Below are 56479 nucleotides of genomic sequence, written 5' to 3'. Positions count from 1 at the left end.
GGCAAGGCGAGAACTGGTTTGTCGAGAGGTCTTGCTGCGGCAGGCAGTGCGTTACGAATCAGTAAATCGTTGAACCGGTATCCGGTCGATTGCTGAACCTTGGATAAGAGGTGCAAGGCATAAAAGCGTATTTGTGAGGCCCAAGCCGGCGAGTCCACGTAAAGAATCAGGCGGTCCGGCTTGACCACGCAGTCTACACAATGGTCCGCAAGAAAGCCTGGCAGTGCTCTTTTTGCCACATCGAGTACGCGGCGGTGTTTTTCTACCTGGATCAGGAGCCCTTGGATCGCGGCGCCTTGAAATAGACCGGCAACGGATTCTGGTTGGCGCATCTTCGAAATCAGCCCTCCATGGTAGTCGCGGTTAGCCGAATCGAACCCAGCAAACCTGTTCGAATTTGCCTCAATTTCTCGCCAACGTCTGATATGGCCCTCGACTCATTATAAATACCATGGTTTTGCGGTATCATCGTTGGATTATTTTTCGTTTGGACTCGGAATTAAACCGCAATGCTAGGCAAGCTAGTAAAGAAAATCGTTGGCAGTCGCAACGAGCGAATCATCAATAGAAAAAGAAAACTCGTCAAGAAGATCAACGCGCTGGAACCTCAGTTCCAGAATCTATCCGATGAGGCGTTACGAGGGAAAACCCAAGAATTCAGAGACCGCCTGAACGAGGGTGAGATGCTCGATGCGTTACTCCCAGAGGCTTTCGCCGCCGTCAGGGAAGCATCTCGCCGCGTTCTGAACATGCGCCACTTCGATGTTCAGTTGATAGGCGGGATGGTGCTCCATGACGGGAAGATCTCGGAAATGAAAACCGGCGAGGGCAAGACGCTGGTCGCCACCCTGGCCGCTTATCTGAATGCACTGCCCGGTAAAGGCGTACATGTCGTCACCGTCAATGACTATTTGGCGCGCCGAGACTCCGAATGGATGGGCAAGCTCTATAACTTCCTCGGACTCTCCGTGGGCGTCATAGTCAGCAGTCTGAACGCGGAGCAGCGCCGGGAATCCTACGCGGCCGACATTACCTACGGTACCAATAACGAGTTCGGCTTCGATTACCTCCGGGACAATATGGCATTTTCCCGCGACCAGAGGGTGCAGAGGGAAAAATATTTTGCGATCGTCGACGAAGTCGACTCCATCTTGATCGACGAAGCCAGGACGCCTCTCATTATTTCGGGGCCGACCGAGGACCGCAGCGACCTTTACCATAAGATCAACGCCTTTATTCCTCATCTCAAGCGTCAGGAAAAAGAAGGCGCTCGCGGCGATTACAGCGTCGACGAAAAATCCCGGCAAGTCTACCTCACGGAGGAGGGGCACGAGCGCATCGAGCAGTTGCTGGTTCAGCAGGGATTGATCAATGCAGACGAAAGCCTGTACGACGCCGTCAACATCAGGCTCATGCATTTCATCAATGCCGGATTGCGGGCTCACGCGCTGTTCCAGCGGGATGTCGACTATATCGTTAGGGAAAACCAGGTGATCATCGTGGACGAGTTCACTGGCCGCGCGATGCCGGGACGTCGTTGGTCCGAAGGGCTGCATCAGGCGATCGAGGCTAAGGAGAACGTTCCGGTTCAAAACGAAAACCAGACGCTGGCATCCATCACGTTTCAGAACTATTTCCGCCTGTACGAAAAACTGGCCGGCATGACCGGTACGGCCGATACCGAGGCCCCGGAGTTTCATCAGATTTACGGCCTCGAAGTTGTCGTCATTCCGCCCAATAGGCCCATGGTCCGCCAAGATCTCGGTGATCTCGTCTACCTCACCGTTCGTGAGAAATACGGCGCCATCATCGAGGATATCCGCGAGTGCGTGAAACGCGGCCAACCGGTGCTGGTGGGGACTACATCCATCGAAAACTCGGAACTCTTGGCGACTTTCCTCCGTAAGGAAGGCATTCCGCATCAGGTGCTGAACGCCAAGCATCACGAGCAGGAAGCTCATATCATTGCGCAAGCCGGTCAGCCCGGTGCGGTCACTATTGCGACCAACATGGCGGGCCGCGGCACCGACATCGTTCTCGGCGGCAGCCTGGAAGAGGATTTGGCGGCTATCGATCCCAGCGATCAGGGGTCCGTCGCTCGCTTGAAAGAGGAGTGGAAAGTCCGTCACGCTCAGGTTGTGGAAGCAGGCGGCTTGCACGTCATCGGATCGGAGCGGCATGAATCTCGGCGCATTGATAACCAGTTGCGGGGACGGTCCGGACGGCAGGGTGACCCCGGCTCATCACGGTTTTATTTGTCCTTGGAAGATCCCTTGATGCGGATTTTCGCTTCCGATCGGGTGGCCGTGCTCATGCAAAAGCTGGGAATGAAGGAAGGCGAGGCGATCGAACACCCATGGGTGACACGGGCGATCGAGAGCGCTCAACGCAAGGTTGAAGCGCGCAACTTCGACATCCGCAAGCAGTTGCTGGATTACGACAACGTCGCCAACGATCAGCGCAAGGTGGTTTATCACATGCGTGACGAACTGATGGAGGCGGACGATATTTCCGAGGCGATCACGAACATGCGTCGGGACGTTGTCGGCCAGATATTCACCCAGTTCATTCCGCCGCACACCCTGGAAGAGCAGTGGGACGTCAAGGGTCTGGAAGACACGCTATTGCGGGAACTCGGATCGAAGCTGCCGGCGCAACAATGGCTGGATGAAGATTCGCGGCTGGATGAGGACCGCCTGCTCCAGAAAATCATCGATCAGCTGGATGCGGTTTATCAGGCAAAGAGTGCCGTTATAGGCGAATCGGTCATGCGTCATTTCGAGAAAACGGTGATGCTGCAAGTTCTCGATAACGCCTGGAAAGAGCATTTGGCGGCCATGGACCATCTGCGCCAGGGCATCCATCTACGCGGTTATGCGCAGAAGGATCCGAAGCAGGAATACAAGCGCGAAGCGTTCGAGATGTTCACCTCCATGCTGGACGGGATTAAACACGAGGTGATCGGCATCGTATCCAAGGTTCAGGTGCACAGCGAAGAAGAAGTCAATGTCATGGAGGAACAGCGCCGCGCCGTACCTCAAGAAATGCATTTCGAACATGCCGAGGCACACGCACTGACTGCGGAACCTGAAGAGGCGGAGGTCGAGGAAAAGCCGGTTAAACCACGGCCCGCACAGCCTTATATCCGGGACGTCGCCAAAGTGGGCCGTAACGAGCCTTGCCCTTGCGGTTCCGGGAAGAAATTTAAGCACTGCCACGGCAAATTGGATTGAAATCGCCGCGTATGAGCGTCTTGAGCGAAGAGTTGACCCTGGCAACCGTAAAAGGCGTCCGGCTCGGTGCGGCCTGTGCCGGCATCAAGCGGAACGATCGTGACGATATCGTGGTGATCGAAGCAGCCAAAGGGTCTACCTGTGCGGCCGTTTTTACCCGAAATGCCTTTTGCGCCGCGCCGGTGATCGTGGCGAGAGATCATCTCGGACACCATCCACGCTGGCTCTTGGTCAATTCCGGGAATGCCAATGCCGGAACCGGCCAGCGAGGGCTGGACGATGCTCGTCGGACCTGCCGGACGCTCGGCCGGCTGACCGGCGCGGCGGCCGAGCAGGTGCTTCCTTTCTCGACCGGTGTAATCGGCGAATATCTTCCGGTGGAAAAGATCGAATCGGCTTTGCCCAAAGCCCTGAGCGCCTTGGACGAGGCGGGATGGACGCGCGCGGCAAGGGCCATCATGACGACCGATACGCGGCCTAAAGGTGCAAGCCGGACTGTCAATCTGGCTGGAGTATCGGTGACCGTCACTGGCATCGCCAAAGGCGCCGGCATGATTCACCCCGATATGGCCACCATGCTGGCCTTCATTGCCACCGACGCGAAGGTTGAACCGGCTAGTTTGCAGGCTTGCTTGAGCGACGCCGCCGACGGTTCTTTTAATTTGATCACGGTGGACGGCGATACCTCGACTAATGACGCCTGCGTTCTGTTCGCAACGGGCGGAGCCGGTAATCCCGAACTTAGCCGGCAAAGCGTGGATTTCCCTCTCCTGGCCCGAGCGGTTCGGGAGGTTTGTGAAGACTTGGCTGAAGCCATCGTGCGGGACGGCGAAGGCGCCACCAAGGTGATGCGGATAGAGGTCCAAGAGGCCAGGGATGAAACCGAAGCGCGGAATGTGGCCAAGTCTATCGCCCATTCGCCTCTGGTCAAAACCGCTTTTTTCGCCAGCGATCCGAACTGGGGCCGGATTTTGGCTGCGATCGGTCGTTCAGGCTGCGCCGATCTCGATATATCGGGCGTTTCTATATGGTTGGGGAACGTGCTGATCGTGGAAAATGGAGGACGCGCCATGAGTTACACCGAGGAGGCCGGGAGAGCCGTGATGTCTGAGAATGACATCCTGATTCGCGTTGTGCTGGGGAGGGGGAGCGCGCATCAGCGTGTCCTGACGTGTGATCTCTCTTACGATTACGTCCGCATCAACGCGGAATATCGAACCTAGTCGAGGCTGAACGTATCCCGGTGAGCGGTTGCTCCGAGTTGCATGTAGCCGCCGGTGTCATCCGGAACGGACTCGGCCAAATTCTCATTGCGCGGCGCCTCGCCCACGTCCATCAAGGGGATCTTTGGGAGTTTCCGGGAGGCAAGCTGGAAGCCGGCGAAACCGCAAAGGAAGCTTTATCCAGAGAAATCCGCGAGGAGCTTAACCTCGAAGTGATAGAGGCATCGCCCTTGATTCGGATTCGTCACGCTTATCCGGAGCGTTGCGTACTGCTGGATGTGTGGCGGGTGGACCGGTTCGAGGGGACGCCAATCGGCATGCAGGGACAGCCGATTCGTTGGGTTTCGCCAGACGAATTGCCCGGCTTCGCATTTCCGGCCGCGAATCGCCCCATCGTAACGGCTGCCAGACTTCCCGATCAGTATGCGATTCTGGACGATGAATCGGGCGATGAGGCGCTTTTGCGCGAGCGTTTGCACCATCTGGTGTCGCGCAGAGCCGGTTTGATCCAATTACGGGCGCGCCGATTGGGTGTGCACCAATACGAGGCGTTGGCGCATTATGCTGTGGAGTACTGCCGGGAACGGGGCGCGATCCTACTTCTGAATGCGGATCCGTGCTGGGTGGTCGGGACGTCCGCCGCGGGGCTTCATCTTACGGCACAAAGACTGATGAGCTTGAGTGAACGGCCATTGGAGAAAGCCCGGTGGGTTGCCGCATCTTGTCACAATCTCGGTGAACTGAAGCACGCGGAGCGAATCGGCGTCGATCTGGCCGTTCTTGCCCCTGTGCTGTCCACGCCCACCCACCCCCATGCCGTGCCGCTAGGATGGATAACTTTTGCCGAGTTGGTGGATCAGGTAAATATTCCGGTCTTCGCTTTGGGGGGGGTGTCTCCAGCGGATGTGGACGTTGCAAAGTCCCATGGGGCTCAGGGCGTGGCGGGAATTCGCGGATTTCTTCCGTAAACGGCACTGAAATGGGTCGTATGCACATTAATGGTGCGTTTTTGTTTTGCGAACAAGTTGTTGCACTATTGTAATTCCGGGAGATAACAGCGTTTTTCTATTGGTACAATTTTTGTTTAATTACCCGCTTGAGATTTTTACAACCCTAATATTCGGGAGATAAAGAATGACGCCACAAGATGTACTTCAGCTGATGAAGGAAAAGGAGGTCAAATACGTTGATTTGCGGTTTGCCGACACTCGGGGCAAGGAACAGCATGTTTCCATTCCGGCGCACAGTGTGGACGAGGACATGTTCGAAGACGGCAAGATGTTCGACGGTTCGTCTATTGCGGGCTGGAAGAGCATCAACGAGTCGGACATGATCCTGATGCCTGATCCGACGACGGCGGTTATCGATCCGTTTTTCGACGATCCAACCCTGATTTTGCGCTGCGATATCGTCGAGCCCTCTACCATGCAGGGTTATGAGCGCGATCCTCGCTCCATCGCCAAACGTGCTGAAGCTTACATGAGATCCACGGGCATCGCGGATACCGCGCTGTTCGGGCCAGAAAACGAATTCTTCGTATTCGACGATGTGCGCTGGGGCGTTTCCATGCAGGGTTCGTTCTATAAAGTCGATTCCGAAGAAGCCAGTTGGAACACCGAAAAAGTTTACGAAGACGGCAACATCGGCCATCGTCCCGGCATCAAAGGCGGCTATTTTCCGGTGCCGCCCGTTGACTCCATGCAGGACTTGCGCGCGGCCATGTGCAATACGCTCGAAGAAATGGGGCTGATCGTCGAGGTTCATCACCACGAGGTGGCGACCGCCGGACAGTGCGAAATCGGCGTCAAGTTCGGTACGTTGGTCCGGAAGGCGGATGAGGTGCTTACCCTCAAATACGTGGTACACAATGTCGCTCACGCTTACGGCAAGACCGCGACCTTCATGCCGAAGCCGCTGGTCGGCGACAACGGCAACGGCATGCATGTTCATCAATCACTGTCCAAGGGTGGCGTGAACTTGTTTACCGGTGATTTGTATGGCGGCCTTTCTGAGTTGGCGCTGTTTTACATCGGCGGCATTATCAAGCATGCGAGAGCTTTGAATGCCTTCTGCAACCCGTCCACCAACAGCTACAAACGCTTGGTGCCGGGGTTCGAGGCGCCGGTCATGTTGGCTTATTCCGCCCGCAACCGATCGGCATCGATCCGCGTTCCGTATGTCACTAATCCGAAAGCGCGCCGCATTGAGGTTCGTTTCCCTGATTCCACCGCCAATCCATATTTTGCTTTCGCAGCCATGCTGATGGCCGGTCTCGACGGTATCCAAAACAAGATTCACCCGGGCGACGCCATGGACAAGGATCTTTACGATTTGCCGCCGGAAGAGGAGAAGAGCATTCCGCAGGTTTGTCATGCGTTTGATATGGCGCTGGATGCATTGAGTGCGGATCGCGAATTCCTGACTCGCGGCGGCGTCTTCACCAATGATGCGATCGATGCGTACATCGACCTCAAGATGCAGGAAGTCACCCGTCTGCGCATGAGCACGCATCCGGTTGAATACGATATGTATTACAGCCTCTAAACGGCTATTCGGCCCGAATCTGAAAACGCCCCTTTATGGGGCGTTTTTTTTGTTCGGGTATTTTCCGAATCCGAGACGCTATAGAGAGCTCGCGTAAAGAGTAGTCTGGCGATTCATTCGGCTGAACAAGGCTGTCTATCCCAGTGACAAGTCCGAAAGGGCGAATGTGAAGCTCAAAAGTGACTGGCTCGGGCAGTAGCGCCTTTGTCGAGTGTTGGATTATCTATATTGGTAAATTCCGAAATAACTTCAAATGGAACAGATGTTTCAGCAAATCGGTCTAATATGCACCAATATGGTGCGCATTGCCTGAGGTTCTGTGGCGGCGAGTGTCCGCTGCTGAGTTCTATAGGTCTTGAGGCACCTACAACCAAGCGCAGCTTGCATGGGTAATTGGCCTCCATCTTGCTTTTCAAATCGTAATGAATAACCCAGATCCCATTCCACTATATCAACGCATCCTCGATCATTTAACGGACGCCGTGTTGGTTTTCGATCCCGCGTACCGCCTGATTTATATCAATGTGGCCGGGGAAATGCTGTTCGCAGTGAGTGCACGACAGGTTCTGGGTTCGGGGGCCAAAGAGCTTTTCTTTCTATACGATCAGAACATCGAGAAAGATTTGAAACGAACCTTGCAACAGGGTGAATCGTTGACCAAGCGAAATTTGTCGTTGGGTCTTCCGTCTCAAGCTATTACGGTCAATTTCACGATCACGCCGATGCTGGAGCAGGATAAACCGGTCGCCGCATTGGTGCAGATTGAACAGGTGGATCGGCATTTGCGCATCTCCATGGAAGAGCAGCTTCTGGCGCAGCAGAACGCCGCTCGCATGCTTTTGCGGGGATTGGCCCACGAAATAAAGAACCCTTTGGGCGGTCTGCGCGGTGCGGCGCAGTTGCTCGACAGGGAGTTGGTCGAAGAAGAGATGCGGGAGTATACGAAAATCATCATGGAGGAATCCGACCGCCTGCAATCGCTGGTCGACCGGATGCTTGAGCCCAACAAACCGCCGCGGAAAAGCCGGCTCAATATCCACCGGGTACTGGAGAGAGTGCGTCAGTTGGTGCAGGTGGAGGCTCCTCCAAGCGTCGTCATCGAAAGAGACTACGACCCGAGTTTGCCGTTGGTGAATGGCGATAGCGATCAGCTGATTCAAGCGATCTTGAACATCGTGCGCAACGCGGCGCAGGCGGTAGGGAAGAAAGGGCACATCCTGATTCGCACGCGCATCCATCGCCAGGTGACCATTGGTCATAGGCGCAACCCGATGGCCGTCAAGATCGACATCATCGATGATGGTCCGGGTATCAAGCCGGAGTTGCTCGGTCAGATTTTTTACCCGATGGTAACCGGGCGCGCTGACGGTACCGGTTTAGGCCTGTCGATCGCACAGTCCTTGATCAATCAGCATGGTGGATTGGTCGAGTGCTCGAGTTCCCCGGGCAACACGGTTTTTTCTATTTTCCTGCCTTTGGAGAAGGACCATGAGTAGTTCAGCCCAAGTATGGGTGGTTGATGATGATCGCTCGATCCGCTGGGTCTTGGAAAAGGCCTTGCAAAAGGCATCGATACACGCGCGCTGTTTTTCGAACGCCGGCGGATTGCTCGATGCTCTCGATCAGGGCAAGCCCGATGCCATATTGACCGATATTCGGATGCCGGGCATGGACGGGCTGGAGCTTTTGCGGCAGCTGCAGATCAAGCATCCGCAACTTCCCATCATCATCATGACGGCGCACTCGGATCTGGAGAGCGCGGTCTCGGCATTCCACGGCGGCGCGTTCGAATATCTGCCGAAGCCGTTCGATGTGGACGATGCCGTTGATCTGGTGCAGCGTGCATGCGCACAAAGTCAGCGCGCGCGGCAAGAGCAAGGTCCGCCCGAGGTGGCCGAGGAAACGCCCGAAATCATCGGGGAGGCGCCGGCCATGCAAGAGGTTTTTCGCGCCATCGCGCGACTCGCCCGCTCCCACATCACCGTTCTGATCAACGGCGAATCGGGGACCGGGAAAGAGTTGGTTGCGCGGGCGCTGCACCGCCATAGTCCACGGGCCGACAACCCTTTTATCGCCCTCAATATGGCGGCGATCCCCCGCGATCTGCTGGAATCCGAATTGTTCGGCCACGAACGCGGTGCGTTTACCGGCGCGCAGGCTCGCCGCGCCGGGCGTTTCGAACAAGCCGACGGAGGCACGTTGTTCTTGGACGAGATCGGCGATATGCCTGCGGATTTGCAGACCCGTTTGTTGCGCGTGTTGGCCGACGGCGAGTTTTTTCCCGTTGGTGCGCACGCACCGGTCAAGGTGGACGTCCGCATTATTGCCGCCACTCATCAAAATCTGGATACGCTTGTCGCCGAAGGCCGTTTCCGGGAGGACTTGTTCCACAGATTGAACGTCATCCGCATTCACCTCCCGCCCTTGCGGGAGCGTCGCCAGGATATTCCTTTATTGCTGAACCATTTCCTCAAGGAGGCCAGTCAAGAGCTGAAGGTGGAAACAAAAGTCTTGTTGCCGGATGTGGAGGACTATCTTTGTCGGCTCGATTGGCCGGGCAACGTGCGTCAGTTGGAGAATACCTGTCGCTGGATCACGGTTATGGCGGCGGGCAAGGAGGTTCATCTGGACGATCTGCCGCCGGAATTACTGAGTGTTAAGGCGAGTACCTCTACTGTCGTCGACAGTTGGGAAGATTGTTTCCGGCAATGGGTCGATAAGCGCTTGAGGCGTGGGGATAGAAATGTCGCAAAGGAAGCTATAGATTCAGCCGAAGGGATTTTGATCGCCACGGCGTTACAATTCACCCGCGGGCGTCGCCAGGAAGCAGCAAAGTTATTAGGTTACGGCCGCAATACATTGACACGAAAGATCAGCGAGCTGAGTCTGGACGTGTAAGAAATCGAGTACCGGCAAGCTTATCGTCAACAGCTCCGGCTTTGATGCGATAATCGCCCCTTTCCGGCTTTGTCGTCTGCGGACAGCCGCAGAGGAACGACGAGCTTTTCGTGCCCAATCTGAAATTGCCAAATAAGCGGACCGACTATGCCAAACCGAAGTCTTGTGAATAGTAAGCGAAAACCGTGGTTGACCGAGCTGCCTGCCTTGGGGTTGAAGGCCAAGGATTTGGCCGTGGACATCCGCCGTCATTTCAGCTACACGCTCGGCCGCGACAAGTACTGCGCATCCGCGCACTATGCCTACACGGCGGTCGCTTTGACGGTCCGCGACCGCTTGATGGAGCGGTGGAAGAATACGCATTACGCCTATGAGGAAGCGGACTGCAAGCGTGCTTACTATTTATCCATGGAATTCTTGATGGGGCGGACCTTGAGTAACGCCACGCTCAATCTCGGGATCGACGATCCTCTGCACGAAACTTTACATGACCTGGGGCTGGATCTAGAGGAGATCGTCGAGAGCGAACAAGATGCCGGATTGGGTAACGGCGGGCTGGGTCGGCTGGCTGCTTGTTTCGTAGATAGCTGTGCGACGCTGCAGTTGCCGGTGATGGGCTACGGCATCCGTTACGAATATGGCATGTTTCGGCAAAACATCGAGGATGGCCATCAGGTCGAGGAGCCCGATCATTGGCTGCGGAACGGCCACGTCTGGGAGCTGGAGCGTCCGGAACTGACGGTGCGGATACGTTTCGGCGGGCGGACGGATACTTATGGCGGCGACGAATCCCACCCGAGGAGGCGCTGGGTGGATACCCACGATGTGCTCGCAGTCCCGTACGACATCCCGATTCCCGGTTACAAGAACGGTACGGTTAACACGCTGCGCCTGTGGAAAGCGGCTGCCACGGATGAATTCGATCTACAAGACTTCAATGCCGGAGATTACACCGAAGCGGTCCGTTCCAAGAACATGGCGGAAAACATCACCATGGTGTTGTATCCCAATGATGCAAGCGAGAACGGAAAGGAGTTGAGGCTACGCCAGCAATACTTTTTGGCTTCGGCCAGTCTTCAGGACGTCATCCGCAAATGGGTGCTGGTGCATGGCGAGGACTTCAGTCGGTTTGCGGAAAAGAATTGTTTTCAGCTCAACGACACCCATCCGAGTATTGCCGTAGCCGAGCTGATGCGCCTTTTGATGGACGAGCATGGGTTGCATTGGGATGAGGCTTGGGCCATCACCTCGCGTACCATGGCTTATACCAATCACACACTGCTTCCGGAAGCCTTGGAGAAATGGCCGGTGCGCCTGTTCCGGCAATTGTTGCCGCGGTTGCTGGAAATCATTTTCGACATCAACGCACGATTCTTGGGTGAGGTCGCCAACCGCTGGCCGGGCGATCTGGACCGATTGGCGCGGATGTCCCTGATCGAGGAAGGCTGGGAGCAACAGGTTCGCATGGCTTACCTGGCCATCGTCGGGAGCTTTTCGGTCAACGGGGTGGCGGAGCTTCACTCCAATCTGCTCATGCAAGGGCTGTTTCGCGATTTTTACGAACTGTGGCCGAATAAGTTCAACAACAAGACCAACGGTATTACGCCTCGCCGCTGGCTGGCCGGGTGTAATCCCAAGCTTGCCTCGTTGATCACGGAAACGATAGGCGAGGGTTGGTTGACCGATCTGTCCCAACTCGGCAAGCTGGCCGCATATGCCGATGATTCTGCGTTTCGCCAACGCTGGAGGGAAATCAAGCGCCATAACAAGGAGCGTCTCTTACGCTATAAGAAAGCGGAGCTGGGCGTGGATATCGAACTGGATGCGCTGTTCGACGTTCAGGTTAAACGGATACACGAATACAAGCGCCAGTTGCTCAACGTACTTCATGTCATTCACCTCTATGACCGCATTAAGCGCGGCGATACGGCCAATTGGACGCCGAGGTGCGTCCTATTCGGCGGCAAGGCGGCACCGGGCTATGCCATGGCGAAGCGAATCATCAAATTGATCAGTAATGTGTCCAACGTGATCGATCGCGATGCTGCGGCCGGCGAGCTGCTCAAGGTGGCCTTCCTGCCCAATTACCGGGTGACTGCGATGGAATACATTTGTCCCGGCACCGATCTTTCCGAACAGATTTCGACCGCGGGTAAGGAAGCGTCCGGTACCGGCAACATGAAGTTCATGCTGAATGGGGCGCTGACTATCGGTACTCTCGATGGCGCCAATATCGAGATTCGTCAGGAAGTGGGGGCCGAGAATTTCTTCCTGTTCGGCCTCACCGCCGAGGAGGTGGAGGCGAAGCGAGGCCAATACGATCCCGAGCCCGTCATAAACGGCAATGACGACCTGCGCCGGGTGATGCATCTCTTGGAAAGCGGGCACTTCAACCAATTCGAACCGGGAATTTTCGATCCCATCATCCATGCCATAAAAAGCCCGCACGATCCTTGGATGACGGCTGCCGACTTTCAAAGTTACGTAGAAGCCCAGAGGCGCGCGGCCGCTGCTTACCTCGATCAAGAGCAGTGGGCAAGAATGAGCATCCTAAACTGCGCTGCTGGCGGCAAGTTTTCCACCGACCGCACGATTTCGGAGTACAACCGCGACATTTGGAAACTGGAGCCGATCCGCCCTCGGTGTGAATAAGTCCTAACGTGTTCCACATCGTCCTTTACGAGCCGGAAATACCGCCGAACACAGGGAATATCATCCGTCTCTGCGCCAACACGGGCGCTTGGCTGCATCTCATCCATCCCTTGGGCTTCCGGCTTGATGACGCCAGGTTGCGGCGCGCCGGCCTCGATTATCGGGAATGGGCAGATGTGCGGGAATACGGGGGACTGGATGAATTCTTGGAACGGGTTCGGCCGGAGCGGCTGTTCGCGCTCAGCACCAAAGGGCGGTGCTGCTACGCGGATGCCGACTTCCGCCCGAATGACGCCTTGCTGTTCGGTCCGGAGTCCAGGGGATTGCCGGAAACCTTGCTGGCTTCCTTGCCGAAGCCGCGCCTTCTTTACGTGCCTATGAAACCGGAAAGCCGCAGCCTGAATCTGTCCAATACCGTAGCGTTGGTGCTTTACGAAGCATGGCGGCAGAACGGCTTTTCGGGAGCGATTGAACGGGTTTGACCGAAGCAGGCTCAACCGGCCAAGGCTTCCGGCTTCTGTTCTCTCAGGAGTAGATTGTTGACGGCCTCTAAAGGCGCGAGCCCTTCGTAAAGGATTTTGTAGGTCTGTTCGGTAATCGGCATCTCGATCCCGAGACTTTGCGCCAGCTGGTAAATAACCTTCGTAGTAAGAATCCCTTCGATTTCTTGGCCGATTTCGGCCGCGACTTGCTCTCGCGGGAGCCCTTTGCCGAGCCCGAGGCCGAAGCGCCGGTTTCGAGATTGATTGTCGGTGCAGGTCAAAATGAGATCGCCGACACCGGCAAGTCCCATGAAGGTTTCCGGTTTGCCACCCAATGCCAAACCCAAGCGCATCATCTCTGCGAGTCCGCGGGTTATCAGCGCCGCACGGGAGTTGGCGCCGAAGCCCAGGCCGTCGGCGACCCCGGCGGCGATAGCCAGTACGTTCTTGGTCGCCCCGCCCAACTGAACGCCGATGATGTCTTCGGTGGTGTATGCGCGGAATCGGTTGTTATGAAGCAGCCCCGCCAGCATTTTGGCGAATTCGATCTCCCGTGACGCTACCGTAATGGCGGTCGGGAGATTGGCGGCCAAGTCGCGGGCGAAGCTTGGGCCGGACAGCACGGCGGCGGGAATGTCGGGTCCCAGAACGTCCTCCGTGACTTGGTGCAAAAGCTTTCCGCTTTGCAGTTCCAGACCTTTCGTGGCCCATGCGATCTTGGATTCCGGGGTGAGATGCGGTGCCAGGTCCATCAGGAGGTTTCTAAATGCATGGCTGGGCACCGCAACTACGAGAATTTCCGCGGTCTTAACGGCTTCTTCCAGATTCGCGACGACCCGGAGGTTGTCGGGAAAGCGCGCACCGGGTAAATAGCGCTCGTTGCACCGGGCGGCGTTGAGTTTGGCCAAATGTTCGGGGCGATGCCCCCAAAGCACAGTGGGATGGCCGTTGCGGGCTATCAAAAGGGCTAGGGCTGTGCCCCATGAGCCCGCGCCGAGAACTGATACAGCTGTCATGTGGGCGATTGCGGACTATCCCGTTAATGGCTTGTGGGGGCGGAGCCCTGCTGCTGTTGCATCTGCTGCATGTACAAGGCGTCGAAATTGATGGGGGCAAGGAGCATGGGCGGGAAACCGCCCTTGGTCACGAGATCGGAAACGGCCTCGCGCGCATACGGAAAGAGAACGTTCGGACAGTAGCTACCGATCAGAGGGCCGAGTTCTTGGTCGTCGAAGCCCGCCATCGCGAAAATCCCCGCTTGGCAGACTTCCACCAAATAAGCGGTTTTTTCGCCGAGTTTAACGGTTACCGTCGTGGTGAGACTGACCTCGTACAGATTTTCCTGAAGCTTTTGCGCATTGCTCGACAGGTTGAATTCGACCTTCGGTTCCCATTTGAGCGTGAATACCTCCGGCGAATTCGGCGTCTCGAAAGAGACGTCCTTAACGTAAATCTTTTGCAGGACGAACTGTCTTTCTGGCTGAGTGGTTTCTTCGGCCATGGATAATCCTTATTTATTTCGTAAGCTTGGAAAAATCGGGAGAGGGCGAATTACTTGTTATTCCGCTTCTTAACGACGGGGTATTTTTGGTCTTCCCATGCGAGCATGCCGCCTTTCATTTCAAACACTCGGGTGAAGCCTAAACCGGTCAGTTTCTTGCAGGCCTGGGGAGATCGCGTGCCGGACTGGCAGGTTACGATAACGGGATTTTGTTTGTATGCCTCCAATTCCTGTGCTCGTTCCTCGAGTTTGCCCAAGGGAATGAATTTCGCATTTTCGATATGGCCGTTGGCATGTTCGTGCGGTTCGCGGACATCGATAATGATGGTGTTTTCATCATTCATCAGGTTTACGGCTTCCGTCGGCGAGATTACTTTGTGTTTACGGAAGGCGCTGTCGATAAAATCCTGAATCAGCAAAATCGTAACAATGAGCAAACCGCTGGCCATGATCCAGTGATTGCCCAGGAATTCCAGCAGGCGGTCGGGTGTGACAGTCATAGAGAAAATTCGGCTCCAACTAATGATGACAAAATACTTCTTTCATCAGCTTGATCAGCTGCAGTGTGCGCTCGTCGTCAACGTAATAGTACACGCGGTTAGCGTCTTTCTTACAGGCGAGAATACCTTTATCGCGCAGAATGCCCAGATGCTGAGAGATATTGCTCTGAGTCGTGCCGACCTGCTCGACGATGTCCTGAACGCTGACTTTATTGTTCCCCAAAGTGCATAAAATCTTGAGTCGCAGCGGATGGGACATGGCTTTCAGGCAATAGGCAGCCTGCGCGATATCGGCATCTTCCGTAATCAGTATCTCGTTTGGTTTGGTCATCGGAGGCTTCGCATTGTAAGAGTTTGTGCGCTCTTTAGCCGCGATTGCTCGAGCAACACGGGGTTGCAAAAAAAAGTTAAAATACTACTCCGTTTTTCCCTTTGCCTAAGCCCATGGCGCCTCATTCTCAAATTCATATTTATCCGGCGATATTGAGTTCGAGGTCTTTTCCTTTCCGCGAAAGCGGCCGCTTGGCCATTGGGACATACTGATTTTTTCTGCGGGAAGCAACAAAGCCTTTATTGCCAGGCAAACGCGCAAAAACCGAGAGGGAGATTATACTTTGAAGTTGAATCGTCCTAAACCTGTTGTCCTCATCATTCTGGACGGTTTTGGTTACAGCGAAACCAAAGACCATAACGCTATCGCTCTTGCAAGAACCCCGACATGGACGAAGCTGTGGAATACTTGCGCGCATACGTTGCTCGATTGCTCCGGTGAAGTCGTCGGCTTGCCCGACGATCAAATGGGCAATTCCGAGGTGGGACATTTGCATTTAGGGGCGGGTCGACTTATCAATCAGGATTTTACGTTGATCAGTAAAGCGGCTAGGGACCGTTCGTTTTACACCAATCCCGTTCTGCGCGAAGCCGTGGACAAGGCCCTTCGGAACGATAAGGCACTCCATATTTTAGGACTGCTGTCGCCCGGCGGCGTTCACAGCCACGAAATTCACATTCATGCAATGGCGGAGCTCGCGGTTAGGAAGGGGCTGAGAAAGGTCTATGTGCATGCCTTTCTGGATGGGCGAGATACCCCACCCAAGAGCGCAGGCGACCCGATACGCAGAATGGATTCGAAGTTCGAAGAACTGGGGGCAGGGCGGATTGCATCCATTATTGGCCGTTTTTACGCGATGGATCGCGATAATCGCTGGGACCGTATCCAGCAGGCATACGACCTTATCGTGCAAGGAAAAGCCGATTACCGCACGGAAACGGCGATCGAGGGCTTGACGCTGGCTTACGAGCGGGGTGAGTCCGACGAGTTCGTCAAAGCGACTTCAATCGTTCCGGACGGTGAAGCGCCGATTACTCTCAAGGACGGCGATGTCGTGATATTCATGAATTTTCGGGCCGATCGCGCCCGAGAGCTGACGCGCGCACTCAACGAGGCCGATTTCGTGGGGTTTCGACGCGAGGTCGTTCCGAAGCTGGGTGGGTTTGTTACATTGACGGAATATCACCAAGACTTTACGTTTCCCGTCGCTTATCCGCCGCAAGACGTGACCAACAGCCTGGGCGAAGTCTTGTCGAAGCATGGTCTAAAGCAGTTGCGGTTGGCCGAGACTGAAAAGTACGCTCACGTTACGTTTTTCTTTAATGGCGGAGTAGAAACGCCCTTTCCCGGAGAAACGCGCATCTTGGTGCCGTCGCCCAAGGTCAAGACCTACGATCAGAAGCCGGAAATGAGTGCTCCTGAAGTGACGGAAGAATTGGTCAAGGCGATCGAGTCCGGCGAGTACGACGTCATCATCTGTAACTACGCCAACGGGGATATGGTTGGTCATACTGGTAACCTGGACGCATCGATTCGGGCGGTAGAGGCTTTGGATGAGGCATTGGGTCGAGTCGTCGAGGCTCTCGACAAGGTCGGGGGCGAAATGCTGATTACGGCAGATCATGGCAATGTCGAGCAAATGATCGATCCTTCGACCGGCGAAGTTCAGACCGCGCACTCGGTTAATCCCGTGCCGCTCGTGTATAAAGGCAAAGCCGGTAGGTTAAGCGACGGAGGCGGTCTGCCCGATGTCGCGCCGACATTGCTCGCGATTATCGGGCTTGAAAAGCCGGCGGATATGACGGGGCGATCGTTGCTGATTTGAGGTTTGCCGTTTTGTCCTGTCACCGAGTCGCGCGAGTTTTCTGTCTGGCTCTAGCATTCAAAATGCCTTTCGCGGCGGCGGTCTCGGAACCAAAGGATCGTTTGGATGAACTAACTACGGTTCGGGAGCGTATTAAGACGGTCCAGAAGTCCAGGGACGCTCTAGAGTCGCGCAGACGAGCTCTGATCGGGCAATTGAGCGGTATCGAGCGGGACTACGGACGTCTGGCAAAACGGCTTAAAGAGCTCGAGATTCAAGCGCAAGCCCAATTGCGGCATTTGAACGATTTGGAACGCCAAAGCAGTGAGTTGCGGGCGGCAGTGAAAGCGCAATATAAAACATTGACAGGACAAGCTCGTGCGGCCTATGCCGCCGGCCGGCAAGATTGGCTGAAGCTGGTGTTGGATCAGGAAGACCCACGCCAGCTCAGTCGCGTGCTGGCTTATTACAATTATCTGAGTCAAGCTCGATTCTCGCTGCTGAGGGAGATGCAAAAGGATTTAACAACCGTTTCGCAATTGCAGCAGCAAGCGTCGGCCGAAGCGGCGAAGCTTCAATCCACTCGTGAGCAGGTAGCAAAAGATCGCCTCGAGTTGGATAAGTTCCGACAATCCCGACGCGAGGTTTTGGCCGACTTGGAACATAGCCTTCAGGATAAGGACACCCAGCTGAGGCGGCTCCAGGAGGATGAAGAGCGCCTGCAAGATCTGGTTGCCGCCATTCGGCCTTTGTCGGACGACTCGGCGCGAGATCGGTCAGTCAGCAAAGGACCCTTTTCCGCCCTTTATGGTCAGTTAACATATCCGACGAAGGGTTCACTGCTTGAGTCGTTCGGCAGTCCGCGAGCGAGTGGCCGTTGGGATGGTGTCGTTATACGAGCACCGGAGGGCGCGCCGGTGCATGCCGTTGCGGCGGGGAGGGTGGCATACTCCGATTGGTTGCGGGGCTATGGCTTGTTGACCATTATCGATCACGGCGAGGGATATATGAGTCTCTACGCTTTCAATCAGAGTTTGTATAAGAATGTCGGGGACTCGGTGAACGGCGGTGATATCATCGCTACAGTCGGTGCCAGCGGCGGTCGTGCGGAGTCCGGACTTTATTTTGGCATTCGCGAAAAAGGAAGACCGGTGAATCCTATGTTATGGTGCAGTCACAAAGACTGACTTTTTACGGATTGATTTATGAGGCCTTATCCAGGGCGTTTTTGGTTGTAGGAAAATCTATGTTGCGACAAAGAAATTTTCTGGTTCTTATCTTTGGCGTTCTGCTCGGCATTTTGATCAGTACGGGCAGTAGCGTCCTCGCCGAGCGGGAGGCCAGTGGCGATACAAATGCAATCCCCTTCGAAGGATTGAAAACCTTTTCGGAGGTTTATGGACGCATACGCCAGGATTACGTAGAGCCGGTAACGGACCAGAAATTGTTGGAAGACGCCATTCGCGGAATGCTCGCTGGTCTCGATCCGCATTCAGCGTATTTGGATCAGGAGCAGTATAACGAGCTGAAGGTCGGTACTACCGGACAGTTCGGCGGCTTGGGTATCGAGGTCGGAATGGAAAACGGTTTCGTGAAGGTCATCGCGCCTATCGACGATACCCCCGCGCAGAAGGCTGGCATAAAAGCCGGCGACCTCATTATCCGGTTGGACGACAAGCCGGTAAAAGGCATGAGCCTGAACGACGCGGTTAAAATGATGCGTGGCGAGCCGGGTAGCGAGATCGTGTTGACCATAGTTCGCGAGGGTGTCGAGCAGCCGCTGAAGGTTAAAATCGTACGCGACGTCATCAAGGTCAAAAGCGTAAAGAGCCGGCTTCTTGAGGAAGGATACGGCTATGTTCGCATTACGAGCTTTCAGTCCAAGACTGGAGACAATGTCATCGAAGCCATCAGCGAGCTCAAAAAGAAAGGCGACTTGAAGGGCGTTGTGCTGGATCTTCGCAATAACCCCGGCGGAGTTCTCAATGCGGCGGTGGCGGTTAGCGATGCCTTCTTGGAGAGTGGCCTGATCGTTTATACCGATGGTCGTGTCGAAGACGCCAAGATGAGGTTCAGTGCGACTCCGAATGACGTTCTGAACGGTGCTCCAATCGTAGTGCTGATAAACTCCGGCTCCGCTTCGGCCTCGGAGATTGTGGCCGGTGCTTTGCAGGATCATGGACGCGCCATCATCATGGGCGAAAAGACCTTCGGCAAAGGTTCGGTGCAGACAATCTTACCGACCAGCAATGGCGGCGCGGTCAAACTGACCACGGCGCGCTATTACACGCCTTCCGGACGCTCCATTCAAGCGGAGGGCATCGCGCCGGACGTACCGATCTCGAAGGTGAAGTTGGAAATGGCCGCCCAATCGGAGTTTTCTCCGATCAAGGAAGCCGATTTGGTAAACCATCTCGAGAATGGAGCCGAGAAACCGCTCAAGAAGGACGAAACCAAAGCAGGGGATAAGAGTGAAGAGGCCTTGGCCCTGCAGGATTATCCGCTGAACGAAGCCCTTAATCTTCTAAAGGGTATCAATATCATGAGATACGGCCATAAAAAGAACTAGGCCGTGTCGGAGAATTGAAGCACACCCCCGGCTTGACCGGGGGTATTGTTTGTCGAGCGTATTTGAGTTGCCCGAGCTTCCCAGCTATTTACGCCGCCGATAAAGTGGTTCTTTAACGTCTACGGCGGCTTGATATTTCACCGTGAACTCCTGCAATGCGGGCAGCAGTTCTTGCGCATTCGCGGAGCCGTTCGGTTCGAAGGCGTTTACGCCTACCCGACTCAGAAAAAACATCTGATCCCTGAGAAAATCGCCGCGGGCGCGAAGCTCGCCGTTAAAACCGTAACGTTCCCGCAAAAGCCGAGCCAGAGAAAAGCTTCGGCCGTCTGTGAACTGGCGAAATTCCAAGACGATTATCGAGAAGTACTTAAGATCATCTGCAATTTCTTCGAGACTGTCGTCGCTGTTTAGGCGCAGCCCCAAGGGGACGCTGCAAGCGAGCAGGCGATCCCTTTCGTTCTTCCAGCGGAGCAGCGAAACCGTTACAGCCTGTTCCGGCAAGGCTTCGTCGTCGCTCAAGTGCCGCCAGTCGTTTGCGACGATATGGCCGTCTTTAATTATCTCCATAAACTCGCCCCTGGAATGGTCGCATACCGATACGTCTAACCGTTTCAAGAAATGCCTCGTCTTCCAGTCGATGCTCTCGGTAAGTTTGGAAGATGGCTTCTATCGCATGGCAAACCTGGTCCTTGGCTACGGAGGGACCTAGGCGTTCACCGAGGGAAGCATCCTTTCCGGATGAGCCGCCCAGGGTAATCTGGTACCACTCTTCCCCTTTTTTATCGACGCCCAGAATGCCGATATGACCGACGGTATGATGTCCGCAACCGTTCATGCAACCCGAGACATTGATCCGGATATCGCCTAGATCGTAGAGATAGTCCAAATTGTCGAAGATCTGCTGAATGCCGTTAGCGATAGGAATCGATGTCGCATTTGCCAATGAGCAAAAGTCGAGGCCGGGGCAGCAGATGATATCCGTCGCCGTGCCGATATTGGGTGTCGCCAGTTCAAGAGATTTAAGGCGCTGCCATAAGTCGTGCAAATCCGCCTGTTTAACGTCGGCCAGAACGAGATTCTGGGTGTGGGTGACTCGAATTTCGCCAAAACTGTAATGGTCGGCTAAATCGGCAATTACATCCATTTGGCTTGCGCTGAGATCTCCTGGAGGTTTTCCCGGTGTTTTCAGGGACACGAAGACAACCCGATAACCCGGCATTTTATGAGGGAAGGTATTATGGCGGAACCAAGCGGCAAACTGGCTGTCGTGGGCCGTTTTTTCCGCTAACAAGGGATTGTCGGCTAGCGTCTCGTAGGGCGCGGGTTGGAAGAACGTCTTGATCCGCTCGATTTCTTCGAGATCCAGGAGCAGGTCGTCCTTTATTGCAGCCCACTCGGCTTCGACCATTTCGGTAAACTTTTCCTTTCCCAGCTCTTTCACCAGGATCTTGATTCGCGCCTTGAATTTGTTGTCGCGACGTCCGAAGCGGTTGTAAACGCGGAGAATCGCTTCCAGATAAGACAGCAGGTGCTTTTTCTCGAGAAACGGGCGGATTGTCACGCCGATGATCGGTGTGCGCCCGAGGCCGCCGCCTACCAGAACTTCGAAACCTATCTCGTCCCGATCGTTCTTGACGAGCTGCAAACCGATGTCGTGTAGCTGGGTTGCGGCTCTATCCTTTGCCGCACCATTGACGGCAATCTTGAACTTGCGCGGCAGAAAGCTGAATTCCGGATGGAGGGTGGACCACTGCCGGATAATTTCGCAATAAGGGCGTGGGTCCTCGAGTTCGTCTCCGCCGACTCCCGCAAGATGATCGCTGGTGACGTTGCGGATGCAGTTGCCGCTCGTTTGGATCGCATGCATCTGTACCGTAGCGAGTTCGCTCAGAACATCCGGCACGTCCTCGAGTTTCGGCCAATTGAACTGAATGTTCTGTCGCGTCGTGAAGTGGCCGTAACCCTTGTCATAGGTTCGCGCGATATGAGCCAACATCCGCAGTTGGCGCGACGAGAGCAGGCCATAAGGAATGGCAATGCGCAGCATCGGCGCGTGTTTTTGGATGTATAAACCATTCATCAAGCGAAGAGGCCGGTACTGATCTTCGCTGAGTTCTCCCTTCAAGAACCGCTCTGTTTGACCCCTGAATTGAGCGGCGCGCTCATTCACTAAGGTCTGGTCGTAATTGTCGTACTGGTACATATATGGAAGAAATCCGTCTGCCTAGGCGAGAGAAAAGCCTGAGTAATTCAGTAGGGAAAAACTATAACATGGAGCCGTTAATAGGAAAAAATAATAAAACTGGATATATCTATGAATTTACTTCATATCGACTCTGCCTGTAAACGCCGTTCTTCCGTCACAAGTGCACCTGAACCGAAGTGCGGAAAAAGTGCTTGGTTATTCATTCGCTAGCCCTTCTATATATATAATGCAGGGCTGTTTTGACTGGGGGGTCGTGCTGCTTGACGGCAGTGGCACAGACGTTTTTCAAAAACACCGAAGAGGGCTTAGCTTTGTTACGCGCATTCGTTTTACTTTCGCTGCTATTTCTTGTGCCCGGTTTGGCATCGGCCGAAGGATCGGAGGTCTTGGGGCTGACCGGTACCCAACGGGGCCTTTATTGCGTCTTGGTCTTCATCATCGCGTACGGGTTCGTGATGACCGAAGAGTTTACCCATTTGCGAAAATCCAAGCCGGTCATTCTTGCCGCCGGCATCATTTGGGCGCATGTGGCTTATCTGGCCGCCAGCAACAGCGTTCCATCGGAGAAGGTGCACAAGGCCTTCGAGCACGATCTCCGCGAGTATGCCGAGCTGTTTCTGTTCTTGTTGGTCGCTATGACCTACATCAATGCCATGGCCGACCGAAATGTATTCGAGGCCCTGCGTTCCTGGCTGGTGAGCCGTAAATTCGGTTATCGCAAGCTTTTCTGGATCACCGGGGTGATCACTTTCTTCCTGTCCTCGGTAGCTGACAACCTGACTTCCGCGCTGTTGGTGGGTGCTGTGGTGATGGCTGTCGGTGCAAATAGCCCACGCTTCGTAGCTTTGGGTTTTGTCAATTTGGTGAGCGCGGCTAATGCGGGTGGCGCGTTCAGCCCCTTCGGCGATATCACCACGCTAATGGTCTGGCAGGCCGGCAAGGCGGAGTTCTTCGACTTCTTCGAGCTGTTCATTCCGTCGGTGGTAAACTTCGCTGTGCCCGCCGCCTTCATGCACTTCGCCATACCGGACGAAGCACCCAATTTCCCCGATGAGGAGCAGGTCAAGATGAAGGACGGCGCCCTAATCGTTTGCGGCTTGTTCGCTCTCACCATCGTGACCGCCGTTAGCTTCAAGCAATTTCTGCATCTTCCGCCGTTCCTGGGCATGATGGTGGGACTTTCCTTTCTGATGTTCTACGGTTACCGCTTGAAGCTGTTGTACAGCGCCGAGAATGGGAGGTTCGATGTATTCGCCAATGTTCGCGATGCGGAATGGGATACCCTGCTGTTTTTCTTCGGCGTGGTATTCGCTGTGGGCGGTTTGGGCTACATCGGTTATTTGGAACTGGTTTCCGAGGCGATGTACGATGGACTTGGGGCGACGACGGCAAATATTCTGATCGGCGTGCTTTCGGCCATCGTCGACAACATTCCGGTCATGTTCGCGGTGCTGAGTATGAATCCCGATATGGACCTTTATCAGTGGATGCTCGTGACCTTGACCGCCGGCGTGGGCGGAACCATGCTGTCCATCGGTTCGGCGGCGGGTGTGGCCCTCATGGGGACGTCGCGCGGCATGTATACCTTTTTCAGCCATCTGCGCTGGACGCCGGCCATTATCGCCGGCTATGCCGCGAGCATTTTGACCCACTATTGGATCAACGGCTAACGCCGCTTCGGCTCATTTAAACAAGGCGTAGCCGTTATCCGCGGCTACGCTTTTTTTCGCGGTCTGATCCGCGTCCTTCCCAAGCATCGAGCAAGATCGCCACGAGCATATCGGCGAGCACGTTTACCCCGGACCGGAGTCTCGCGAGGATCCAATCGACCGGCGCGATCAGAGGTATCGCTGCGGCTACGATTGTCTCCGGCAAACCTGACGCACTCAGCACCAGTGGAAGGATAATCAATCCCGCTTCCGGAATTCCGGCGACGCCGATAGCCGCCATAAGCGCCGAGAGCACAATAATGGCTTGTTGTCCGGCTCCAAGCCCGTAACCCAATGCCTGTGCCAGGAACAGTGCCGCCATAGCCTCGTACAGCGTGATGCCGTCGTTATTAAGATTTGTTCCGGCGCAAACCGCGATGCGCGCAGATGAGTCCGAGACGCCGATGGTCCTCAGGCACCGCAAGGTAACGGGCATGGCCGCCAAACTGCTGTTTGCCGATAAGCCGGTCATGATGGCATCCGCGCCTTGCTTCAGATAAATGTGCGGTGGCTTTCCACCCGCCAGCCATGCCGCCAAGGGATAATAAACGAGGCCGTGCAAAGCCAGGCCAAGGCTTATAACACCGAGAAACCCGCCTAAATCGGCGAAGATTTCCAGACCGGTTTTTCCGACGACTTGAGCTACGAGGCCGAAGACTGCGAACGGAACGGCTTCGACAACCCAAGAAAGCACCTTGGCTAGAATCTGATAGGCCGAGGATACAAATCCTTCCAACGGTCGAATGTCTGCGATATCGCTCTCGCCTTGGCGATCTTTAAGCCAGCGTAGGGCGGCGCCGAATAGCAAGGCGAGCAGAACTACCGAGATCACGTTATTGCCGGCAAGCGGTTCGATCAGGCTTTGAGGGATATAGGCGCCGAGGTTCTTCAATGGGTTGAGGGTTGCCGCCGGGACCGCGTTTGAGCTCGCCAGAGCGGAATTTCCGGAAAGTTGGGCGGTGAGTTGCTCGATCCTGTCCTGCCATGCCAGCCCGGGTTCTATCGCATTCATCAGCAGCAAGCCGATCATGCAAGCGACCGAAACGTTGATGAGGCAAATCGTCACCAGCCGTCCTCCGCTTCTTGCGGATATATGGGTTCGCGCAAATGCATCGAGAATCGCAAATAGAATGAGCGGCACGGCAAGCGCTTTCAGGAGTCGGATCACGAGCATTCCGAGCTGCCCGAGATGGTCGTTTCGAAGGCCCCAAAGATAAGCTTCATCGCCACCGACGACGCCGAGTAACGCCCCCAGCGCGACGCCTATCAGTACGCGTATCGACAGGGGCCATCGTTTTGCTTTCATGTTCAGTTTCTGTTGATCGAAAGAGAGGATGTTATCGCATCGTTCAAGACTAAGGCGGTCGGCGTAGCTTAAGTCGACATTTCCGATAGTCCAGGGGGCCTGGGACTAGTGCCCATTTCGGCATGGCGCGGTCTTCAGGCGTGGTTTCGGCCGTTCTGCGTTAGGGATTTGTCCCAATTGACGGTACTTGCGCTTGTTGCTTACATCACTCGAACGAGAGGCTGCTCACTGCCCAAATAGCCAAGGCGATGAGCGGCGCATTTCTATTCATCGGACGGACAAGGAGGGTTCGAATCATGAGATTTATCACCTTCGGTTTATTGTGTCTCGTCAGTCTTACCGGTTGTGACGGCTCCGGGAGTTCAGGCGAGAAGAAGGTTCCTTTGGATCAAGTGCCGCCAGCCGTAAGAGCAACGGCAGACAAGGCGGTGCCTGGAGTCCAATGGGAGAAAGCTGAGACGGAAACGGAAAAGGGCCAGGCCATTTACGAACTGAAGGGACGCGATTCATCGAATCGTAAAGTAGAGGTTGAGGTGACGCCCGAAGGGACATTGGTCGAGGCCGAGACCGAGATTCCGTTGGAGGAGGTCCCCATCGTCGCGCGTGAAGCATTGAAAGCGAGGCTGCCCAATTTCAAACCGGACGAGGTCGAATCGGTCACTAAGGGAATTGGCCCCGCCGGATACGAGTTCGAGGGACGGGACGAAAGGAACAAGAAGATCGAGGTTTTTGTTTCGGCGGATGGCACTCAGGTGACCATCGAGGAAGATGATGACTGAGGAAGGTATTTTTTACGCTCGGTCGGTTTCGCACCACCCTGAGCAACATCTACTCGACGGGAGCGGCCTGAAGGTAGCCTCCACATCTCACGTCTCCGTCGATATCAGGGGCAGGGATGGTCGCGGCGGTTCACGTTCCTGCCGACGCCAAACCCGGGACCCGCTAGGCTCCGAGTTTTTTCGATCAGCTGGGAATCACACCGACGTGAACGCGTCGCACACGATGTCTTTCATGGATGCGCCTGCCAGGAAGGCTTTCTTTTGAGCGGCTTTCACCATTTCCGGGTGTCCGCACAGAAAAACTCGCCATCCTGTCAAGTTGGGCACCTCATTCAACGCGATCTGGTGAACCCTTCCGCTTGCGAATTCTTTCGAAACGTGGCTGCCCGAAAGACAGGCTGTGTACTCGAAATTGGAGTAGGCTCTGGTAAGTTCTCGCAGTTTATCGGTTAGGTAGAGACCGTTCGGAGTCCGGCTGCCGTGAAAGAGCCTGATCGGTCCGATATGGCCCTGGGCGAGAGCGTCACGAACGACGCCGTACAGCGGCGCCAGTCCGCTGCCCGTGCCGATCAGCAGCAGGCCTTGTTCGGGCGATCCGGGTAGGTAATAGCAATCGCCGCCTGGACCTTGAATGTCGATCGTGTCGCCCGGGCGCAAGGCGTCGTGCACCCAATTGCTCACTTTCCCTTGTGGTACTCGCCGTACGTGGATATGAATATGAGGATCTTCGGTCGGTAGGCTGGCGACGGAATAGCTTCGCGCCAGATTCTCGCCCTGATACAGGTTGATGAATTGACCGGCCCGATACTCGATCTGTTCGTGGGCTTTCAGGCTGACCTGCATGATCTCGGCGTTTAGAAGCTCCATGCCCACAATCGTCGCGGGGGTCCTGGAAAGCTCGTTGCCAGGCAACGAGACTGAAAGGGTTTCTTCCGGATTGCAAATACACGCCAGAAAGTAATTCTTGGCTTTTAGCGTCGGCTTCAGTCCTTTTTGCGAAGCTTCCGGTGGACGCCCGACCTCCGCCCGCATCAGACAGGCTTGGCAAATACCGGCGCGACAACCGAACGGCACGGATGCGCCGTGCTCGGTCAAACACTCAAGAACGGACTGACCGTCGCGTAGCGAATAGATTTGTCCATCGTAGCGGATATTCGGCATCGAGACCCTTCCCCAGAATAAACCGCGGGTTATCGACCGAGAACGTCGTTCCGAGTACTTTCGGCGATGGCCGCAGCTTCGGCAATAAGTTCTTCCGGAACTTTGAGTTCCTGCATGGTCGCGGCCAGGTTTTCCATCACCGCATCAAAATGAGCGTCGTTCAATCCGTTCTTGACAAGATGAGCGTGGCCTCGCCGCATGTCGAGACCGGAGTAGTGATGGGGACCCCCGAATGCCATGGTCAAGAATGCTTTCTGCTTGGCCGCTTGTGCCTCCATGTCGACGCTTTCGAAGAAATGGGCGATTCGGTCGTCGCTCAAGACCTTGCGGTAAAAAATATCGACGGCAGCGTCTACGGCAGCTTCGCCCCCCAGCTTTTCAAAAAGACTTTGGCTCATTTAGAGTTCTCCAAAACTATGGGTTTCTGTCAATCATGTAGCATTAATGCATCTTTACGCGCATAAAAAAACGCGTAAATCGCGTTTATTGCACTTAATATGCGTGCTCGATGAATATTAAGAGACGGTACGCTACTCTGTCAATCGGCCTAGGTTTGCGGATTGCAGGCTTGGACAAAAAGACCGAAAATCGGCTGCCTTTGTCCCCGGCATCCGCTAGACGCAACACCTTGGCAAGGTTCGACGATCGGTAGCGCTGGATTTACCTTATTCGAGTGAAGTGCCGGTGATAACGTGTGTTCGTCTTCGCTAGGGGGCAAGTTTTACGACTCTCAGAGGAGATTTTGCAGTGAAAAGAATTATGATGATCTTGGGGGCCGCGGTCATCGCGACGTTTGCTTGGGCGGAACAGTCCAATGTAGCACCGGCTCCGAATGGGATTACGATCCCGCAGAATTATAAAGATTGGCGGCTAATCGCTGTTTCTCAGCGTCCGGAAACCAGTACGCTCCGTGCCATTTTAGGTAATGATGTCGCTATTGCTGCGGCGAGAGCCGGAAATACCAATCCTTGGCCAGATGGAGCGGTGCTGGCCAAGCTGGTGGTAAAGCAAAAAAACCATCCCAAATATCCCACGGCCATGGTGCCGGGTGAATTCGTCCATGCCGAGTTCATGATCAAGGATTCAGCCAAGTATGCTTCAACGGGCGGCTGGGGTTTTGCCCGCTGGCTGGGAGAGAAGCAGGAACCTTATGGCAAGGACGCGAATTTTGCACAGGAATGCGTCGGCTGCCACACGACTGTTCAACAGAACGATTGGGTATTCACGGGACCGATCAATTTGCCTTGAACCGGAAAAGACGATATCGGCGGGGGTTGCTTGGGAATTGCCCCAGGTGCATGTAAAATGCGCCTCTTAATTTCAAGAGGCTGCCCGTCACTGCTGCTTGCAAGATAGATTGGAACGGGTTTGGCGGGGCGGTGAAACTGCACGCATAGAGCCGAGTCCAATAACGAGCGAAACAGGCTGTTATCTGGTAACCCATACAGCTTACAGGAAAATTTGAAATGACTTTCGTAGTAACCGAAAACTGCATCAAGTGCAAATTTACCGATTGCGTCGATGTTTGCCCGGTCGACTGCTTTCACGAGGGGCCGAATTTTCTAGTCATCGATCCTGATGAATGTATCGACTGCACTTTATGCGAGCCCGAATGCCCCGCGAACGCGATTTATTCCGAAGATGAAGTTCCGGAGGGCCAGGAACAATTCATCCAATTGAACGCGGAGCTTTCGAAAGTGTGGCCAAGCATCACGGAAGTCAAGCCAGCTTTGGAAGATGCGGACGAGTGGAACGGCAAACCGGACAAGATGCAATATCTCGAAAAATAATCGGAAGGTCGTGGCTAGCGATGAGTTATACGGCGGGGAGTTCAATCGGGTTCGATAATTCGTCTTTTCGTCGCCTCAACTGAAAAGTCTCAATCTCCGCTGTCGAGGGCGCTGTTGAAGTCAGCAGCGCCTTTTTGTCGTGAACAGTCGGTCTTGAACCGAACACGTTTCAGCAGCTGCCGCTGCTGTTTTCACAATCGCTCAAGATTTGTCGTCCGCTCTTGGAAAACTGAACTGGGCGGCGCGTGCCGGGATGTGCGCACCAGGCTGCGGGGTCTTGTAAGATATACGGCTCGATCCCGATGAAATCGTCTTCATAAGGATCTTCGGTAATCATGCGGAAGTGCGTTCGCACGCCGCGATCCGCTCCCCGCGTGGAAAGATGTATCCGTCCTCGTCGCGAAACTTTTCGTAGGTGCCGCGGTAAATGACCGCATGGCCGCGGTCGATGTACTCCTTGCCTTCGCCTTTTACGGTGGTTACGGTCACCGATCGGAATTCGATGCTCCGATGGCCTGCCACGGCATCGTATCCCACTTGTCCAGCTTCACCGCAACGGAGGTCCGACTCGACCCATGCTTTCAAGAATTCCTGTTCCTGAGGCACCCGAAATACAAGCGCTCCGCAGTTTCGAGTCGGTTTTGAGGTGGAGCGGGAACCGGTTCGTCGGAAACGATACCGGCAACGGCGACAGGCGTTTAGCAGTCCTCGCAGATCTTACCTAGAGATAGAGTATTTGCCGAAATTCGGGGCTGCTCGAGGTTGGTAGCTTTTCGCGATTAATTCAGCCTTAGAGTTGAGCTTTGCGAAATGATGCTATTGAAAAGAGTATAATTTTTGTTTCCCTCGTTCACTCGGGATGACGCCGAAGACGCCATGAAATTGCAGCAATTACGCTATATCTGGGAAGTTGCGCAGCACGAATTGAATGTTTCTGCGACGGCGGACAGCCTCTACACGTCGCAGCCCGGAATTAGCAAGCAAGTCCGGCTTTTGGAGGATGAACTGGGGCTTCCGATTTTCGCGCGGAACGGCAAGCACCTGACGGAGATTACCGCAGCCGGCAAGCAGATTGTGGCGATTGCCGGAGAAATTTTGGGCAAGGTCCAGGATATAAAGAATATCGCGCAGGAACACCGCGACAATAAGGTCGGTTCGCTGTCCATCGCCACTACGCACACGCAGGCGCGCTATGCGCTTCCTCCCGCCATAAAGGAGTTCATGCGTCGTTACCCCGGGATCAAGCTCAATATCAACCAGGGCACGCCGATGCAGATTTCCGAATTGGCGTCGCGCGGGGTTGTCGATATGGCGATTGCCACCGAAGCGATGGAGCTCTTCGAGAATCTCGTCATGCTGCCGTGTTACCAGTGGAATCGCTGTGTCTTGGTACAGCAGGGGCATCCATTGACGGAAAAGGCGGAGCTAACTTTGCAGGATGTCGCCGAGTATCCCATCGTGACTTACGTCTTCGGATTTACCGGACGTTCGCAGCTGGATCAGGCGTTCGAGAAGGCAAATCTGCATCCCCAGTTAGCTTTGACTGCGGTGGATGCGGACGTGATCAAGACCTATGTAAGGCTCGGTTTGGGAGTCGGAATCGTTGCCAAGATGGCTTACGACCCTGTCGCGGACGCCGATCTGATTCCGCTCGATGCCAGTCATATGTTCGGTTTGAGCACGACGAAGATCGGGCTGCGGCGGGATATGTTCATCCGCGGATTCATTTACGAGTTCATCCGCTTATTCGCGCCGCATCTGACGCGGGAATTGGTGGAACAAGCCATGACCCAGCGGGAACAAAAAGACGTCGATGCCTTGTTCGAGAATATCGCGCTGCCGGTGCGCTAGTTTTCGCATGCCCGGCTTGGTGATGCGCCAAGGCCGGTGTTGATCCTCAAGCTTTTTCAGCTGTTTTCAGATTCCCGGCATGTAGGCCGCATTCCTTCTTCCCGGCATCTTCCCACCACCACCGGCCTTCGCGCTCATGCTGATTGGGCAGAATCGGCCGAGTGCAAGGTTCGCAGCCTATGCTGACGAAACCTTTACGATGCAGTTCGTTGAAGGGCACGTCGTAGGCTTCGATGTAATCCCACACCTGCGCCGACGACCAGTTCGCGAGCGGATTGAATTTGATCAGGCGATGGTCGGGCGTGGAAAAAGCTTCGTCAAGCTCGATCTCGGCCAAATTTTCCCGAGTCGGGTTTTGGTCGCGTCGCTGACCGGTAATCCAGGCGTCCAGCTGACTAAGCTTCCGGCGAAGCGGCTCGACCTTGCGGATGCTGCAACATTCGTGATGGCCGTCTTTGTAGAAGCTGAATAAGCCTTTTTCTCTGACTAAAGTTTCCAGTTGCACGCGATCCGGCGAAAGAACGTCCAGCCGAATGGGGTAGCGCTCCCGAACGGTCTCGATCAATCTGTAGGTTTCGGGATGCAAGCGACCGGTATCCAAGGTGAAGACCTGAATGCCCGGCTTGAGCTTGCTGGCTAGGTCGATCAATACCACGTCTTCGGCGCCGCTGAAGGAAATGGCGATGTTGTCGAACCATGTCAGCGCCGCCTTGAGAATCGCGCGGGGATTTTTTCCGGCCAATTCGCCTTTAAGCTGATCGAGATCGAAGAATTGAGTACTCATGTCGTATCGGGGTAGAAACCGTGACGGATAAGGTAACACACGAGATTCAATCCTAAAAATTCTAAAAACAACTTTTGATATAGAAAAACGGGATAAGATCAGACGAAAAAGCCCCGCCGTTTTCGGCGGGGCTTTGGTGTTCTCGGTCGTGGAAGCAACCGATTACATCATGTCTTCCATTCCGGCACCGGGCATGCCGGCTCCTTTTTCTTTCTTCGGCTGTTCGGCCACCATGGCTTCCGTGGTGAGCATCAGACCGGCCACGGACGCGGCGTTCTGCAGCGCGGAACGGGTGACCTTGGTCGGGTCCAGGATACCCATCTGAATCATGTCGCCGTATTCACCGGTCGCAGCGTTGTAGCCGAAGGTGCCTTCGCCTCCCTGAACCCGGTTCAGGACGACCGAAGCTTCTTCGCCCGCGTTGGTCACGATTTGACGCAGCGGCTCCTCGATCGAACGGCGCAGGATGGCGATACCCACGGTCTGGTCGTGGTTCTTGCCCTGCAGATCCTTCAGCGCGTTTTGAGCACGGATGAAAGCGACGCCGCCGCCCGGAACGATGCCTTCTTCAACCGCAGCGCGGGTTGCGTGCAGCGCGTCTTCCACGCGGGCTTTCTTTTCTTTCATCTCGACTTCGGTGGCTGCGCCGACTTTGATCACGGCAACGCCGCCGGCCAGCTTGGCCACGCGCTCTTGCAGTTTCTCGCGATCGTAGTCCGAGGTGGTGTCTTCGATCTGCTTGCGGATCTGCTCGACGCGAGCCTTGATGTCTTCCGCTTTGCCGGCGCCGTCGACGATGGTGGTGTTTTCCTTGTTGATCTGGATCTTCTTCGCACTGCCGAGATCGCCCAGGTCGACTTTTTCGAGGCTCAGGCCCAGTTCTTCGGAAATGACGCGGCCACCGGTCAGGATGGCGATGTCTTCCAGCATGGCCTTGCGGCGATCGCCGAAGCCCGGCGCCTTAACGGCGCAAACCTTGATGATGCCGCGCATGGTGTTGACTACCAGGGTCGCCAACGCTTCGCCTTCGACATCCTCGGCGACGATCAACAGCGAACGACCGGATTTCGCCACTTTTTCGAGCAGCGGCAGCAAGTCGCGGATGTTGGAGATCTTCTTGTCGTGCAGCAGGATGTACGGGTTTTCGAGCTCGACGCTCATGGTTTCTTGGCTGTTGATGAAATAGGGCGAGAGATAGCCGCGGTCGAACTGCATACCCTCGACAACATCCAGTTCGTTGTCCAAACCGGAACCTTCCTCAACGGTAATCACGCCTTCCTTGCCCACCTTGTCCATCGCGTCGGCGATGATTTTGCCGATGCTCTCGTCGGAGTTGGCGGAGATGGTGCCGACCTGGGCGATGGCTTTACTGTCGGTGCAGGGCTTGGAGAGTTTCTTCAGCTCTTCGATGACCACGCCGACCGCCTGATCGATGCCGCGTTTGATATCCATCGGGTTTGCACCCGCCGCTACGGATTTCAAGCCTTCGCGGACAATGGCCTGAGCCAGGACGGTTGCCGTGGTGGTGCCGTCGCCGGCGACGTCGGACGTCTTCGAGGCGACTTCCTTCACCATCTGAGCGCCCATGTTCTCGAACTTGTCTTTCAGTTCGATCTCTTTTGCGACCGAAACGCCGTCTTTGGTGACGGTCGGTGCGCCGAAGCTCTTTTCCAGCACGACGTTACGGCCTTTCGGGCCCAGGGTCTGCTTCACTGCGTCGGCCAGAACGTTAACCCCGGCCAGCATGCGCTGACGGGCGTCATCGGAAAAACGGACTTCTTTAGCTGCCATCAGTTAATTCCTCCAAAATCAGTCTGAACGTTAGGTCGTGGATCAGGCTTCGAATACGCCCATGATGTCGTCTTCGCGCAGCATCAGATATTCGGTGCCGTCGATTTTGACTTCGGTACCGGCATACTTGCCGAACAAGACTTTGTCACCGACTTTTACATCCAGTGCGCGCACTTGACCGTTATCCAGGGCTTTTCCGTTTCCTACAGCAACCACTTCGCCTTTGATCGGCTTTTCCTTTGCGGTGTCGGGAATGACGATTCCGCCCGGGGATGTTTTTTCTTCTTCCCAGCGTTTTACGACGATACGGTCATGCAAGGGACGAATTTTCATGATGACTGTTTTCTCCTTGAAGAAGTTTGAACCTCAAAAAAACACTGTAGTGTTAGCACTCTCTGTCGAGAGCTGCTAACAATATAGCGATGCGGATTTAGTTTTCAAGGGGCGCAATATGAAATTTTGATTACCGAATCGAGCTAGCATTTCAGAAAAGGTGAAGGCCAGCGTTAGACTGGCCTTCGGTTTTATGGCCTCGCGTGGCCGGTCTTGTGGAAAGCGGGTCGCCGCCCTACCTAAACGAATCCGCGAAGATGTTGTCGGCCCAATGGAACATGTGCTCGTAATTTTCCGACGACGGCTCCGCCGCTTCGCCGAACGAATCCTCGACGCGCTTCATGCTGTGCGTTGTCGGATCGTATTGGTAAACCGCAGTCAACCACGACGCTTCGGTCTCGGTGATGGGGCTGAAGCAGGCCGAATTGGTCGTCGGCTGCGGGTCCGGTGTTTCGCCGACGAACGCGCGGATGATCGAGTCGACGCAAACTTTGGCCTGGGAGTTCGCCATGTGGCCGGACTTCGGTTGTGCCGTTGCCTGAGAATCGCCGATCACATAGATGTTTTCGTAGACGGTTGAACCGTAAGTCAGCGGATCGACCGTCGCCCATCGGCCCGTCGGATCGTTGACCACGCCGGCGTCGAAGACGATCTGTCCGGCTTTCTGGTTGGGAATCATGTTGAGCACGTCCGCCGACAACGCGCCGATCGTGGTGTCTATTGTCTTGAGCGATGAATTGACTTGGGTAATGCCTACGTTGGCGTGGTATTCGAGCGTTCCTGCATAGGTCTGGCTGAATGCCGTGCCGAATGTATGCGGCTCGGCCACGATGTCTGGGTTCGCATCCAGCACGATGATCTTCGAACGTCGCTTCTTGCGCTTCAGATAAGCGGCGACGATACATGCACGCTCATATGGGCCGGGTGGGCAGCGATAGGGCGCTTTGGGGACGTTCATGACGAACACGCCACCGTCCGGCATGGCCGCCAATTGATTCTTGAGCAGGGTAGTCTGGGGCCCGGCTTTCCAGGCGTGGGGCGTCAGGTTCGGGTCGTACAGACGTTCGGCTCCGGCCGGATTCGGGTTGATGAAGTCGATGCCGGGCGCAAGGATCAGATGCTCGTAGTCTAGTGTGGCGCCATTCGACAGACCCACCTTGCTACCGACCGGGTCGATGGCGGCAGCCATGGCTTGGACGATCTTGACGCCTCGATTTCTTAAACCGTCGTAGCTTAGGTTGATCCGGTTCATCGAGATGGCGCCGGTGATGACCAGGTTGGACAAAATACAGGCGTAGTGTGTGGCGTTGGGCTCAACCAGGGTGACATCGATGGTATTGTCCCAATGTTTGAGGTATTTGGCGGCCGTTGCGCCAGCGAAGCCTCCGCCGATGATGACGACTCGATTCGAGAGCGGTGTCGCGGCGCTCAAACTTCTGGGTATGGCCGCAACAAGCGAGGTTGCGCCGGCGAGTTTTAGAAATTGCCGTCTGTTGAAAGCAGTCATATTTAGTCTCTCCTGTCGGGAGTTGGCGTCATTGGTCCTGCGGTAGGAGGCTAGTCGTCCGAGGACGAGGCTCGCGGAAGCGAGCCAAGGTAGTCGGCGATCAACCGTAGTTGATCATCGGTATAACCGCGGGCTTGCCTGTCCATGATGTCCTCGACCGGGCGGTACTTTCTTTCGATCAGCTCGTCATACAACTCGTCGGCAGACTCCCCTGCCAGCGACTCGTAGCCCGAACCGTCGGTTCCGTGACATTGCGCGCATTGCGCGGCAAGGAGACGTCCGGCGGGAGGCTCGGAAAAGGCGCTTAGTGGAGTGGCCGTGGCAGTAATCAATACGAAACACGTTCTTAGGGGGTAAAACGATTTACGCATGTGTTACCTCGCTCGGTGACGTTAATGAGGTTTGGCCAATTCGTTTGCCGTCGCGCGGTCACTTGGTTTCCCCGCGCGACGGGACGTTTCTCTGTCGCCCTTGGTGGGGGGCAGGTTTCGGGTGTGTTTCGGTAACCCTACGGGATGTACTGAAATTTCCATGCCGCGGCCGCTTTCTGGGCGGATTCTTGTTCCCGAATACCGGGTTAACGTACCGGGTCGTGACCAAAGGAGTTACAGAATATGCTAATAAAACAATAAGTTGATATGGCATTAGCGGAAACCCGTGCTGGTGTTCACGCGGCTAGATGAAGCTGCGACGATGGACGCGAGCGGACTCGAGCTCGGCGGTTGTGACGCCGGCTAGCGACGAAAGAACAGGTTGATCAGCAGAGTCAACACGAGGCTGATGATGATCATGGAGGTGATGGGGATGAAGATGTACCGGTTTTCGTCCTGAATCCGGATATCACCGGGAAGCTTTCCGAACCAGCCGAACAGTCCCGGGGCGTAGGATAGGACCAATCCGAGCAGAAACAGGCCGATACCGACGTAGATGAGAATTTTCCCGAAAGACATCGCTCAAGTCCTCTTTGACGCTTCGCCACCATCAATCAAGTAGACCGTCGCGAACAGCAAGAGTGCTGCGATGCCTAGCAGCCACCGAATGTCGGTTTTGGTCGTGCGGCGCTCGACGAATTCCGGGGCGCGTAATGCGTCCATGAGACCTTCCGGCGTTTCCAGACGATGATAGCGGAGGCCGGTTGTCGCGCTCAGTTCGCGTAGATGGTTTTCGTCCAGCCAGGAAAGATAATAGCCTTCGCGCGGCGGTCGGGGTACGGTCTCGGTTGTTTCGTAGGCTGTGCTGGATTCCGGCATTTGCGCGATATCGGTGTTTTCCCAATAACCGATGAGCCGGTTTTCGCGATCGTATTTCGGCACTGTGGTCGGATGCAATCCGCCCACACCCACGATCAAGCCAGCGATTTCTCCCGGTTTTCCGGAAAATGTCGGTCGTATTGTTTGCGGCGGTGCTTCCTGGCCGTCGGTGAAGAGCGCCAGCCGAATGCCGGGATCTCGGTTTTTTACGTCCCGGATAGCGGCATAAACGCCTTGAGCGACAAAGCTGTTGGCTGCCCAGGCCATGCGCCAGTCGACATGGGCGAGCACATCGTCGATCACGCGCAGGTGTTCGCACACTTCTATGGGTTCGAACAGTAATTGAACGCTCTGAGTGGTGAAAAGTCCGAGCCCGACTTCCGAGCCGCACGGAAGATCATGCACCGCCTGCCGGATCGATTCCTTGACGAAATTGAGCCGGTCCGCCGGCATGTTTGCGACATGGTAATCGCGGACATTCATGCTTTGCGTGATGTCGATGACGAAGGCATAGCGATAGACCCGAAGCGGCAGCGGGAGTTTCGGATCGGCAAAGGTCAGCGCCACGAGCACGGTGGCAACGAACAGCGCCGTCGTGCGCCAGTCCCGGCGAACGAGCCGCATCCTCACGGCGCACCACCCGGAATCGTGGGCACGGTAGCGAATACACTGGGTTTCGCTCCGTGCCAATCCGCCTTTTCCCGCTCCTTGGCCGGCGGGGTAATCCTATGTGCGTATTCGAGATTGAAACGGGCATCCCAGTTAGCCGGATTCAGCCGAAGAGTCTTCTGCAACTGTTCCTTGGCCAGGGCGACCAGCGTGTTGACACGGACATATTCCAATACGCCTTTGGCGTTCCACAGTTGGGCGGCCTCTCGAAGATACAGTGTTCCAAGATTGTAATGAACCTGCTCGCGAAGGTGCTCGTCGCCGCGTTCGAGAATGGTGGTGTAAAGGCGCAGGGCTTCCTGCGTCTCGCCCGATCGTTCGAGCCGATGGGCTTTGGCGAGTACCAGAACGGGCGGTGTTTTGTCGTCGACCTCGACCCTTTCCGGCTGGGAGATTAGAGTGTTTTGGCGGGCGATTCGGAAAACGGCATAACTTTCGTAAACGACTCCGGCCAGGAGGGCTGCCAGAAGACCCCAGATCAGCATCGGCGAGCGCCACATTCGCATCAAACGGGCCACGACTTCACCTCCAATGCTTTGGCGCTCAGGAGCAGTGCCAGAAATGCGAGAGCAGCGGCATAGCAGTAGCCGGAGATGTCCCTTCGCGGCAGTTTTTCCAGGTAGTGCAGCGGAAGATTTTCCAACTGCTCGACCTCTAGAATTGCGCGCTGCAGCGCTTCCGGATTTTCCGCCTCGAAAGCCCGATAGGGGACGCCAAGGTTTTGGAAATATTGATGTAGAAAATATTCCGGCGTCGTGCTTTCGCCCGGATTGACCGGCTTCTCCGAAAGGCGTCCGCTCCTTGGATTTCGGAGGTAAATCCAGTAAAGGGTCGCCTGCGTTTCCTGAAACCATTGCCGTAGCTGGTCGCGGGTTTCCTCTTCGATGCGCGCCGCTCCGTCCGAGACCAGCAGAACGATTCGGGACCCGGTGAACGGTTTTCCGCTGTAAAAATCGAGCGCCATCGCCAATCCGGGCGCGATGTTGGTTACTCCGTGACCGCGACCGCTGGTCGCTTCGATAGCCGCTAAGATCGCCGGCCGATCTTGAGTGAAAGGCATGACGTAGATTGGTGCAGCCGAGAAATCGATCATGGCGAACAGATCGTGCTCCCGTCGGGCGACGAATTCGGCCAGCAGCTTGCGGGCTATGGCGCCTTTGGTTTCCTGCGCGCGACCGCCCATATAGCTGCCGGAGAAATTCTCGTTCATGCTGCTGCTCCTATCGAGCAGAAGCACGATGTGGGCCCCGGTCCCGACTCTTTCCACCCATTGCTCATGCAAGTAAGGACCCGCGATGCCCAGGCTGAGACTAAGCGCTGCAGCGGCGGCGCTAGACCGCAGCAGTCGATCGAGCATCGTCGACAGCGGATCGCTCGGGAGCATCGAGATGGAGGGATAGGAAATCGCGGCTTGCCCGCGTTTTAATAAAGGAATCAGGGCGGTAATGCCGAGAATCAGTGCCCAAGGTGCGGAAAGCCCGATGCTCAAACACTCCTCCGTTCAGCAAGGACACACTGGCGGCATAAGGCTTCAAGCCGGGAAAACAGGGAATCCGCTGGTATCGGTGCATCGGGGGCGGTGAAAAAGACTTGCCGGGACAGGGCGAAGAAATGGTTAAGCTCGTCTCGAAGCTCGGCGAAGGCCGGATGGTCTGCCAGGAAGGATTCCAATTCCCCGGCAAACAGACGAAAACCGGCGGTGTCGTCCAAGGCTCGGTGCAGGAGCTTGATCGCGGTCCGGTACGCATCGGCATCGGCCGGTTTACGGCTGAGCTTCTTGAGATCGCGCATGGTGCGCGCAAACGGCGGGGCTGTCTTTGTAAAGAACGGCAGCTTGCCGTAACGCCATGCGAGAAGCGGCAGTACGGCCAGGGTTCCGGCGAGATAGGCGATAAGCCTCAGGCGGTGTGACAGGATCGGAAGCGGCTCCGGTACCACGGATTCGCGGATTTCGACTTTTTCGTCTGCAATGTCGGGCGGAATGATCGGTGCGATCGTGATATACCACGGCGGCGTTCGCGCTTCTAGCGGGGCTTGTCCCTGAAAACGGACCGGCAGTGACGGGATGGTCAATTTTTCCGGTTGCCGTACGCCTTTGAACACCTGATAGGTCAGCCGCAGTCGGTAATGGGCTACGTCTTTAGCGTTAGTCTTGGTCCAACTGACGGTGCGGAGATCCAGCCATTCATCGAGCGCGCCGGGCTTGGGCAGATATTCGGTCTCCAAAGCATAGCTTTCGGGTACCGTGATGAGGACGTGATAATCGATCAGGTCTCCTATGACATAGCCGAAATTCCGCGGTGCCGACGGCTCGATGCGAGGCGTCAATTCGGCGGAGCAGGCGAGGGCAGGGGCCAGTAGAAGCGCCGGGCTCAAGCCGAAAAGCAGTTTAAACATCGGGCGCATCGTTCAGGTTCGATAAAAATAACGGGTCAGCTCGTCCGGGTCGAAACGGTCGATCAGGAAGAACGGCTCTCGACCATGAAGCGCGCAAATCTGCCCCAGTTCCTCGCGGCGCTTCTCGAACGACGCACTGATCTTCTCTCGTAGCGCGGGCCGCATGAGCAATCGCCGCCGGGCACCGGTCTCTGGGTCTTCGAAATTAACGAGACCCCACGAAGGTAGCCGATCGAATTCGGCGCTGTTCCATAAAACCACCGGCACCACATCATGGCGGACCAGGGCCTTGAGCAGTGTATCGAGGCGATCCAGGGTTAAATGAAAATCCGAAACGAGAAATACTAAGGCTTTCCGTTTCCCGAGATACGGTACGACCTCGTTCAGCCCGTCGGAGGATCTGCCCCGAGGGCGGAGGTTCTTGAGGTTCTCCAACAGTTCCGGCGCGGCGCCTTTATGCCAGCGCAGCGGCAGGAGCATGTCCTGGAGTATCGTGCTGTCGCAGCCGATAAAGCCGAAGAAGTCGCCGGTGCGGTAGGCGGTATAGGCCACCGAAGAGGTGAATTCGGCCAACAGTTCGGTCTTCGATCTCGTGCCCCGGAAACCCATCGATGCCGAAAGGTCGGCGACTACATAAACGGGAATCGCGCTCCTTTGGCGAAAAGTTCGCACCATGAGCTGCTCGAAAGGATCGTGCAGTGTGGCGCGTATATCCAGATTTCGCGGGTCCGGATTGGATGTTAATAGCGTATGACCGGCGAATTCGTAGCCGCCGCCCTGCCGTGCGCTACGGTGGTGGCCGGGATGGACACCCGGTGAGCGCCAATTAACGTGATAATGAAACTCGGGGATCAAGGCGCCGCGACGCGTTGCAGAATACCGCTCATGAGTTCACCGACCAGATCGCTTCGGCGAAGTTCATAAACCGGATTGAAGAAGACCCGGTGAGCGGTGGTGTCTACGAAGACCTGCCGAATGTCCTCGGGGATCAGGCTGGTCCGATCATTCAGCCAAGCCGAGACCCGGGCCGCCCGCATCATCATGCTCATTCCCCTGGGGCTGGCGCCGGCCAGGACCAATTGCCGCATGTCCACGCCGTCCATTTTGATGCCGTAATCCTGAGGTCGCCGAGTCGCCTGCCAGAGATCGAGCGCGTATTGTTGCAATGCGTCGCTGGCCTTGATCTCGACTTGAATGACACGGGCGATATCCGCAATGTCGCGGTAGGGCAGAACGCCTGGCTGTACGTCCTCTATCAGCCGATCGGTGTCGTGAAACCGGGGGTCAAACATCAAGGCACGCTGCATAGCCGGGTCCTGCGGCGTTTCGATGTGTAGTTCCATCAGGAAACGATCGCGTGCCGCCGAGGGAATTTCGAAGGTTTCTTCCTTCTCGACCCGATTGCGATCGGCGAAAACCAGGAGATGCGGGAAAAAATACTCTCGGTTGAAGGCCGTTATGCTGCGTTCGGCCATGACCCGCAACAGTAATGAATGCACTTGAGGGCGGGCCCGGTTCACCTCGTTGAAGAAGAAAACGGAAAGCTGCTCGCCGTTCTTGAGGATGGGGCCCGGATCGACCTGCGGCCTGCCTACCTCGTTGATATAGGTATGGTAAATGAGATCGTTGGGCATCAGGTCGATTGTGCCCTCGATTCGTTCGTAAGCGCCGCCCAGTCCCCTAGCGACTGCTCTAAGTAAAGTCGTTTTACCCACTCCGACGTCGCCTTCCAGCATGACGTGGCCGCGGGAGAAAATCGCTAGCGTGATTTGGCGGATGGCGTGATCGAGGCCGATTACGGCGTTTCCGATTTCTTGCTGGAAGCTCAGGGCGCGCTGCCGCCAATCTGAGAGCAAGGTATCTTTATCGTATCGAGACATAGCGTAGAAACGGGTCAACGGAGTAGGGAGAGGTGCAGCAGCTGACCCAATAGGTTACAGCATCGGAAGGCGCAAAGGAAAAACCCCGCATTGCGGGGTTTTTGTCAGGGTTGGTTGCCGGTCGATCGCTTGCTAGAAATGCATGGCGTAATCGTACGAACCGACGTTCCTTAAGCGGTACCGGTCTCGGTCTGCTTTCCCGAATCGATGAGCGGATCGAAGCGCTGAATTTGGCTGTATCCGAAAGAGATCAGTTGCACGCCGATATCGACGACGAGTCTGTAAAGTTCCGGCATGCGCGAAACGAGATAACCGATGTAGCCCAAGGCCGAGATACCGAGTCCGGCGGCGAGAACGGTCGGCAGGCCAATGCCGTGGAAAATTCGAACAATCTGGGTCAGTATGTCCAGCGGCAACAGCAGCATGACGCCGAAGTAGACGAGCGTCATAAAGGTAAACAACACGAATACGACGAACTTGAACGTCTTCGCCAATATAAGATCTATTTTCATGCGTATTTTTTCCTTCCCAAGCTAAAGCTAAAAACCTCTTCTTCGGGCCGGACCGATGGGAGTTGTGATTGCCGCCCAAGCCTCCGCGGTAGATCGGGAGCCCCTTCAAAAAACAAAAGCCGCGAAATACCGGCTTGAATTAATATGACTGTGATAATTTTCGCGGCATTTTAGCATATCAATCCTCCTCGGCCAGCTTTAATCGGGGCGAAGGATCTTGACTCAAAGCGGACGGATACCGCAGCAATCCAGTATTGCCGAGTGCGACGGGCCGGTCGGCTTTATCCGAAGGATAGCGATACTTTCGATCGTCATGAAATTCGACATGTGGAAATTCCGGACGTTTTGTATCGAGCATGCGAAAATTGCTTCCGTTTCAGTGCGAGGCATCTATACACGGCACCTTTCTTTAAATGACCAAGAAAGTTTTTCGTCTGTTTCCCCCACCCTTTGAAGAAGTCGTTCTAGAAGGACTTTATCTACAACTGAATCTGCACCGGCAGGGCACGCCCGACTCGCCGTTCGTCTATGCCAATTTCCTTACCAGCCTGGACGGGCGGATCGCGCTGGAGGATTCGAGCGGTCAGACTTACCTTCCGAAAAGCCTGACCACGCCGGATGATTTTCGGTTGTTTCTGGAGCTGGAGTGCCAGGCGGATTGCCTAATCACTCACGGCGGGTATCTCCGTTCACTGGCGCAGAAGCGCTTGGGAAACATTCTGCAAGTCGGTTTGACGGATACGACTCGCGATCTCGCGAAGTGGCGCGAGGAGCAGGGGCTGAGCCCTCAGCCGGCGATCATTATCGCGAGCGCCAGTCTGGATTTTCCGATGCCGGCATCCATCAAAGAACATCGTCAAGCCTGTTATATCGCTACGGGAGAACAGGCGGACCCCGCAAAGCTGGACTATTGGCGCAAGCAAGGTTACGAGGTGATTCTGGCGGGAAAGGGCAGAATGGTGGAGGGCGACGTGCTAACGCGCAGGCTGGGCGAGCTAGGTTACCGAACCATTTACCTTATCGCCGGACCCCATATGTTGGATACGATGGTGCGGAACGGACGTCTGGCGCGCCTGTTTCAAACCATCACCCATCAGTTGATGGGTGGGGAGGCGTTCCGTACTTTGCTGCCGGGACCGGAATTGGGGCCGTTTGGACACTTGAAGCTGGTGTCCTTGTATTACGATCCGACCTCGCCGTTGGGGGCGGGGCAGTGGTTCGCGCAATTCGAAAGCAATCACTCGTAGAGGCTGTGGGAGTCAAGGGGAATTGTATGGTGAAATCGGCGCTCGTCACTGGCGCGGCTCGCCGCATCGGCGCTGAAATCGTGCGTCGGCTGCATGCGGCCGGATACAACATCGTGCTGCATTATCACCGGTCGGCGACCGATGCCGAGGCTTTAGCCAACGAGCTCAATGCCGTGCGAGCGAACTCGGTTCGTTTGTTGCAGGCTGATCTGCTGGAAACGGAAAGACTGACCGAGCTCGTTCGGCAGACGGCGGCGTTTTGGGGGGGGTTGGACGTGTTGGTGAATAACGCCTCCGGTTTTTATCCTACGCCGTTTGGAGCGATCACTGAGGTTCAATGGAACGACCTCTTGGGCAGCAACCTCAAGGCGCCGTTTTTCCTGGCTCAGTCGGCCGTTCCCTATCTACGCGACCGTAAGGGTTGCATCATCAACATCGGCGACATTTACGCCGATCATCCTATCGAGAAATATTCGGTCTACAGTCTCGCCAAGGCCGGATTGGCGACGATGACCCGCGCTCTTGCCAAAGAGTTGGCGCCGGAAATTCGAGTCAATGGCGTCGCGCCGGGCGCCATTCTATGGCCCGAGCACGACGCCCATCCCGCGAAGAAAGCTGAAATCTTGGCGCGTATTCCTATGAAACGCGCCGGGGAGGCTTCGGATATCGCGAAAGCGGTATTGTTTCTGGTCGATGATGCGCCGTACGTGACCGGGCAGATGCTGGTCGTGGATGGCGGGAGGAGTTTATTCAGCTGATATCCGAAACCGAGCCCACCCGCCACTGGTTGACGCTAGTCTTGTCGAATTTGGCCCACAGCTCGGCGTAGGTCTCGCCGATCACCGGATGCTTTCGATTCGGCGCGATCTCCGCGAGCGGCTCCAATACGAAGGCGTAACGGGTGATGTCCTCGCGCGGCAATGTAAGCTTTCCTTCTTGGAGCACCTCGTCGCCGTAAAGAATCAAATCGATATCGAGGGTACGCGAGGAGAACTTTTTGCAATCTCGTGTACGCCCATGATTGTTTTCGATCTCGCTCAGGATCTTTGCGATCTCGGATACCGGGAGTTCGGTGGAAAAGGCCGCTACCAAGTTGTAAAAGCGAGCGCCTTCGAAGCCTACCGCTTCGCTTTCGTAAACGCCGGAGACAGTCAACGAGCCGACACGCTCTTCCAGCTCTCTAAAAGCGGAAGGAATGTGCTTTTCTCTTTCGATATTGCTGCCGATGCTCAGGAAAACATCAGGCATATTTTCGTTTATCTCCTCTTTCGATAATGATTCCGACATCGCTGGCTTTACGGATCGCGCCCTTCTTGTTTAGCGTCAACCTAAGCCACGGCACATCAAATTCATCGATAACGATTTGAGCGACCTTCTCGGCTAGAGTTTCCACGAGAAAGAAGTCGCTTTCTTCCACGAAAGAAATGATGCGTTTGGACACCGCTTTGTAGTCGAGCGTGTGTTCGATATTGTCCGATGCCGCCGCCTCGCGGATGTCGGTACCCATTTCCAAATCGATCAGGATGGTTTGCTTGATCTTTCTCTCCCAATCGTAGATGCCGATCACCGTCTCGATCTCAAGGCCGCGTAGAAATATAATGTCCATCGTCAATCCGACCGGTTTTCGCTATTTCGCGAATTGGTAACATAAAAATTACAAAACTGGCAACCAGGATACATAATAAGCGCATGGCGGTGTGGTTTTTAGTTCCTTTGGCCTATTTCCTAGGCTCGCTATCCAGTGCGGTAATCGTAAGCCGATTGTTTCGCCTTCCCGATCCCCGAGAACAGGGCTCGAAAAACCCCGGTGCGACCAATGTGCTGCGGTTGGGTGGTAAAAAAGCAGCCGCGATTACCTTGTTAGGAGATGCCGCCAAGGGGTTGGTTCCGATCTTGTTGGCCAAGGCTTTTGACGCTGACCTGCTTGTGATCGCTTTGGTGGGGTTGGCGGCATTTTTTGGCCATCTTTACCCGGTATTTTTCCAGTTTAAGGGCGGCAAAGGCGTTGCCACAGCCTTGGGGGTACTCTTGGGATTTTCATGGATGGTAGGCTTGGCTGCTCTATTGACGTGGATTGCGATTGCTTTCGTCTCGCGTATCTCGTCGCTTGCGGCTTTGGCTGCGTCCGTTCTGGCACCCGTCTACGTTTGGCTTTTGACCGGTTCCGAGGCGTTGATTGGCGCCTCGGTCGTGATGGTCTTGTTTCTGATTTGGCGGCATCGGGGAAATATCGAGCGTTTGCGTCATGGACAGGAAGCGCGGATCGGGCGTAAAGCCTGACGGTTTCAGAATTGCCGCTTGTTTAGGCTGTTGACTCTTGCGATAGGGCGAGCGGTGCTAACTTGCTTAAGGGCCACCGCGGAAGAGCGTTGATCTCGGGGGGCTCCGTTTGGCCGGCGAGCAGTCTCTGGCAGCCGGCAAATGCGATCATGGCGCCGTTATCGCCGCAAAATTCGAGTCGCGGAAAATAAACCCGGCAGTTTTCTTCGCTAGCCATGTGCTGAAGTTTGTCGCGCATAGATCGGTTGGCGCTGACCCCGCCCGCGACCACTAAGCGGGTGAGCCCGCTTTCCTTGAGCGCCCGCCGGCATTTGATCGTCAGTGTATCGACCACCGCATCCTGGAATGCCTTGGCAATGTCCGCTTTATCCTGTCGACTTTTGGCGGTGGATGCGAATGTTTGTAACGTATGCGTTTTAAGGCCGCTGAAGCTGAAATCGAGACCTGGCCGATCGGTCATGGGGCGAGGGAATTCAAACCGATGCTCGTCGCCTTCCTCGGCCAATTCTGCGATCGCGGGACCTCCTGGATAGCCCAGATCAAGCATCTTGGCGGTTTTGTCGAAGGCTTCCCCGGCGGCATCATCCACCGATTCTCCCAAAATGTGATACAGGCCGATGCCTTCTACCTCGACGAGCTGGGTGTGGCCACCGGAAACGAGGAGCGCGATAAACGGAAAATCGGGTGGGTCGGACTCCATTAAGGGCGCGAGCAAATGGCCTTCCATGTGATGTACCCCTATCGATGGAATTTCCCATGCCCATGCTAGGCTGCGGGCGACGGAAGCGCCTACCAGGAGCGCGCCGATCAATCCCGGGCCGGCTGTATAAGCGATTCCGTCGATTTGCCGTTTGGAAATGCGGGCGTCTGCGATTACTTGCCGAATCAGCGGAACCAGTTTTTTGATGTGATCACGGGAGGCCAGTTCGGGTACTACGCCTCCATACTCCGCATGAGTTTTTACCTGACTATACAGGCGATGGGCCAAAAGTCCCTTGGTGGCGTGATAGATCGCCACGCCCGTTTCATCGCAGGATGTTTCAATGCCGAGTACGTACATACAAATTGACTTTTACCTTGCGCTCTGTAGTGAGTATAATTAGCACTTTTAAGTTGGCGGGGTAATCCTGCCTCGGGAATTTCGTCATTTTAGTCATCAATCTTGGGAAGCTACATGCCGTCGATTAAGCTTAGAGAAAACGAGCCCTTTGAAATTGCTATCCGTCGTTTTAAACGTGCCTGCGAGAAGGCCGGTATTCTTTCCGAAGTGCGCCGCCGCGAATTCTACGAGAAACCGACCGAGGAACGTAAGCGCAAAGCGGCTGCAGCAGTGAAGCGGCATCTGAAAAAGCTTTCCCGCGAACGGTTTGCTCTGCAGAATTTGCGCAAAGGGCGTCCGCAAACCTGATAGCCCCTTTCGATGAGCGTATTGAAAGAACGTCTCCAGGCGGATATGAAAGCCGCCATGAAAGCCGGAGAAAAAGATCGGCTGGGCGTCATTCGGCTGATAATGGCCGCCATCAAGCAGCGCGAGGTGGACGAGCGGATTCAGTTGGATGATGCGCAAGTCCTTGCCGTTCTGGACAAGATGGTCAAGCAGCGGCGTGAATCCATCACGCAATTTCAATCGGCAGGGCGGGATGATTTGGTTGCTGCGGAACAGGCGGAGCTTGGCGTTATTCAGGAATACTTGCCGCAAGCGTTGAGCGAAGAGGAAGTGGAGTCTCTGATCAAGGAGGCTTTGGCGGAATCGGGTGCTTCCGGAGTCGGCGATATGGGCAAAGTTATGGCCGTGCTGAAGCCAAAAATGCAGGGGCGAGCCGATATGTCGATGGTTAGCTTGCGGGTCAAAAGCCTGTTAAGCGGCTAGGACACGGTAGTCTTGATGTTTTTTAGGAACGGCGTAGCGTGAACTGAGCTGCCGGTATAAACGATGGCCGGCAAGATTCCCCGTCAATTCATTCAAGAACTGATCGCTCGTATCGATCTGGTCGATCTGGTTGATGCGCGCGTGCCGCTTAAGCAAGCCGGCAGCAACTTTACTGCTCGTTGTCCTTTTCATAGTGAAAAAACACCCAGCTTTACCGTAAGTCGCGATAAGCAGTTTTACCATTGCTTTGGTTGCGGCGCACACGGTAATGCCATTGATTTTCTGATGGGCTATGACCATCTGAGTTTTGTCGAAGCGGTGGAAAGTCTCGCTGCGTCGGCGGGGTTGAAAATTCCGGTAGACGCCCAGAGTGCGACGGTAGATCCGCAGTCTAAGATGGCGAAGGCCATTTACGAACTGCAGGATGCTGTTTCCCGATTCTATGCACACCAGTTTAAAGTCCATCCCGAAACGTCGCGAGCTATCACATATTTGAAACGCAGAGGGGTCAGCGGCGAACTCGCTCAGCGATATCGCTTGGGTTATGCTCCTCCGGGGTGGCAAAATCTACCGTCGGAGTTTTCGCGGGAGCTGCTGGAGGCGGCGGGTCTTATGATCATGAAAGACGATAAGGCTTATGACAGATTCAGGGATCGTATTATCTTTCCCATTCGGGATCGCCGAGGCAGGGTGGTGGGCTTTGGCGGACGGGTGATGGGCGACGAAACGCCGAAATATCTCAATTCGCCCGAGACTATCGTTTTCAAAAAGCACAAGGAAGTATATGGACTATACGAGCTGTTAAAGCAGTCTCCGAGGCCGGAGCGCATCGTCGTGGTCGAGGGCTATATGGATGTGATCGCCTTGGCTCAAAACGGCATTTCCAATTCGGTTGCAACGCTTGGAACTGCTACGTCCGCTGATCATGTCGAGCTGCTTTTCCGTTATACGGATGAACTGGTTTTTTGTTTCGACGGAGATTCTGCGGGACAGAAGGCTGCCTGGAAAGCGCTCGAAGCAAGCCTTTCGTTCTTACGGGACGGACGGCAAATCCGATTTCTGGTTTTGCCGGAGGGGCAAGATCCTGATTCCTTGGTCCGATCGGAGGGTGCGGATGCTTTCCTAAACCGTCTCGATACCGCGTTACCTTTCTCTGACTATTTCTTCAGGTGTTTGGTGCGTCGGCTTGATTTAGGCACCTTAGAGGGACGCGCCGCTTTGATTAACAAAGCCAAACCATTGATTGGTAAGTTACCTGCTGGTGTTTTTCGTGAGATGATCGACAAACGTCTGGAGGAACTTGCGGGGCATGGGGTAGTCGAACCATCCGATAAATCGGCTAAGCTTGTAGGACCGTCGGAATCAAGGGTTGCATCCGTAAGAGGTCGAGTGCAGCCCTCTGCATCACGTATCCTTTTGGCGCTTCTGGTCCAGAATCCAGAACTTGCGGCCATGGTTGGGGCTGACCTGCGTAGTAAGCTGCGTACGGTTAATAAGAATGGATACTTAATCGAAAAGGTGCTCCGGATTCTGGATGAAAATCCGGGTTCGACTAGCGGCGGTATCCTGGAGCATTTTCGCGGTGCGCCGGAGGAAAATTTTATCGCCAACCTCATAGAGTGGGATACTTTGTTGCCCAAGGAAGGTATACGAGCTGAGTTCTCAGATGCTTTAATGCGTTTCAGTCATCAGCTCAAGCGGGAGCGTTTGGATGAGCTCATCAAGAAATCGAAAAAAATGCAGCTCAGTTCCGAAGAGCGGGAGGAAATGCGAGTGCTCATGAGTCAATGAGGCCGGTAATTTAAGTTTCCTGTTTTCTCAAACTTTTAATATACTGTATTGTTTTGCGGGCATACAGCAGTCGCGGGTCAGTTGATGAATCTGGAACAACAGCAATCTCAGCTTAAAGAGCTTATCGCCAAAGGTAAAATGCAAGGTTACCTCACTTTTTCCGAGGTGAATGACCACTTACCCAGCGATATCGTCGATCCGGAGCAGATGGAAGACATCATCTGCATGATCAATGATATGGGAATTGAGGTGCACGAGGATGTGCCGGATGCAGATTTGATTCCCGAACCTGCCGTTGTTACCGAGGAAGATGAGGACGAAGCGGCGGAAGTCGCTGCGGCACTTGCTTCCTCCGTTGATGCCGAATTGGGCAGGACCACAGATCCCGTACGTATGTACATGCGTGAGATGGGAACGGTCGAGCTGCTGACCCGCGAAGGTGAGCTGAGCATCGCCAAGCGCATCGAGGAAGGACTGAACCAAGCGGCGAATGAGTTGGTTCGTTTTCCAGCTGCGATGGATCATTTTATCAGGGCCTTCGATGCTGTCGAAAAAGGAGAGGCTCGGTTGTCGGACTTGATTTCCGACTTTTTCGATCCGGCAGCCCAGTCGGAAGAGGTCTTGCTGGATGAAGAGGCCGACACCGAAATTCTCGATGAAACCGAGAGTGGGCCTGACCCGGAACTCGTTAGAGAGAAGCTCGAGCTTTTCAACAAGCAGCACAAAGCTGCTGTCAATGCACATCACAAGCACGGTTATCACCATGAACGTACGCAGAAAGCGTTCGACTCTCTTGCGGAAAGTTTCATGGAGTTCAAGAAAACGCCCCAGTTTTTCAAGGAGTTGACCGATCTGTTGCACAGTGCGGTCGAGAAGATTCGGGAGCAGGAGCGGATTATTCAGGATATCTGCGTCGTCAAAGCAAAAATGCCGCGCGCAGAATTCATCGCCTCTTTCGCCGGTAACGAAAGCAATCCCGATTGGTTTCAGAAACTGTTGGGGGCGCGCTATGGTGAGATATTGGCTTCTTATGCCGACGAGGTGAGGCGTGCGCAAAGCAAACTGGCGCAGATAGAAAAAGATAATCAACTGTCGATCGCCGATATTAAAGAAATCAATCGGCGCGTCTCTGTTGGCGAGAGCCAGGCACGTCTCGCCAAAAAGGAGATGATCGAAGCCAATTTGCGTTTGGTCATTTCCATTGCCAAAAAATATACCAATCGGGGATTGCAGTTCCTCGATTTGATCCAGGAAGGAAACATCGGCCTAATGAAGGCGGTCGATAAATTCGAATATCGACGCGGTTACAAGTTTTCCACCTATGCGACGTGGTGGATTCGCCAGGCAATTACGCGTTCGATTGCCGATCAGGCGCGCACCATCCGAATTCCGGTGCACATGATCGAGACGATCAATAAACTGAACCGTATCTCGCGTCAGATGTTGCAGGAAATGGGACGGGAAGCGACGCCGGAAGAACTGGCGGTCCGCATGGATATGCCCGAAGATAAGGTTCGCAAGGTTCTAAAGATCGCCAAGGAACCCATTTCCATGGAAACCCCCATCGGCGATGATGAGGACTCGCATTTGGGTGATTTCATCGAGGATTCTCGGGTGATGTCTCCGATCGAGCATGCGACCGTCGCAAGCTTGCGCGAAACGACTCAGCAAGTGTTGGCCGGATTGACGGCTAGAGAAGCGAAAGTCTTGCGGATGCGTTTCGGAATTGATATGAATACCGACCACACCTTGGAAGAAGTGGGCAAGCAGTTCGACGTGACCCGCGAGCGTATTCGTCAGATCGAAGCCAAGGCATTGCGCAAACTCCGTCATCCTTCGCGTTCCGAGCAACTACGCAGTTTCCTTGACATGGATTAACGACCAGTTCTCGGGCCCTTAGCTCAGTTGGTTAGAGCAGGGGACTCATAATCCCTTGGTCCAAGGTTCAAGTCCTTGAGGGCCCACCAAGTAAAACAAAGGCTTGCAGCGATGCAGGCCTTTTTCATTTTGAGCGAATGCCCAATTTCTGCTCAAGACTGGACTTTCGCTCCCGCCTGATTCTAACGACCATTCTCTTTGGTTGTTCCTTATCCGATAAACGTTTAACCGAGGCTAATCCCTCACTGCTATCCCAAAGATGCTCGGAGGCGGCTGCAAGGCACCGTAAAGCTTGAGAAGCGAAGCGCCGGGCATGGTAGAGCTGTGTGATATGCCGCATATAGTGAGTCATAAGCCATAGTTTGCGAGGCTACATCTAGATTCCCACTCGAATCAGGCGCGGAAATGCGCTCGGCACAGACCTTGCTCGGATAGTTCAGCCACGATCTTCCTCTCGAGGCTTGAAAACTGTACTTGCTCCCCGATGGCGCCAAGACCCGTTAAGGAACAACAATAAATGAAATCGTCCGTTGCGCTTATTCAGTCGACTTACTTGGAAACTCGAAAACCCTTGCTGCAATTGCTCAAGCGCCGTCTCGGTTGCAGCGATACTGCGGAGGATGTAGTCCAGGAGGCCTATTTGCGGGTTATTCAGCAAAACTCCGTCGACGAAATAGTTAATCTGCCTGCTTACCTGTTTCGTATCGCGAGCAATTTGGTGGTCGATTACGGGCGGCAGGCCGTGGCGTCGGCGCAGGCTCATCACGAGCCGCTGGAAGAAGACCTGATCTGTCCGAAACCGCTTCCCGACAAGATCACGGAAGCAGGCCAAGAGTTGGACCTCCTTGGCCAATCGATCGCTGAACTGCCTCCGCAATGCCGCCGTATCTTTCTGCTGCACAAGGTCCAGCACCTCAGTCATGCCGAAATAGCCGAGCGATTGAATATCTCCCCTCGTACTGTGGAAAAACAGGTCGGTAAAGCGTTGAAGATTCTGCGCGATAGAATGCGGACTAGATAGCGCCGACGTTCTACTGCGAAAGAATAGGGTGCGGCAAATCCCGCTCTGACGTGTCCATCCTTGATGGTGCCCAGTAAGACCAACTTGCGTTCAAACTGGCAAAGTACTTTTCAGCGTTATTTTCCCAACGAACTCGTTATCATTTGACAAGGAGGAGTTGACCGGCTGTAATCGAAAAAGCTGGCAAGTGCCACGCCAGTTCGTCGCGCAGACAACAAGATAAAAAGAGCGGTTATGCATCCAAACCCCGTGGAGACGACGATCTCCGACGAGGCGATCGAGTGGTTCTCGAAACTCCACTCCGGCCGGGTTACGCCCGAGGATCGCAATCGTTTCGAGGACTGGCGAAAGCGTAGCTCCCTGCATGCCAAGGCTTATGCGGATGTCGAAATGTTTTGGGCGCTGCTGGACGAGCCGGCCCGACGGGTCTTCGAACGAGAAGAGACTTTGGCGTCGGAACAGACGGATGCGACCCCTCTCATCCGTAAAGCTGGGCAAAGGGTCGCTAGGCGACCGGCGCGCCGTGCCTTCGTGGGCTTATCTCTGGCTGCTGCGCTTGTCATGTACCTTTGGTTGCCGGGAGCTTTTCGCTTTTGGACCAGTGATTATCATACGGAGTGGGGCGAACGGCAGGAGATTACGCTGGAGGACGGCTCCCGAGTTTCCCTCAATACCCACTCAGCCTTATCGGTCGAGTTCTCCCCGGAACGACGCGTGATCAAACTCCTGGAAGGCGAAGCTTATTTCCAGGTGAGCCACGATCCAGACCGTCCCTTCATCGTCCTTACCGCTCATGGCGTGGCCAAAGTCACGGGCACCGCGTTCAACGTATACGAGCGGGATGACCGTATGACCGTCACCGTGTCCGAGGGGCGGGTGCGCGTCTACACCGAGGGGGCCGAGGATCGGGCGATAGAACTGAGCGCCGGATTGCAGGCGACCGGCAGCATCGACGGCATAGGCCCTGTTCTCCGCGTGGATGCCCGGCAGGCGTCGGCCTGGCGCGAGGGACTCTTGGTGTTCAACATGCAGCCGCTCGCCGCCGTGGTCGACGAGATAAATCGTTATTTCCCCGGCAAGATCATCATCGCCGATCCGCGCATCCGCGAGCGGGTCGTCAGTGGCGCCTTCGACCTGACCCGGCCCCGCGATATTCTTACCGCCATCGAGAAAACCTTAGGACTAAGCTCGGTAAATCTTTCCGGCGCTCTGACCTTGCTTTACCAGCCCACCCTCTGAGCTCTCAGCCGCCGCATCCGGCCGAGGGCTGGCGCACCTTCCCTCGCCGCCTGAATTCCTTTCTCACGCCTATCCCAAAGCCGTAGTCGTAGGTCGGCAATCCTTTGCCGACAAATGCACTTGCCGAACTGGGGTGTCGGGAAAGGATTCCCGACCTACTGAGGGCACTACACCAAACCTGACAACGCTCCAGCAGCACAGCGCATCCATTCCTCGGACACACCTCGCTTCAAATCGCCCTCAAAATTTTCGTCCCGGAGTACGGGGTCGGTTTTGTGTTTTCGTCAATACGGGTATCCGGGGCAAAAAACCTCGGCGACGAAAACCGATCCTGGTTGCTTGAACTCGAATCTGGAGGACGAAAACATGGCTTGGGATGAAGACGATACGACGATTTACCACGTGGTCGTCAACCATGAGGAGCAGTATTCGATTTGGCCGGAATACAAGGAAGTGCCTATAGGATGGCGAACGGTCGGCAAGAGCGGTCCGAAGCAGGAGTGTCTGGACTATATCAGGGATGTGTGGACGGACATGCGGCCTCTGAGTTTACGCAGACACATGGAGGAGGCGTCCCTTCAGGAAGCCGCGTCGGCAGGGAAGGAGGCTTGATGCGCGTGGGAATTCTCCGGTTCGGAGGATGCTCTTTCTGAGAAGGCGATACGGATGTCTCGGCCAGTGATTTCTACGCCTAATTTCCCTCGGCTGTCGCCGGCCGAAGTGCATGTCTGGTGTGTGCCGCTGATTTCTGATCTCGGCAATGCCGCAGACCACAGCGCCGTCGCTTACGAATCCTATTCCTGGTACTTCGCAGATTTGTCCAATGACGAACGGGAAAGAGCCGGCCGCTTCGCGTTCGAGCGAGACCGGGCTCAATACGCCGCGGCCAGAGGAATTCTCCGCCGGCTGCTCGCCGGATATCTGAACATCGACCCTTCTGAAATCCGTTTCGCCTATGGCGCTTTTGGCAAACCGGAATTGCGAAGTCCCTCCGTGGACTCCGTCCCGACGGGCCGCTGCGCGTCCCATTTCGCTCCCGGCGAAATGGTGGCGGGCCGCCCGGTCGAGCGGCTCCGGTTCAATCTTTCCCATGCCGGGGGCTGGGCGGCATACGCCATTTCCTGCGATAGCGAGGTCGGCATCGATATCGAGCCCGTGAGAAACGATGTCCCCTGGCAAGAACTGGCGCCTTTGGTCTTTTCGCCGAACGAGCAGGCCGAATTCAGCGAAATTTCCTTGTCCGAAAAGACGGCGGCATTTCTTCGGGGCTGGACCAGAAAGGAGGCCTATGTCAAAGGCCGTGGCGACGGCTTGTCGTTTTCTCTCGATGCCTTCGACATACCCTTGGGACCGCTCGAAACCCGATCCGCCGTCGAGATTCAAGACGCGCTGGGGCAGCCGTCCGGCTGGTGGCTTTACCCTCTCGACCTGATTCACGGTTTCGTTTCGGCTCTCGCGGTAGAGGGAGAGCCGGTCCGAGTCACGGTTCGCCACTGGGTGGAAAGCACGACAACGACCAAGCCGGCGACCGCCGTTCCTTCCCGTGAATCCGACTCGATAGCGTTTTCTAGTACGACCGGAAGCATGCCGGGAAATGCTGGTTTGAAGGGTACGGAACTACGCAGGCATTCGGAGGGAGCATGGCAAATTTGATGCTTCGGAAGCCGGCGATCGAAATGGCGACAGACGCGCAACCGGGGAATCCGGCTGCAGGTAAGGAATACCCTCCAATCGAGCGCAGAGCAAAACTCTCATCCGCCGATTTTTTCTCCGGGTACGTGGCCAAAGGCGTTCCGGTAGTCGTGAGCGGGGCGCTCAACCGTTGCCCGGCACTCGCTCGCTGGACATTCGACCATCTGCGCCGAGTCTCCGGCCAACGCTTCGTCAAGCTCAAGCAAGGGCTGGCCGATGAAGGCGTCGCCGGTTTGAGGACGGTCGACGCCAGATTGAGCGAGTACCTGGATCAATTGGAGGCCTACCAACCCCGGCTTGAATCGGACGAAATGGCAGCCAAGGATAGGCCGCCCTATTTTCACGACGTGCCGCTACTCGGCGTCTTACCCGATGCGGCCAACGACCTCCGCGGCTTTCCGTCCCACTATTTTCCGGGCTGGTACCGCCCTTATTGGTTGCAGTTCGCCCAGTTCTTCCTGGGGCCGAAACATAGTCTGACGCCGCTCCATTTCGATTGCCTGCTCACCCATAACCTGTTCTTCCAGGTGGCGGGGCGGAAGCGTTTCATCCTGCTGGATCACGATCAGCTTCCGTACTGTTACCGCTATCGGTGGCGTTGGTGCGAAGTGGACGCCGAAAACCCGAATTTCGTGCGTCATCCGCTTTTTCGGGAGGCGCAGGTTCGAGAGTGCACCGTGGAACCGGGAGACATGCTTTACATGCCTCCGGGAATGCTTCACCACGTCCGCAGTCTCGACTGCGCCATCTCCTTCAATGTGGACTGGCATACCCGCGAAAGCTCTGTTCGGGGAATCTTGGCATTGGGACGAGGGATGCCGCTCAAGAACGTGTACTACAACACGGTGATCGCCCTCGGGCTATGCACCGGCGTTTCCGCCAAGCGGGTACTCCCCTGGTACCGCTCATATCTGAATTACGTCTCATAAAGGAGGCCGCAGTGCGCAACTTCGAGGAGTCCGGAGTGACGGGAAATGTTGGGATGACTTGCTCCAATCTGGTCGAGCTGCTGGGCGCAAGAGCCAACGAGAATGCCTTGGGAAAAGGATACGTTTTTCTCGGCGACGGCGAAATCGAAAACGGCCGGCTGACGTTCGCCGATCTAGACCGGCGGGCCCGCGCCATCGCCGCCCGCCTTCAGGCCCTGGGTATGGTCGGGGAGCGAGCGGTGCTGCTGTATCCGCCGGGGCTTGAATATATCGAGGCCTTTTTCGGCTGCCTGTATGCCGGAGCCATCGCGGTGCCGGCTTATCCTCCGACCCGCCAGCATCTGCCGCGCCTCCAGGCCGTGATGCGCGATGCCGCACCCGCCGCCATCATGACCACGGCGGAACTCGCCGCAAAATTCCGGGATGAATTCGTGGGAGGCGCGCTGCGCGCCGCGTCGAACTGGCTCGCTACCGATACCGTGGCTTCGGACGAAGCCGGGTGTTGGCAGGCGCCCGTACTCGCGCCGGAAAACATCGCCTTCCTGCAATACACCTCGGGTTCCACCGGCGACCCCAAGGGCGTGATGGTGAGCCACGGCAATCTGCTCGCCAACCAGGAGGCCATCCGGCAAAGCTTCGGACACACCGAGCGCTCGACCGTGGTCGGCTGGCTGCCCCTGTATCACGACATGGGCTTGATCGGAAACATTCTCCAGCCGCTTTATGTCGGCTCTACCGCCGTCCTGATGCCGCCCATGGCCTTTCTGGAGAAGCCGGTACGCTGGCTGAAGGCCATTTCCGAATTCCGGGCCGCGACTTCCGGCGGTCCCAACTTCGCTTACGATCTCTGCGTTCGCAAGGTGACGGCCG

56 protein-coding genes and 1 tRNA gene (2 of these 57 only partly in view) are annotated in these 56479 nt (G+C 55.4%); 30 read left to right on the top strand and 27 right to left on the bottom strand.

Annotation, left to right across the window (positions count from 1 at the left end; all coding sequences use genetic code 11):
• Nucleotides 1–332 carry the 5' portion of a DciA family protein gene (locus ACR2R1_RS11655; protein WP_077728475.1) on the bottom strand. Its footprint begins 136 nt before the window's first position, so only the first 332 of its 468 coding nucleotides appear in the window; the start codon lies at nt 330–332; its stop codon lies beyond the left edge, outside the window.
• Nucleotides 333–509: 177 nt separating this feature from the next.
• Here ACR2R1_RS11655 and secA point away from each other — a divergent pair, with 177 nt between their 5' ends.
• From secA to ACR2R1_RS11615, 8 genes are all read left to right on the top strand, one after another.
• Nucleotides 510–3233 (top strand): preprotein translocase subunit SecA, encoded by a 2724-nt coding sequence (secA, locus tag ACR2R1_RS11650; RefSeq protein WP_077728474.1) that lies wholly within the window; start codon nt 510–512, stop codon nt 3231–3233.
• 11 nt (nt 3234–3244) lie between these two features.
• A complete protein-coding gene (gene argJ, locus ACR2R1_RS11645) occupies nt 3245–4456 on the top strand; it encodes a bifunctional glutamate N-acetyltransferase/amino-acid acetyltransferase ArgJ (protein WP_347257250.1) in 1212 nt (403 codons plus the stop codon).
• Between the two features lie 20 nt (nt 4457–4476).
• Nucleotides 4477–5424, top strand: coding sequence for a Nudix family hydrolase (locus ACR2R1_RS11640; RefSeq protein WP_077728473.1), 948 nt, complete (start codon nt 4477–4479; stop codon nt 5422–5424).
• A gap of 166 nt (nt 5425–5590) precedes the next feature.
• Nucleotides 5591–7000, top strand: coding sequence for a glutamate--ammonia ligase (gene glnA, locus ACR2R1_RS11635; RefSeq protein ID WP_077728472.1), 1410 nt, complete (start codon nt 5591–5593; stop codon nt 6998–7000).
• 422 nt (nt 7001–7422) lie between these two features.
• Nucleotides 7423–8496, top strand: a complete 1074-nt coding sequence (gene glnL, locus ACR2R1_RS11630) for a nitrogen regulation protein NR(II) (RefSeq protein ID WP_133717633.1) — start codon at nt 7423–7425, stop codon at nt 8494–8496.
• Nucleotides 8489–9898 carry a nitrogen regulation protein NR(I) gene (gene ntrC, locus ACR2R1_RS11625; RefSeq protein WP_434110195.1) on the top strand — a complete coding sequence of 470 codons (1410 nt, stop codon included), beginning with the start codon at nt 8489–8491 and terminating at the stop codon, nt 9896–9898. The genes glnL and ntrC overlap by 8 nt, the downstream gene beginning before the upstream one ends.
• Before the next feature lie 147 nt (nt 9899–10045).
• A complete protein-coding gene (locus ACR2R1_RS11620) occupies nt 10046–12550 on the top strand; it encodes a glycogen/starch/alpha-glucan phosphorylase (protein ID WP_434110193.1) in 2505 nt (834 codons plus the stop codon).
• Nucleotides 12551–12558: 8 nt separating this feature from the next.
• The gene (locus ACR2R1_RS11615; protein ID WP_077728468.1) at nt 12559–13032 is read left to right on the top strand and encodes a tRNA (cytidine(34)-2'-O)-methyltransferase; all 474 of its coding nucleotides are present in this window, start codon (nt 12559–12561) and stop codon (nt 13030–13032) included.
• Nucleotides 13033–13043: 11 nt separating this feature from the next.
• Here ACR2R1_RS11615 and ACR2R1_RS11610 read toward each other — a convergent pair whose 3' ends face one another.
• The 4 genes from ACR2R1_RS11610 to ACR2R1_RS11595 are packed head-to-tail and all read right to left on the bottom strand — an operon-like array spanning nt 13044 to nt 15364.
• Nucleotides 13044–14048, bottom strand: coding sequence for an NAD(P)H-dependent glycerol-3-phosphate dehydrogenase (locus ACR2R1_RS11610; RefSeq protein ID WP_156880256.1), 1005 nt, complete (start codon nt 14046–14048; stop codon nt 13044–13046).
• A 23-nt stretch (nt 14049–14071) separates the two neighbouring features.
• Nucleotides 14072–14533, bottom strand: a complete 462-nt coding sequence (gene secB / locus ACR2R1_RS11605; protein ID WP_077728466.1) for a protein-export chaperone SecB — start codon at nt 14531–14533, stop codon at nt 14072–14074.
• 50 nt (nt 14534–14583) lie between these two features.
• Nucleotides 14584–15033, bottom strand: coding sequence for a rhodanese-like domain-containing protein (locus ACR2R1_RS11600; RefSeq protein ID WP_077728465.1), 450 nt, complete (start codon nt 15031–15033; stop codon nt 14584–14586).
• A 19-nt stretch (nt 15034–15052) separates the two neighbouring features.
• Entirely contained in the window at nt 15053–15364 is a 312-nt protein-coding gene (locus ACR2R1_RS11595) for an ArsR/SmtB family transcription factor (RefSeq protein ID WP_077728464.1), read from the bottom strand.
• A 283-nt stretch (nt 15365–15647) separates the two neighbouring features.
• Here ACR2R1_RS11595 and gpmI point away from each other — a divergent pair, with 283 nt between their 5' ends.
• The 3 genes from gpmI to ACR2R1_RS11580 all read left to right on the top strand — a co-directional run bounded on the left by gpmI (nt 15648) and on the right by ACR2R1_RS11580 (nt 19737).
• Entirely contained in the window at nt 15648–17189 is a 1542-nt protein-coding gene (gene gpmI, locus ACR2R1_RS11590) for a 2,3-bisphosphoglycerate-independent phosphoglycerate mutase (RefSeq protein ID WP_086135160.1), read from the top strand.
• A 62-nt stretch (nt 17190–17251) separates the two neighbouring features.
• The gene (locus tag ACR2R1_RS11585; protein WP_086135161.1) at nt 17252–18355 is read left to right on the top strand and encodes a peptidoglycan DD-metalloendopeptidase family protein; all 1104 of its coding nucleotides are present in this window, start codon (nt 17252–17254) and stop codon (nt 18353–18355) included.
• Between the two features lie 59 nt (nt 18356–18414).
• The gene (locus ACR2R1_RS11580) at nt 18415–19737 is read left to right on the top strand and encodes a S41 family peptidase (RefSeq protein WP_077728461.1); all 1323 of its coding nucleotides are present in this window, start codon (nt 18415–18417) and stop codon (nt 19735–19737) included.
• 84 nt (nt 19738–19821) lie between these two features.
• Here the strand turns inward: ACR2R1_RS11580 and ACR2R1_RS11575 are convergent, their stop codons facing one another.
• Both ACR2R1_RS11575 and ACR2R1_RS11570 read right to left on the bottom strand, forming a co-directional pair.
• On the bottom strand, nt 19822–20304 hold the full coding sequence (locus tag ACR2R1_RS11575; RefSeq protein ID WP_077728460.1) for a DUF934 domain-containing protein: 483 nt from the start codon (nt 20302–20304) through the stop codon (nt 19822–19824).
• The gene (locus ACR2R1_RS11570) at nt 20291–21940 is read right to left on the bottom strand and encodes a nitrite/sulfite reductase (RefSeq protein ID WP_086135162.1); all 1650 of its coding nucleotides are present in this window, start codon (nt 21938–21940) and stop codon (nt 20291–20293) included. Before ACR2R1_RS11570 ends, ACR2R1_RS11575 begins: the two co-directional genes overlap by 14 nt.
• A gap of 314 nt (nt 21941–22254) precedes the next feature.
• Between ACR2R1_RS11570 and nhaD the strand changes: the two genes are divergently transcribed.
• The gene (gene nhaD / locus ACR2R1_RS11565) at nt 22255–23613 is read left to right on the top strand and encodes a sodium:proton antiporter NhaD (protein WP_086135225.1); all 1359 of its coding nucleotides are present in this window, start codon (nt 22255–22257) and stop codon (nt 23611–23613) included.
• 34 nt (nt 23614–23647) lie between these two features.
• Here nhaD and ACR2R1_RS11560 read toward each other — a convergent pair whose 3' ends face one another.
• Nucleotides 23648–24958 carry a dicarboxylate/amino acid:cation symporter gene (locus ACR2R1_RS11560; RefSeq protein WP_077728457.1) on the bottom strand — a complete coding sequence of 437 codons (1311 nt, stop codon included), beginning with the start codon at nt 24956–24958 and terminating at the stop codon, nt 23648–23650.
• 296 nt (nt 24959–25254) lie between these two features.
• Here ACR2R1_RS11560 and ACR2R1_RS11555 point away from each other — a divergent pair, with 296 nt between their 5' ends.
• A complete protein-coding gene (locus ACR2R1_RS11555; RefSeq protein WP_133717645.1) occupies nt 25255–25737 on the top strand; it encodes a PepSY domain-containing protein in 483 nt (160 codons plus the stop codon).
• A 195-nt stretch (nt 25738–25932) separates the two neighbouring features.
• On the opposite strand, the gene ACR2R1_RS11550 is transcribed toward ACR2R1_RS11555, so the two are convergent.
• Both ACR2R1_RS11550 and ACR2R1_RS11545 read right to left on the bottom strand, forming a co-directional pair.
• Entirely contained in the window at nt 25933–26898 is a 966-nt protein-coding gene (locus ACR2R1_RS11550; RefSeq protein ID WP_347257251.1) for an FAD-binding oxidoreductase, read from the bottom strand.
• A gap of 29 nt (nt 26899–26927) precedes the next feature.
• Nucleotides 26928–27296 carry a group I truncated hemoglobin gene (locus tag ACR2R1_RS11545; RefSeq protein ID WP_077728454.1) on the bottom strand — a complete coding sequence of 123 codons (369 nt, stop codon included), beginning with the start codon at nt 27294–27296 and terminating at the stop codon, nt 26928–26930.
• 349 nt (nt 27297–27645) lie between these two features.
• On the opposite strand from ACR2R1_RS11545, the gene ACR2R1_RS11540 reads away from it, so the two are divergent.
• Nucleotides 27646–28146, top strand: coding sequence for a cytochrome P460 family protein (locus ACR2R1_RS11540; RefSeq protein ID WP_240502385.1), 501 nt, complete (start codon nt 27646–27648; stop codon nt 28144–28146).
• Between the two features lie 218 nt (nt 28147–28364).
• Nucleotides 28365–28688 (top strand): ferredoxin FdxA, encoded by a 324-nt coding sequence (fdxA, locus tag ACR2R1_RS11535; protein ID WP_077728452.1) that lies wholly within the window; start codon nt 28365–28367, stop codon nt 28686–28688.
• Between the two features lie 333 nt (nt 28689–29021).
• Here the strand turns inward: fdxA and ACR2R1_RS11530 are convergent, their stop codons facing one another.
• On the bottom strand, nt 29022–29273 hold the full coding sequence (locus ACR2R1_RS11530; protein WP_139841142.1) for a hypothetical protein: 252 nt from the start codon (nt 29271–29273) through the stop codon (nt 29022–29024).
• Between the two features lie 291 nt (nt 29274–29564).
• On the opposite strand from ACR2R1_RS11530, the gene cysB reads away from it, so the two are divergent.
• Nucleotides 29565–30539, top strand: a complete 975-nt coding sequence (cysB, locus tag ACR2R1_RS11525) for an HTH-type transcriptional regulator CysB (protein WP_077728450.1) — start codon at nt 29565–29567, stop codon at nt 30537–30539.
• 46 nt (nt 30540–30585) lie between these two features.
• Here the strand turns inward: cysB and ACR2R1_RS11520 are convergent, their stop codons facing one another.
• The 13 genes from ACR2R1_RS11520 to ACR2R1_RS11460 all read right to left on the bottom strand — a co-directional run bounded on the left by ACR2R1_RS11520 (nt 30586) and on the right by ACR2R1_RS11460 (nt 41662).
• Complete coding sequence (locus tag ACR2R1_RS11520; protein ID WP_077728449.1) at nt 30586–31323, bottom strand: phosphoadenylyl-sulfate reductase; 738 nt, start codon at nt 31321–31323, stop codon at nt 30586–30588.
• Nucleotides 31324–31485: 162 nt separating this feature from the next.
• Nucleotides 31486–33114 (bottom strand): chaperonin GroEL, encoded by a 1629-nt coding sequence (gene groL, locus ACR2R1_RS11515; RefSeq protein WP_077728448.1) that lies wholly within the window; start codon nt 33112–33114, stop codon nt 31486–31488.
• 42 nt (nt 33115–33156) lie between these two features.
• Nucleotides 33157–33447, bottom strand: a complete 291-nt coding sequence (gene groES / locus ACR2R1_RS11510) for a co-chaperone GroES (RefSeq protein ID WP_077728447.1) — start codon at nt 33445–33447, stop codon at nt 33157–33159.
• A gap of 235 nt (nt 33448–33682) precedes the next feature.
• Nucleotides 33683–34954, bottom strand: a complete 1272-nt coding sequence (locus ACR2R1_RS11505; RefSeq protein WP_086135164.1) for an FAD-dependent oxidoreductase — start codon at nt 34952–34954, stop codon at nt 33683–33685.
• A 50-nt stretch (nt 34955–35004) separates the two neighbouring features.
• Nucleotides 35005–35325 (bottom strand): c-type cytochrome, encoded by a 321-nt coding sequence (locus ACR2R1_RS11500; RefSeq protein WP_077728445.1) that lies wholly within the window; start codon nt 35323–35325, stop codon nt 35005–35007.
• A 363-nt stretch (nt 35326–35688) separates the two neighbouring features.
• The gene (locus ACR2R1_RS11495) at nt 35689–35904 is read right to left on the bottom strand and encodes a DUF2905 domain-containing protein (protein WP_086135166.1); all 216 of its coding nucleotides are present in this window, start codon (nt 35902–35904) and stop codon (nt 35689–35691) included.
• A 3-nt stretch (nt 35905–35907) separates the two neighbouring features.
• Complete coding sequence (locus tag ACR2R1_RS11490) at nt 35908–36828, bottom strand: VWA domain-containing protein (protein ID WP_086135167.1); 921 nt, start codon at nt 36826–36828, stop codon at nt 35908–35910.
• A gap of 2 nt (nt 36829–36830) precedes the next feature.
• Nucleotides 36831–37391 (bottom strand): MxaK protein, encoded by a 561-nt coding sequence (locus ACR2R1_RS11485; RefSeq protein WP_143735051.1) that lies wholly within the window; start codon nt 37389–37391, stop codon nt 36831–36833.
• Entirely contained in the window at nt 37379–38362 is a 984-nt protein-coding gene (locus ACR2R1_RS11480) for a vWA domain-containing protein (RefSeq protein ID WP_077728441.1), read from the bottom strand. Before ACR2R1_RS11480 ends, ACR2R1_RS11485 begins: the two co-directional genes overlap by 13 nt.
• On the bottom strand, nt 38359–39270 hold the full coding sequence (locus ACR2R1_RS11475; RefSeq protein ID WP_139841144.1) for a hypothetical protein: 912 nt from the start codon (nt 39268–39270) through the stop codon (nt 38359–38361). The genes ACR2R1_RS11480 and ACR2R1_RS11475 overlap by 4 nt, the downstream gene beginning before the upstream one ends.
• 12 nt (nt 39271–39282) lie before the next feature.
• Nucleotides 39283–40125: a DUF58 domain-containing protein gene (locus tag ACR2R1_RS11470; RefSeq protein ID WP_434110183.1), complete on the bottom strand. Its 843-nt coding sequence runs from the start codon at nt 40123–40125 to the stop codon at nt 39283–39285.
• Entirely contained in the window at nt 40122–41150 is a 1029-nt protein-coding gene (locus ACR2R1_RS11465; protein WP_077728438.1) for an AAA family ATPase, read from the bottom strand. The genes ACR2R1_RS11470 and ACR2R1_RS11465 overlap by 4 nt, the downstream gene beginning before the upstream one ends.
• Nucleotides 41151–41320: 170 nt before the next feature.
• Nucleotides 41321–41662 carry a hypothetical protein gene (locus ACR2R1_RS11460; protein ID WP_077728437.1) on the bottom strand — a complete coding sequence of 114 codons (342 nt, stop codon included), beginning with the start codon at nt 41660–41662 and terminating at the stop codon, nt 41321–41323.
• Nucleotides 41663–42075: 413 nt separating this feature from the next.
• On the opposite strand from ACR2R1_RS11460, the gene ACR2R1_RS11455 reads away from it, so the two are divergent.
• Both ACR2R1_RS11455 and ACR2R1_RS11450 read left to right on the top strand, forming a co-directional pair.
• Nucleotides 42076–42909: a RibD family protein gene (locus ACR2R1_RS11455; protein WP_077728435.1), complete on the top strand. Its 834-nt coding sequence runs from the start codon at nt 42076–42078 to the stop codon at nt 42907–42909.
• A 26-nt stretch (nt 42910–42935) separates the two neighbouring features.
• Complete coding sequence (locus ACR2R1_RS11450) at nt 42936–43667, top strand: pteridine reductase (RefSeq protein WP_434110180.1); 732 nt, start codon at nt 42936–42938, stop codon at nt 43665–43667.
• Here the strand turns inward: ACR2R1_RS11450 and folK are convergent.
• Together folK and folB are read right to left on the bottom strand one after the other, a co-directional pair.
• Complete coding sequence (folK, locus tag ACR2R1_RS11445; protein WP_347258092.1) at nt 43660–44157, bottom strand: 2-amino-4-hydroxy-6-hydroxymethyldihydropteridine diphosphokinase; 498 nt, start codon at nt 44155–44157, stop codon at nt 43660–43662. The genes ACR2R1_RS11450 and folK overlap by 8 nt on opposite strands.
• Nucleotides 44150–44515, bottom strand: a complete 366-nt coding sequence (gene folB, locus ACR2R1_RS11440) for a dihydroneopterin aldolase (protein WP_077728432.1) — start codon at nt 44513–44515, stop codon at nt 44150–44152. Before folB ends, folK begins: the two co-directional genes overlap by 8 nt.
• Nucleotides 44516–44598: 83 nt before the next feature.
• Between folB and plsY the strand changes: the two genes are divergently transcribed.
• Nucleotides 44599–45189 carry a glycerol-3-phosphate 1-O-acyltransferase PlsY gene (plsY, locus tag ACR2R1_RS11435; RefSeq protein ID WP_077728431.1) on the top strand — a complete coding sequence of 197 codons (591 nt, stop codon included), beginning with the start codon at nt 44599–44601 and terminating at the stop codon, nt 45187–45189.
• Nucleotides 45190–45211: 22 nt separating this feature from the next.
• Here plsY and tsaD read toward each other — a convergent pair whose 3' ends face one another.
• On the bottom strand, nt 45212–46249 hold the full coding sequence (gene tsaD / locus ACR2R1_RS11430) for a tRNA (adenosine(37)-N6)-threonylcarbamoyltransferase complex transferase subunit TsaD (RefSeq protein ID WP_434110178.1): 1038 nt from the start codon (nt 46247–46249) through the stop codon (nt 45212–45214).
• A 114-nt stretch (nt 46250–46363) separates the two neighbouring features.
• Here tsaD and rpsU point away from each other — a divergent pair, with 114 nt between their 5' ends.
• The 11 genes from rpsU to ACR2R1_RS11375 all read left to right on the top strand — a co-directional run.
• Nucleotides 46364–46597, top strand: coding sequence for a 30S ribosomal protein S21 (gene rpsU / locus ACR2R1_RS11425; RefSeq protein WP_026609693.1), 234 nt, complete (start codon nt 46364–46366; stop codon nt 46595–46597).
• Nucleotides 46598–46609: 12 nt separating this feature from the next.
• Nucleotides 46610–47059 (top strand): GatB/YqeY domain-containing protein, encoded by a 450-nt coding sequence (locus ACR2R1_RS11420; RefSeq protein WP_077728429.1) that lies wholly within the window; start codon nt 46610–46612, stop codon nt 47057–47059.
• A gap of 63 nt (nt 47060–47122) precedes the next feature.
• Nucleotides 47123–48850 (top strand): DNA primase, encoded by a 1728-nt coding sequence (dnaG, locus tag ACR2R1_RS11415; RefSeq protein ID WP_077728428.1) that lies wholly within the window; start codon nt 47123–47125, stop codon nt 48848–48850.
• Nucleotides 48851–48934: 84 nt separating this feature from the next.
• The gene (rpoD, locus tag ACR2R1_RS11410; protein WP_077728427.1) at nt 48935–50728 is read left to right on the top strand and encodes an RNA polymerase sigma factor RpoD; all 1794 of its coding nucleotides are present in this window, start codon (nt 48935–48937) and stop codon (nt 50726–50728) included.
• A gap of 12 nt (nt 50729–50740) precedes the next feature.
• Nucleotides 50741–50817: transfer RNA gene (locus tag ACR2R1_RS11405), tRNA-Ile, on the top strand.
• Between the two features lie 428 nt (nt 50818–51245).
• Nucleotides 51246–51749: an RNA polymerase sigma factor gene (locus ACR2R1_RS11400; RefSeq protein WP_077728426.1), complete on the top strand. Its 504-nt coding sequence runs from the start codon at nt 51246–51248 to the stop codon at nt 51747–51749.
• A 234-nt stretch (nt 51750–51983) separates the two neighbouring features.
• Nucleotides 51984–52988, top strand: a complete 1005-nt coding sequence (locus ACR2R1_RS11395; RefSeq protein ID WP_434110176.1) for a FecR family protein — start codon at nt 51984–51986, stop codon at nt 52986–52988.
• Nucleotides 52989–53354: 366 nt separating this feature from the next.
• Nucleotides 53355–53600 (top strand): MbtH family protein, encoded by a 246-nt coding sequence (locus ACR2R1_RS11390; protein WP_077728541.1) that lies wholly within the window; start codon nt 53355–53357, stop codon nt 53598–53600.
• A gap of 54 nt (nt 53601–53654) precedes the next feature.
• A complete protein-coding gene (locus ACR2R1_RS11385) occupies nt 53655–54641 on the top strand; it encodes a 4'-phosphopantetheinyl transferase family protein (protein WP_434110173.1) in 987 nt (328 codons plus the stop codon).
• Nucleotides 54629–55609, top strand: coding sequence for a cupin-like domain-containing protein (locus ACR2R1_RS11380; protein ID WP_434110171.1), 981 nt, complete (start codon nt 54629–54631; stop codon nt 55607–55609). The genes ACR2R1_RS11385 and ACR2R1_RS11380 overlap by 13 nt, the downstream gene beginning before the upstream one ends.
• 53 nt (nt 55610–55662) lie before the next feature.
• Nucleotides 55663–56479: the 5' end (the start) of an amino acid adenylation domain-containing protein gene (locus tag ACR2R1_RS11375; protein ID WP_434110170.1), read on the top strand. 9395 nt of this gene lie beyond the right edge of the window; 817 of the gene's 10212 nt are visible here — the first part of the coding sequence; it begins with the start codon at nt 55663–55665; its stop codon lies beyond the right edge, outside the window.

The sequence above is a fragment of the Methylocaldum sp. GT1TLB genome, assembly GCF_051027445.1.
In the GTDB taxonomy this organism is placed as follows: Bacteria; Pseudomonadota; Gammaproteobacteria; order Methylococcales; family Methylococcaceae; genus Methylocaldum.
This window is presented reverse-complemented; position numbering and strand designations above follow the sequence as displayed.

What these genes read in the sequence shown, in the direction of transcription:
- secA (WP_077728474.1), top strand. Translation starts at nt 510, where the DNA reads ATGCTAGGCAAGCTAGTAAAGAAAATCGTTGGCAGTCGCAACGAGCGA.
- argJ (WP_347257250.1), top strand. Translation starts at nt 3,245, where the DNA reads ATGAGCGTCTTGAGCGAAGAGTTGACCCTGGCAACCGTAAAAGGCGTC.
- glnA (WP_077728472.1), top strand. Translation starts at nt 5,591, where the DNA reads ATGACGCCACAAGATGTACTTCAGCTGATGAAGGAAAAGGAGGTCAAA.
- glnL (WP_133717633.1), top strand. Translation starts at nt 7,423, where the DNA reads ATGAATAACCCAGATCCCATTCCACTATATCAACGCATCCTCGATCAT.
- ntrC (WP_434110195.1), top strand. Translation starts at nt 8,489, where the DNA reads ATGAGTAGTTCAGCCCAAGTATGGGTGGTTGATGATGATCGCTCGATC.
- ACR2R1_RS11620 (WP_434110193.1), top strand. Translation starts at nt 10,046, where the DNA reads ATGCCAAACCGAAGTCTTGTGAATAGTAAGCGAAAACCGTGGTTGACC.
- ACR2R1_RS11610 (WP_156880256.1), bottom strand. Translation starts at nt 14,048, where the DNA reads ATGACAGCTGTATCAGTTCTCGGCGCGGGCTCATGGGGCACAGCCCTA.
- secB (WP_077728466.1), bottom strand. Translation starts at nt 14,533, where the DNA reads ATGGCCGAAGAAACCACTCAGCCAGAAAGACAGTTCGTCCTGCAAAAG.
- ACR2R1_RS11600 (WP_077728465.1), bottom strand. Translation starts at nt 15,033, where the DNA reads ATGACTGTCACACCCGACCGCCTGCTGGAATTCCTGGGCAATCACTGG.
- ACR2R1_RS11595 (WP_077728464.1), bottom strand. Translation starts at nt 15,364, where the DNA reads ATGACCAAACCAAACGAGATACTGATTACGGAAGATGCCGATATCGCG.
- ACR2R1_RS11585 (WP_086135161.1), top strand. Translation starts at nt 17,252, where the DNA reads ATGCCTTTCGCGGCGGCGGTCTCGGAACCAAAGGATCGTTTGGATGAA.
- ACR2R1_RS11580 (WP_077728461.1), top strand. Translation starts at nt 18,415, where the DNA reads ATGTTGCGACAAAGAAATTTTCTGGTTCTTATCTTTGGCGTTCTGCTC.
- ACR2R1_RS11575 (WP_077728460.1), bottom strand. Translation starts at nt 20,304, where the DNA reads ATGGAGATAATTAAAGACGGCCATATCGTCGCAAACGACTGGCGGCAC.
- ACR2R1_RS11570 (WP_086135162.1), bottom strand. Translation starts at nt 21,940, where the DNA reads ATGTACCAGTACGACAATTACGACCAGACCTTAGTGAATGAGCGCGCC.
- ACR2R1_RS11560 (WP_077728457.1), bottom strand. Translation starts at nt 24,958, where the DNA reads ATGAAAGCAAAACGATGGCCCCTGTCGATACGCGTACTGATAGGCGTC.
- ACR2R1_RS11555 (WP_133717645.1), top strand. Translation starts at nt 25,255, where the DNA reads ATGAGATTTATCACCTTCGGTTTATTGTGTCTCGTCAGTCTTACCGGT.
- ACR2R1_RS11550 (WP_347257251.1), bottom strand. Translation starts at nt 26,898, where the DNA reads ATGCCGAATATCCGCTACGATGGACAAATCTATTCGCTACGCGACGGT.
- ACR2R1_RS11545 (WP_077728454.1), bottom strand. Translation starts at nt 27,296, where the DNA reads ATGAGCCAAAGTCTTTTTGAAAAGCTGGGGGGCGAAGCTGCCGTAGAC.
- fdxA (WP_077728452.1), top strand. Translation starts at nt 28,365, where the DNA reads ATGACTTTCGTAGTAACCGAAAACTGCATCAAGTGCAAATTTACCGAT.
- cysB (WP_077728450.1), top strand. Translation starts at nt 29,565, where the DNA reads ATGAAATTGCAGCAATTACGCTATATCTGGGAAGTTGCGCAGCACGAA.
- ACR2R1_RS11520 (WP_077728449.1), bottom strand. Translation starts at nt 31,323, where the DNA reads ATGAGTACTCAATTCTTCGATCTCGATCAGCTTAAAGGCGAATTGGCC.
- groL (WP_077728448.1), bottom strand. Translation starts at nt 33,114, where the DNA reads ATGGCAGCTAAAGAAGTCCGTTTTTCCGATGACGCCCGTCAGCGCATG.
- groES (WP_077728447.1), bottom strand. Translation starts at nt 33,447, where the DNA reads ATGAAAATTCGTCCCTTGCATGACCGTATCGTCGTAAAACGCTGGGAA.
- ACR2R1_RS11505 (WP_086135164.1), bottom strand. Translation starts at nt 34,954, where the DNA reads ATGACTGCTTTCAACAGACGGCAATTTCTAAAACTCGCCGGCGCAACC.
- ACR2R1_RS11500 (WP_077728445.1), bottom strand. Translation starts at nt 35,325, where the DNA reads ATGCGTAAATCGTTTTACCCCCTAAGAACGTGTTTCGTATTGATTACT.
- ACR2R1_RS11495 (WP_086135166.1), bottom strand. Translation starts at nt 35,904, where the DNA reads ATGTCTTTCGGGAAAATTCTCATCTACGTCGGTATCGGCCTGTTTCTG.
- ACR2R1_RS11490 (WP_086135167.1), bottom strand. Translation starts at nt 36,828, where the DNA reads ATGCGGCTCGTTCGCCGGGACTGGCGCACGACGGCGCTGTTCGTTGCC.
- ACR2R1_RS11475 (WP_139841144.1), bottom strand. Translation starts at nt 39,270, where the DNA reads ATGTTTAAACTGCTTTTCGGCTTGAGCCCGGCGCTTCTACTGGCCCCT.
- ACR2R1_RS11465 (WP_077728438.1), bottom strand. Translation starts at nt 41,150, where the DNA reads ATGTCTCGATACGATAAAGATACCTTGCTCTCAGATTGGCGGCAGCGC.
- ACR2R1_RS11460 (WP_077728437.1), bottom strand. Translation starts at nt 41,662, where the DNA reads ATGAAAATAGATCTTATATTGGCGAAGACGTTCAAGTTCGTCGTATTC.
- ACR2R1_RS11455 (WP_077728435.1), top strand. Translation starts at nt 42,076, where the DNA reads ATGACCAAGAAAGTTTTTCGTCTGTTTCCCCCACCCTTTGAAGAAGTC.
- ACR2R1_RS11450 (WP_434110180.1), top strand. Translation starts at nt 42,936, where the DNA reads ATGGTGAAATCGGCGCTCGTCACTGGCGCGGCTCGCCGCATCGGCGCT.
- folK (WP_347258092.1), bottom strand. Translation starts at nt 44,157, where the DNA reads ATGCCTGATGTTTTCCTGAGCATCGGCAGCAATATCGAAAGAGAAAAG.
- folB (WP_077728432.1), bottom strand. Translation starts at nt 44,515, where the DNA reads ATGGACATTATATTTCTACGCGGCCTTGAGATCGAGACGGTGATCGGC.
- plsY (WP_077728431.1), top strand. Translation starts at nt 44,599, where the DNA reads ATGGCGGTGTGGTTTTTAGTTCCTTTGGCCTATTTCCTAGGCTCGCTA.
- tsaD (WP_434110178.1), bottom strand. Translation starts at nt 46,249, where the DNA reads ATGTACGTACTCGGCATTGAAACATCCTGCGATGAAACGGGCGTGGCG.
- rpsU (WP_026609693.1), top strand. Translation starts at nt 46,364, where the DNA reads ATGCCGTCGATTAAGCTTAGAGAAAACGAGCCCTTTGAAATTGCTATC.
- ACR2R1_RS11420 (WP_077728429.1), top strand. Translation starts at nt 46,610, where the DNA reads ATGAGCGTATTGAAAGAACGTCTCCAGGCGGATATGAAAGCCGCCATG.
- dnaG (WP_077728428.1), top strand. Translation starts at nt 47,123, where the DNA reads ATGGCCGGCAAGATTCCCCGTCAATTCATTCAAGAACTGATCGCTCGT.
- rpoD (WP_077728427.1), top strand. Translation starts at nt 48,935, where the DNA reads ATGAATCTGGAACAACAGCAATCTCAGCTTAAAGAGCTTATCGCCAAA.
- ACR2R1_RS11400 (WP_077728426.1), top strand. Translation starts at nt 51,246, where the DNA reads ATGAAATCGTCCGTTGCGCTTATTCAGTCGACTTACTTGGAAACTCGA.
- ACR2R1_RS11395 (WP_434110176.1), top strand. Translation starts at nt 51,984, where the DNA reads ATGCATCCAAACCCCGTGGAGACGACGATCTCCGACGAGGCGATCGAG.
- ACR2R1_RS11390 (WP_077728541.1), top strand. Translation starts at nt 53,355, where the DNA reads ATGGCTTGGGATGAAGACGATACGACGATTTACCACGTGGTCGTCAAC.
- ACR2R1_RS11385 (WP_434110173.1), top strand. Translation starts at nt 53,655, where the DNA reads ATGTCTCGGCCAGTGATTTCTACGCCTAATTTCCCTCGGCTGTCGCCG.
- ACR2R1_RS11380 (WP_434110171.1), top strand. Translation starts at nt 54,629, where the DNA reads ATGGCAAATTTGATGCTTCGGAAGCCGGCGATCGAAATGGCGACAGAC.